The sequence below is a fragment of the Streptomyces sp. NPDC003720 genome (assembly GCF_042875075.1).
GTDB lineage: Bacteria > Actinomycetota > Actinomycetes > Streptomycetales > Streptomycetaceae > Streptomyces.
The window spans coordinates 392,532-448,849 of record NZ_JBIANZ010000007.1 but is presented as its reverse complement, the minus strand read 5'-3'; the positions used below and the strand labels follow the sequence as shown (position 1 = coordinate 448,849).

Genomic DNA, 56,318 nt, shown 5'->3' with positions numbered 1-56,318 from the left:
GCACCCTGTCCCCGCTGCGCAACGGCCTGGCCATCGCCGGGGACTACATCTCCGCGGCCACCGTCCTCGGCACCGGCGGAGTGATCGCCCTGTGCGGCTACGACGGTGTCGTGCTCGCCCTCAGCACCGCCCTTTCCCTGCTGCTGCTGATGTTCCTGCTGGCCGAACCGCTGCGCAACGCCGGCCGGTTCACCATGGGCGACGCGCTGGCCCGCCGGATGCCGGGCCGCGCCGTGCGGATCACGGCCTGCGTGGTGACGATCGCCTCGCTGCTGCCGCTGATGCTGGTGCAGCTCGCCGGCACCGGACAGCTCATCGCCTTCATCCTCGGCTTCTCCAACGAGTCCCTGAAGACCGGCTGCGTCATGGGACTCGGCGCCCTGATGATCGCCTACGCCGCGATCGGCGGCATGAAGGGCACCGCGCTCATCCAGATCCTCAAGATCGTGATGCTGGTCGGCTCCGGCGCCGTCGTCGCCGTACTGATCCTGCACCGCTTCGACTGGGACCCGGGCGCCCTCTTCCAGGCGGCCGCGGCGCAGAGCGGCGCGGGACCCGCCTTCCTGCACTCCGGGCTGCAGTTCGCCGGGCATTCGAACGCCCGCCTGGACATGATCTCCTCCGAGCTGACCATCGTCCTCGGCGGGGCCTGCCTGCCCCACGTCACCATGCGCATGTACACCGCCTCCAGCGCCCGCCAGGTGCGCCGCTCACTGTCCTGGGCGGTGTCGCTCGTGGCACTGTTCGTGCTGGTCATCACGGTGGTCGGGTTCGGCGCCACGGCCCTCGTCGGCCGCTCGGCGATCGCGGCCGCCGACCAGCAGGGCAACACCGCCTACCTGCTGGGCTCGCGGGCGGCGTTCGGCGTGGACGTCTCAACCACGGAGAGCTTCCTGTTCACCCTGGTCACCACGGCGCTCTTCCTGACCCTGCTCGCCTCGGTCGCCGGGATGATCCTCGCCTGCGCCAACTCCCTGGCCCACGACGTGTTCGCCGCCCGGGTGCAGGAGATGCCGGCCCGCCGGGAGATGGCCCTGGCCCGCTTCTCCGCGCTCGCCATCGGCGTGCCCACGATCCTGCTGGCCACCCTGGTGCAGCACCACAGCCTGCAGCCGCTGGTGACGCTCTCCTTCTGCCTCGGCGCCTCCGCGCTCGCCCCCGCCCTCGTCTACAGCCTCTTCTGGCGCCGCTACACCCGCGCCGGGCTGATGGGCACCCTGCTCGGCGGTTCGCTGACCGTGCTGCTGCTCATGCCGGGCACCAACCTCGTCTCCGGTTCGCCCTTCTCGGCCTTCCCCGGCGCCGACTTCAACTGGTTCCCGTTCACCACGACCGGCATCGTCTCCATTCCGGCCGGCTTCCTCTTCGGCTGGCTGGGCACGGTCGTCTCCGGCCGCCGCAAGGCGGAGGAGCAGCGGCGCCAGTACGAGGCGGTGGAGGGCTGGATCCTGGCGGGCGCGGTCCGCAGGGGCGACTGACCCGACGCGGCAACGCACGCCTTCGCCCCGTCAGGGGGTGTCCTCCGGCTCACGCAGCCCCGACCCGGACGGCACCCCCTGCTCCTGCTCCACCCTCCCGGTCAGGGTGATCAGGCTGTTGCGCACGGAGTCCATGTGCGTCTGGACCTCGTCCCACATCTCGCTGTGCTCGCGCAGCACCCGCTCGGTCTCCTGGGCGATGCGCTTCTCCTCCGTGTGCGCCTCGTCGACGATCTCGACGGCACGCACCCGCGCCTGCTCCTCACAGCGGCGCGCGGCCTCCTCGGCCTCGACGAGCGCCCGCTCCGCCTCGGCGACCCGGGCCTCGGCGGCGGCGATCCGCTCGGCCTGACAGGCCTCCAGCGCGACCAGCCGCTCGGCCTCCTCACGCTCCACGGCCGCCAGCCGCTCCGCCTGCTCCGCCGCCTGCTCGGCGGCGAGTCCGTCGATGCGCTCGCGCACCTCGCGCAGCGCGGCGAGCGCCTCCCCGCGCCGCTCCTTCACCCCGCGCCGCGCGCCGATCCGCAGCTCGTCGGCCTCGGCGCGCGCGGCGAGCACGAGCCGGCGGGCGTGCTCCACTGCCTCGGCGCGCGACGCGTCCGCCGCCTCCCGGGCCGCCTGGTGCACGTCCAGGGCGTACGCCTCGGCCTCCGCGATCTCCTCCTGCGCCGCCCGCCGCGCCTCCTCCCGGACCTCCTCCGCCTCCCGCAGCACCAGTCGGTACAGCTGCGCCGCGCGCTCCCCCAGCGACTCGTACGTCTGCGGCACCAGTTCCCCGACCGCCTCCCGCAGCCGCGCCGCCTCCGCCTCCATGTCCTTGGCGAGCACGGTCAGCCGCGCGGCGCGCTCCCATGCGGCGTCCCGGTCCTGCGACAGCGCCTCCAGGTACGCGTCGACCTGGTCGGGGCGGTAGCCGCGCCCCCGGACGGTCTCGATGCCGTACGGCGTCGCCGATGCGCTGCTCACCCTGGGAGCCCCTCTCCGCCGGACATACACGACATAATGATTTAGCGCATATCCTGCTAGACCGGGCCTTAGTGTTCATAACACGACACTCCGCAGAGATGTCACGGTCGAAATCGCCCCCGGCGACGCGCCCGAGAAAAAAATCGTGCCCTCCACGCACACGCGTGAAGGGCACGAGAGGAGCGGGCCTCAGCGGGCGCGGGCTACAACAGCCCGTCCCACATCTGCTCCAGCAGCACCGACCACCAGCTCTCCGGCGACCCCAGCGCCGCCGGGTCCAGCGCGGCAAGCTGCGCCTGGAAGTCCACCGTCCAGCGGCCCGCCTGCTCCTGGTTCAGCCCGTGCCTCAGCCGCCACATCCGACCCAGCAGCGCCAGGCACCGCGCGAACTCCGGCAGGCCGGTGTTCACGAACTGCGGCGGCACCGGAGCACCGCCCGGCCCGGCCTCCACCGGAACGGCCACGATGTTCGCCGTCCCGTACTGCACACACACCGCCCGGCCGAAGTCCGTGCCCATCACCAGGTACGACCCCGCGTCCGGCGCCGGCTGCACCCCGCGCTCCACCGCCAGCTCCGCCAGCGTCGGCACCGGACGGCCCGGCTGGGCCTGCGCCCAGAAGAACGGCCCCAGGTCCACCGGAAGCCCGGCCACCACCAGCGTGTGCGCCACGACCGGCGGCACACCCTGCCGCGACACGGCCTGCTGCTCGAACCGGAAGACACCCGGCCCGAACGCCGCCGCCAGCTCCTGCGCGATCGCCTCCGGCGGGACGGGCGGCGCCGGCGGCACCGGCGGCAGCGGCGCCCGCACCGGCGCGGGCCGCGCCGGACCGTCGGCGACCTGGTGCAGCTCACCCTGGTGCGCCAGCAACTGCCGCATGCCCTGCTGCCGGCTCGCGTGGTCGGTGCCGTACGGCGCGATGCTCGTGATCCGCGCCTGCGGCCACTGCTCCCGGATCATCCGCGCGCAGTACGCCCCCGGCAGCTCGCACGACTCCAGCTCCGTGTGCAGCTCCAGCACCTGGTCCGGCGGCACGTTCATCGCCCGCAGCTCATGGAAGATCTGCCACTCCGGATGCGGCGTGCCCGGCGCCGAACGCCGGATCAGCTGCTGCTCCGAACCGTCCTGCGCGCGGTAGCGCAGCACCGCCTGGTACCCCGGACCCACCGTCGGCTGCCCCTGCTGCGGATAGCCGTACGCCGGCGGCTGCCCCGGCAGCGGACCACTCGGCGGCGGCATCGCACCCGGCGGCGGCATCGCACCAGGCGGCATCGGCTGCGAGTGCGGCTGCGGCTGCGGCTGCGGCGGCGGGGCCATCGGCGCCGGAACGCCGGGGGCGCCCGGCGGCATCCCGGGCGGGCCGGGCACGGGCGGCGGGGGCGGCGGCGCTGCCGGACCGCCCACGGGCGGCGCCGCCAGCACGGTCTCCGCGTGGTGCACCGCACCACGGCCACCGCCCGGGGCACCGGGAGCGGCGGGCGCGCCGGGAGCGCCCGGAGGCTGCGGGGCGCCGGGAGCGGGAGGCATCGGCATGCCCGGGGCGGCCAGCACCGTGGCCGCGTGGGGAGCGTCGCCCGGCGGCGTACCCGGCGCACCGGGCGGCTGAGGAGCACCCGGAGCACCGGGGCCCTCCGGGCCGAGCGACGACACGAGCTGCGTCGGCACGTACCCGCCCGCGGGCGCGCCGGGAGCGCCCGGCGCGGGCGGCGGGGGCGCACTGCCCGGACGGGCGCCCGGCGTACCCGGGGCGCCCGGCAGCGGAGGCGGCGCGCCCAGCCCGGCGCGCGGCTTGCGCGGCGGCGGCGCCGCCTTGCTCGTCGCCGCGTCCGCGATGTCCCCGGCGTTCGGCGCGAGCGGCCGCTCGCCACCGGCCGGCGGCTGCGGCGCGTCCGGCACCGCACCCGGCGCCGGCGGATAGCCGTACGTCGGCGCACCGGGAGGCGCCGCGCCCGGAGGCGGCGGAGTCGCGCCCGGCCCGGCCGGCGGCGGCGTGCCCGGTGCCGCCGGGGGCTGCGGATGGCCGTAGGACGGCACACCCGCGGGCGGCGGAGGCGTGGCGCCCGGCACACCCGGCGCGGCGGGCGGGGTGCCGGGGGCGCCCGGCGCACCCGGCCCGCCCTGCGAGTCCAGCGCCGGCGCCACCGCCGTGGACGGCAGCGCGCTGCCCCCGGACATCAGCGCCGTCTTGGCGTCCGGCGCGGCGGCCGGCGGCCGGGGCGCGTCGCCGTCCGAGTCGCTCAGCGGCGGCGCGAACACGGTCGCCGGCAACGGCACCGAACGATCCTCGCCGGAATCCGCGTTGGTGTCCGTACCCGCCCACGGCGTGGCCCCCGCGGGAGCCTCCGGCGCACCCGGCACACCAGGCGCACCGGGCGCGACCGGCCCGCCCGCGGGCCCACCCGGCGCCCCGGCCGGCCCCGCGCCCGGTGTGGCGCCCGCACCGGCGGCCGGCCACGAGGCACCGCTCCCGGAGCCCGGCCCCGCGGCCGGCGTGCCCGGCACCGCGTCCGAGGGCCCCGCCGCCGGCACCCCGGCCTGCGTCTCGGCGAGCGCCCCGCCGCCCCCGCCCGAACCGGCGGCGGCAGCACCGGAGTCCGCGGCGGCCGCGGCCCCCGAGGACTCCCCCGAACGGCGATCCGGGATGCCCAGCTTGTCCGCCGCCTCCTGCAACCACTCCGGCGGACTCAGCAGGAACGACGTCTGGTTCAGGTCCACCCGGGCCGGAGCCTGCGCCGGCACCGCGTCCCGCACCTCGTCGACCCGCCCGTACTCCTCCTCGTACCGGCGGATCACCTCGCCCACCGGCAGCGCCGGCCACAGCGTCGCCTCGCCGCTGTCCCGGGCGATGACGAGCCGCTGCCCGCCCGCGTCCGACCGCGGCCCCTCGGCACGGTCCTCGCCCCACACCACGAAGCCCAGCTCGAACTCCCGCACCCGCACCTCACGATGCTGGTACGCGGGCACGTCCCCGTTGATCCACTCCTCAGCGCGCTCCTGCGCCTGCGCAAAGGTCACCATCGCTCGCAGCTCACTCCCCCACCGGCACGGACGACACCGGAACGGCACGCGCGAAACCGCCGTCCACCATCAGGCTCGCCACCGTCTCCAACTCCGGCGGATCGCCCGCCAGCCGCGACAGGAACGCGTCGAAGTCGTCACCGCACGGCAGCAGCAACCGCTCCACCCGCTCCGCCGGCGACCACGACGCGTCCACGTCCCGCACGTCGTCGTACGCGCAGAACCACACCGAACCCACCCGCTCGCCGCGCACCTTCACCGCGAGCAGACCACCCTGCACGAAACAGACGCCCAGGTAATCCTTCGTCAGGTGGTCGCGCAGGCACTTGTTGACGTACACCAGGTCGTTGACCGCGGCCTCGTCCCGCACCGTGAAGAACGGCTGGTCCAGCAGCAGCCCCAGCTCGGCGTCCAGCGCGGCGCCCACCGGCGCACAACCGCCGGCCGCCTTGAGGAACGACCGGTACGCGCCCGGCAGGCGGTACCCCAGCTCCTCCTCGACGCCCTGCACCTGCGACTCCGTCACCGCCACACCCGACTTCGGCAGCCCGAAGTGCGCCGGACGCGTCTCCTGCAACGGCCGCGTACCGCGCTTGCCGTGATCCACCCGGGTCGTCGCCACCCCGCCGTGATGCCGCAGCAGCGCCTTCACCTCGACCGGCACCAACTCCAGCCGCCGCGAACCCACCACGTGGTGCCACGTCCAGCCGTGCGGCGTCGCCACATCCGGCACCGTGTCCCACAACTCGTGCTCCGTCGCCGCCAACGCCGCGTTCGCCGACACGTAGTCCGTCAGCCGCAGCTCGTCGACCCCGAAACCCTCCGGCGGATCGGCGATCTCCGCCGCCGCGCGCGCGTACGCCGAGAAATCCGGGTAACCATGCTCATCGACCCGTACCCCTCTCGGGTGACGTGCCGCCCGGACCGGATCCGGGAAGTGCACGACCTGCCCGGCATAGGCCGCGTTCGGCGGCGCGGCTTGTCCCCCGGCCTGGCGGCTGGGCGGTGCCCCCAGCCCGAGCCGACCTGTCGTCATGGCGGTTGCCCCCTGAGGCGTTCTCTCTGGCCTGAACGGCGGTGTCGATCGCGGATGCCGACAGCCTAAGCGGTACGCGCACACCGGTCACCGGCCCGCCGCCCCACCCCCGCCACATCCCGCCCCCACTTCCGTGACCAGCCGTCACCCCAACGTGACGGCACCACCCGACCCGGGCGTGTCGCGCCGCCCCAGCTTCCCGACGAGCCACGGCATTTGGCACTCTGTGTCCTTCGGGGGCACCCCCGGGGAGGGAAAACGCACATGAACGCGACGCAGACCGGAGGCGCCGACGTGCGGGCCGGCGACCCGCGCATCGGCTGGAGCGGCACCCCCGCGCCCGCCGCCCCCACCCTCCACCACCGCCGCGACGGCATCCTCCCCACCATCGCCGCCGCCCTCTCCGTACGCGGCACCACCCTCACCGGCACCGCCGCCCGCGGCGACCAGCCACCGGTCCTGCACCCCCTCGTACAGGACTTCCTCGACACCCTCACCAGCACTCAGCGCGACCGCTTCACCGGCCGCTGCGCCGAGACCATCCTCATCTCCCGGCACATCACCGCCGCCGACGCCGCCCGCAGCAAACGCGCCGCCCGCAAGCCCATGACCAACGGCGAAGCCCGCAAAGTCCTCAAGCAGGCCAAGCTCACCACCCGCCGCATACGCGAGGACGGCGACCCCCTCCACGGGAACTTCGCCACCCCATGCCGCGCCTGCACCGCCCTGAGCGCCCACTTCGGCGTCCGCGTCGTCGACCCCACCGCCGGCGACTGAACCCACCCCACCCCGCACGGCGGGACCCACCGGAACGCCCCGCACCACCCGCACAGCACGCACGACGATCGAAGGGCAGATGCACCCCGACCGCACCTCTACCACCCGCTTCCCCGTCCCCGTCGACGCCGCCCTGCGCGCCGCCGGCTGGCAGCCCGGGCGCTGGGACATAAAGCAAGCGGAGTACTGGGCCGACACCCTGCGCGAGCACACCTCACCCGCCGGACACGAGCACACCGTCTTCCCCGCGGCCGTCGAGGCCTGGGCCGAGTTCGGCGGACTGCGCATCGCCCCCACCGGGCCCGGCCGCCAGGTCGCCCCCGCGACCGTGCACCTCGACCCCCTGCACGGCCTCCACCTCGCCCGCACCCTCGGCGACCTCGGCCGCGCCCTCGGCACCGAGGTCAGCCCCCTCGGCGAGGAGACCGACACCTCCGCCCTCCTCGCCATCGACGCCGAAGGCCGCGTCTACGCCCTCGACCACACCGGCGACTGGTACCTCGGCCCCGACATCGACCAGGCCCTGACGACCCTCGTCACCGGCGCCATACCCGCCCGCCTCACCACCGCCTGACCCCACTCGGCACCGACCGGCCCGGTCGGCAACGGCGGCGCCCGTCACACCGCGGCGACCGCGCCCCTCACACCGCCGGGATCACCGCCGACACCCGGAAACCCCCCACATCCGTCGGCCCCGACACGAACACGCCCCCCAGCGCCAGCACCCGCTCCCGCATCCCCACCAGACCGTTGCCGCCCGACGGCAACCCCGCCGCCGACGCGGAACCCGGCTCCGGCGGCGGACCGTTCTCCACCTGCATCGCGATCTCCCCGACCCGATGCGCGAGCCGCACGTACGTCTTCGCGCCCCCCGCGTGCTTGTGCACGTTCGTCAGCGCCTCCTGCACCACCCGGTACGCCGTCTGCTCCACCTCCGCCGCATACGACCGCACCTCCCCCTCCACCGACAGATCGACCACCATCCCCGCCGCGGCCGACTGCCCCACCAGCTCCTCCAGCTCCGACAGACACGGCCCCTCCTCCTCGGCCGCCTTCGAAGCCGCCCGCGCCACGGCCGCCCCCACCGCGGCCAGCGGCACCGCCGCCGCCCGCCGCCCCGCGTCCTCCCCGGCCCGCAGCACCCCGAGCATCTCCCGCAGCTCCGTCAGCGCCTGACGCCCCATGTCGCCCACCAGCGCGGCGTTCTTCACCGCCTTCTCCGGGTCCTTCCGCGCCACCGCCTGCAACGCCGCCGCATGCACCACCATCAGACTCACCCGGTGCGCGACCACGTCGTGCATCTCACGGGCGATCCGCGTCCGCTCCTCGTTGCGCGCCCACTCGGCCCGCTCCTCCGCCCGCTCCGCGAGCAACTGCAGCTCCCGCTCCAGCGAGTCCGCCCGCTCCCGCAGGCTCTCCATCAACCGGCGCCGCGCGCCCACGTACAGACCGAGCAGCACCGGCGGCGCCGTCAGACCCAGCGAGGTCGTGATCGAGGCGAACGGCACGAACCAGTCGCCCAGCGTCAGATCACCCCGCGCCATGTCCTGCCGCACCCGCACGAACGTCACGACCATCGTGCCCACCAGCGACATCCCCGCCAGCGCCACGATGATCCGCCGCGGCAGCTCGCACGCCGCCAGCGTGTACAGGCCGACGATGCCCATCAGGAAGCCCATCTGGGCCGGCGTGATCGCGATCGCGACCAGCACGACGGCGATCGGCCACTTCCTGCGCACCAGCAGGACCGAGCCGGCGATCAACCCGAACACGATCCCCACCGACACCGGGACACCCGCGTCCCGGGCGAACGGAATCCCCTCCGCCCCGCACTCCACGGCCGACACCAGCGCGAGACTCCCGTCGAGCACCGCACTGCGCCACCTGGCCCACCACCACGGGCCGGTCAGGGCCCTGGTGTGCTCTTCCCCCGTCGTGGTCATGCCCCCAGCCTACGGGCGGCGGCCATGCCATTTCCGGTGACTTTCGCCTACCGCCGCACACCACACTCCGTAATCGAATGACACCTGATCCCCCCGAAATCCCTCGAACAGCTGAAGCCCATCCGTTCGACCCCGGACCCGATCATTCCGCCCGGACGGTATGCGTATGACACATTCACCCGGCAAGAGCAGCAGGTACGAGGACTTCGAAACGTTGCGGAAGCGAGCGGTCGCGCTGCGGCGGGAGGGGTACAGCCTCCGGCAGATCCGGGACGAGCTGAAGGTCTTCAACAACGACATCCTCAACCGGCTCGTCAAGGGCGAACCGCCCCCGGAATGGACGAAACGCCCCAACGCCAAGGACGACCTCCGGGAGAGGGCCCGGGAACTGCGCCTGAAGGGGTGGACGTACGACCGGATCCAGGTCGCGCTGGGGTGCTCGAAGAGCTCGGTGTCGCTATGGGTGCGGGACCTGCCGAGGCCGGAACGGCGGGACCCGTCCGAACAGGCGAAGCTGGCCGCTCAGAAACGCTGGGAACACGAGCTGGCAGTACGTGACAAGGAACGGCAGAAGACCAAAGCGGCCGCCAGGAGCGAGATCGGCGCGCTGACCGATCGGGAGCTCTTCATGACGGGCGTCGCCCTTTACTGGGCAGAGGGCGGTAAGGACAAGCCCTACGCACGGCGCGAGAACGTGCAGTTCGTGAACAGTGATCCCGGCGTGATCCGGGTCTACCTCGCCTGGCTGGATCTGCTGGGCGTGGAGCGCAGCCGGCTCCGCTGCCGTCTCATGATCCACGCGACGGGTGACGTCGGGGGCGCCAAGCGGTACTGGGCCGACCTCGTAGGCGTGGAAGCCGACACCTTCCAGCGGACGACCATCAAGAAGCACAACCCGAAGACCGTCCGCAAGAACGTCGGGGAGGACTACCGGGGCTGTCTTGTGATCAATGTTCTGCAGGGGGCAGAGCTGTACCGTCGCATCGACGGCTGGTGGAGAGGCATCGTGGACGGCGTCTCAGGGATCACGGCGCCGCCCTCCTCGGGTAAGGTCTGACGCAGCCATCCGCCATGGGGTAACTGGTAGCCCGCGGGCCTTTGAAGCCCTGTAGTGCTGGTTCGAATCCAGCTGGCGGAGCCGCTCCGGTGCGGGCCCTGACAGTACCGTCAGGGCCCGCACTCATATCCGCCACAACGCGCCCCGGTATCCTGCGGCTGTCACCCCCACCCATCCAGAGCCGAAGGGCAACCCCGTGAGCGCCATTCGCCCGGCAGCCGTCGTCGTTCTCGCAGCGGGTGAGGGCACCCGTATGAAGTCGGCCACACCGAAGGTCCTGCACCAGATCTGCGGTCGTTCCCTCGTGGGCCATGTGCTGGCCGCCTCCCGTGAGTTGGATCCGGCGAACCTGGTCGTCGTCGTGGGGCACGCCCGTGAGCAGGTCGCCGCGCACCTCGGTGAGATCGACCCCGGCGTCCGCACGGCCGTGCAGGAGCAGCAGAACGGCACCGGGCACGCGGTGCGGATGGGTCTCGAGGAGCTGGGCGGCCCGGTCGACGGGACCGTGGTCGTGGTGTGCGGGGACACTCCGCTGCTGACCGCGGACACGCTGCGGCGGCTCGCGGAGACGCACGCCGCCGACGGCAACGCCGTGACGGTGCTGACCGCGGAGGTCCCGGACGCGACCGGTTACGGCCGGATCGTGCGCGACGAGGCGTCGGGCGCGGTGACGGCGATCGTGGAGCACAAGGACGCGTCGGACGCGCAGCGGTCGATCCGCGAGATCAACAGCGGGGTGTTCGCGTTCGACGGGCGGCTGCTGGCGGACGCGCTGAAGAAGGTGCGGACGAACAACAGCCAGGGCGAGGAGTACCTGACGGACGTGCTCGGGATCCTGCGTGAGGCGGGGCACCGGGTCGGTGCGTCGGTGGCCGGTGATCACCGGGAGATCGCGGGGATCAACAACCGGGTGCAGCTCGCGGAGGCGCGCCGGATTCTGAACGACCGTCTGCTGACGCGGGCGATGCTGGACGGTGTGACGGTGGTGGATCCGGCGTCGACGTGGGTGGACGTGACGGTGACGTTCGAGCGGGACTCGGTGGTGTATCCGAACACGCTGCTGTCGGGTGCGACGCTGATCGGCGAGGGTGCCGAGGTGGGTCCGAACAGCCGGCTCAACGACACCCGGGTGGGTGCGGGGGCGCGGGTGGACAACACGGTGTCGGACGGCGCGCGGATCGGCGCGGGGGCGTCCGTGGGGCCGTACGCGTATCTGCGGCCGGGTACGCGTCTCGGTGCGAAGGCCAAGATCGGTACGTACGTGGAGACGAAGAACTCGTCGATCGGTGAGGGGACGAAGGTTCCGCATCTGTCGTACGTGGGTGACGCGACGATCGGTGATTTCTCCAACATCGGTGCGGCGAGTGTGTTCGTGAACTACGACGGGGAGAGCAAGCACCACACGACCGTCGGCTCGCACTGCAAGACGGGGTCGGACAACATGTTTGTGGCTCCTGTCACGGTCGGGGACGGTGCTTACACCGCCGCCGGGTCCGTGATCACGAAGGATGTGCCGCCCGGTTCGCTGGCCGTGGCCCGTGGTCAGCAGCGGAATATCGAGGGTTGGGTGGCTCGCAAGCGTCCTGGGAGCGCGGCCGCGAAGGCGGCCGAGGCGGCGTCCCGGCAGGGCGCTGACGAGGACTGACGGGAAACGGGTGCGCCGAACACGGCGTACCGTGATAAGTGGACATCCGCACCCCTACCAGCTGATTCGGCCTCTCGCGCCCAGCCGAGTGGTGGCTTGGGCAGCCGGCTGGCTTTTAGAGACCTCTGAGGAGACTGTGCTGTGACCGGGATCAAGACGACCGGCGAGAAGAAGATGATGTTCTTCTCCGGCCGCGCCCACCCCGAGCTTGCCGAGGAGGTCGCCCAGCAGCTGGGTGTCGGGGTCGTCCCGACGAAGGCCTTCGACTTCGCCAACGGCGAGATCTACGTCCGTTACCAGGAGTCGGCGCGTGGCGCCGACTGCTTCCTGATCCAGAGCCACACGGCGCCGATCAACAAGTGGATCATGGAGCAGCTGATCATGATCGACGCGTTGAAGCGCGCGTCGGCCCGTTCGATCACGGTGATCGTGCCGTTCTACGGTTACGCGCGGCAGGACAAGAAGCACCGGGGCCGTGAACCGATCTCGGCGCGTCTGATCGCGGATCTGATGAAGACCGCGGGCGCGGACCGGATCCTGACCGTGGATCTGCACACGGACCAGATCCAGGGCTTCTTCGACGGTCCGGTGGACCACCTGTTCGCGCTGCCGCTGCTGGCGGACTACGTGGGCGGCAAGGTGGACCGGCAGAAGCTGACGGTCGTGTCGCCGGACGCCGGCCGGGTGCGGGTGGCGGACCGCTGGTGCGACCGGCTGGGCGCGCCGCTGGCGATCGTGCACAAGCGGCGGGACAAGGACGTGGCGAACCAGGTCACGGTGCACGAGGTCGTCGGTGATGTGAAGGGCCGGATCTGCGTCCTGGTGGACGACATGATCGACACGGGTGGCACGATCTGCGCCGCGGCGGACGCGCTGTTCGCGCATGGTGCGGAGGACGTCATCGTGACGGCTACGCACGGTGTGCTGTCGGGTCCGGCGGCGGACCGGCTGAAGAACTCGCGGGTGAGTGAGTTCGTGTTCACGAACACGCTGCCGACGCCGGGTGAGCTGGCGGGGGACCTGGACAAGATCAAGGTTCTGTCGATCGCTCCGACGATCGCGAGCGCGGTGCGTGAGGTGTTCGAGGACGGGTCGGTGACCAGCCTCTTCGACGAGCAGTGAGGTTTCTGCAGTTCGCCTTCGCGGGCTAGCTGAAGATCCTTTTGGAGGCGGCCTCCCCTGCCGAGTAGACTGCTGCAGTTGCTCGGCGAGGGAGGCCGTTCCCGTTTCCACGGGGTACGGCGATCCGTTATCGACGCGCTCTTCGTAGCAGGCCGTTCGTGGCCGGGTGACCACGTCCGTCTCTGTTTCCGAGGAGTGATCAACATGTCCGAGGTCAAGCTCACCGCCGCCACGCGCAGCGAGTTCGGCAAGGGTGCCGCCCGTCGTATCCGCCGTGAGGACAAGGTTCCCGCCGTTCTCTACGGTCACGGCTCCGACCCGCTGCACCTGACCCTTCCGGGCCACGAGCTGCTGCTGGCGCTGCGCACGCCGAACGTCCTGATCTCGCTGGACATCGACGGCAAGACCAACGAGCTGGCGATCCCGAAGTCCGTGCAGCGCGACCCGATCAAGGGCTTCCTGGAGCACGTCGACCTGCTGCTGGTCAAGCGCGGCGAGAAGGTCACGGTCGAGATCCCGGTGCAGACCGAGGGCGAGCTGGCCCCGGGCGGCAACCTGCTCGAGCACGTGCTGAACGCGCTTCCGGTCGAGGCCGAGGCCACGCACATCCCCGAGGCCGTCACCGTCTCCGTCGAGGGCCTGGAGGCCGGCGCCTCCATCCACGCCAAGGACATCACCCTGCCGTCCGGCGTGACCCTGGCCGTCGATGAGGACGCGGTCGTCCTGCAGGTCCTGGCCGCGCAGGCCGAGGAGGCCCCGGAGGGCGAGGAGACCGAGGGCGCCGAAGAGGTCGCCGAGGCCTGATCCTCGTAGTCGTCGTTTCGTCAGCCGCTGTTCCCCGTGGGGGACGGCGGCTGGCGCGTATCAAGGAGACATGGACGTGAGCACTCCCGCAGGCGCCCCCTGGCTGATCGTGGGGCTCGGTAATCCCGGGCCGGAGTACGCCATGAACCGGCACAACGTCGGTTTCATGGTGGTGGACCTGCTCGCCGGGCGGATCGGGGGGAAGTTCAAGCGGGCGGGCAAGGCGCAGGCGCAGGTGCTGGAGGGGCGGATCGGTCCGGTGGGGCCGGCGAGCCGCCGGGTGATCCTGGCGAAGCCGATGTCGTTCATGAACCTGTCGGGTGGGCCGGTGAACGCGTTGCGGGACTTCTACAAGGTGCCGCCGGCGAACGTCGTCGCGGTGCACGACGAGCTGGACATCGACTACGGCGTGCTGCGGCTGAAGCTGGGCGGCGGGGACAACGGGCACAACGGTCTGAAGTCGATGACGAAGGCGATGGGCGCGGACTACCACCGGGTGCGGTTCGGGATCGGCCGGCCGCCGGGGCGGATGCAGGTGGCGGACTTCGTGCTGAAGGACTTCTCGTCGTCGGAGCGCAAGGAGCTGGACTACTTCGTGGACCGGGCGGCGGATTCGGTGGAGTGCCTGGTGACGGAGGGTCTGGAGCGGGCGCAGAGCGCTTACAACTCCTGACTTGTCCGGTCTTGGCTCCCACCGGAGTTGACCGGCAGTAGGGGTATGGCCAATGATCCCCGCCATGCCTGCCTCAGCCACCACCGCCCGCCAGGCCTCCGTGACCGCGCTGCGGTTCGGGCGGGTCGCGTCGACGGGTGTCCTCGCCGCGCTGATCCTGTTCGCGGGGGTGTGGGGTTCCTGGGGGACCGCGCAGCACGTGATGCTGACCAAGGGGCGGGAGCGGGGCACGGTCCGGGTGGCGGACTGCGCGGGGGACGTCTGCTCCGGTCCGTTCACGCCGGCCTCCGCGGGGGCCGGTGCGCACGCGCGCGTGAAGATCGAGCGGTCGGTCGCGGTGCGCGCGGGGCGGACGTACGACGTGGTGCTGAAGCCGGGGTCGGCCGAGGCGGTGCGGTCGGGTCCCGCGGGTGTGCTGTACGCGTGGGTGCCGTTCGGCGGGGGGCTGCTGCTGGCGTCGGTCGTGGTGGCGGGCGGGATGCGGCGGACCCGGCCGGCGTGGGCGCTGGCCGGGGCGGGTGCGGCGCTGCTGACGGCGGCGTTCGTGGCGCTGTGACGGGGTTGGGGCGTTCTTCACATGTGTAGGGGCCCTGTGTGTTGTCTGTTCGTGATTGACCGACCCCGGGCCGGGCCGGAAGCTGAACCGCCCCCTCCACATCTTCCCGTCCCTGTCGCGTAGATGGACTGCCCTATGCCCACCCCCACCCGCGTCGGCGTTCTGACCGCCGTCGCCTCGGCGGCGCTGTTCGCCGTCCCCGCCGCCGCCCACGCCGCTCCCGGCGACAACGGCACCGTCAAGATCCACGATGCCCGCACCGGCGAGGAGCTGCGCCGCAACGAGCCGCACGTGTGCACGTTCTACCTGGACGCCTTCGGCTTCGACGGCGTGCAGCGGGTCGACTGGCACACCGAGGCCTGGGCGCCGACGGCGTCCGTGAAGGGCGAGACGGTGAAGTCCGGCGCCCTCACGCTGGACACCGGCGGTCACGGCCGCACGGACGACCTGTCGCTGCCGGACGGTCACTACAAGCTGTTCTGGAACTTCGAGGGCGAGAAGGGCGCGGCGAAGCACAAGGTGTTCTGGACGGACTGCGCCGGTTCCGAGGGGGGCGCGGGCGCGCCGTCCGGTTCGGCGTCGCCGTCCGCTTCGGCGCCGGGCTCCTCGACCGCGTCGCCGGGTTCCTCGTCCGCCGCGTCGCCGTCGTCCTCGTCCGGCTCGGTGCCGGGTGCGCCGGCGTCCGGTTCGCCTCCCCGGCGGTGTCCTCGTCGCCGTCCGCCCAGGGCGGCGGTGACCTGGCGGAGACGGGCAACGGTGCTCCGGTGGGGCTGCTGTCGGCCGGTGCCGCGGTGCTGGTCGGCGCGGGCGGCTTCCTGGTGGCCCGGCGCCGGCGGGCGCTGCGCGGCTGAGGCCGGCGTAGACGGACGGGTGCCCCCGCGGTCGTGCGACCGCGGGGGCACCCGTGTGTGCGGTGGGGCTGTCAGCCGGTGTTGCGCAGGCCCGCCGCCACGCCGTTGACGGTGAGGAGCAGGGCGCGGGAGAGCAGCGGGTCGGCTTCGGCGCCCGCGGCGGCCGCGTCGCGCTGCCGCTTGAGCAGGGTGACCTGGAGGTAGGAGATGGGGTCGAGGTAGGCGTCGCGGATGGCGAGCGTCTGCTTGAGGACGGGGGTGGCGTCGAGGAGTTCGTCCTCGCCGGTGATCTTCAGGACCTCGCGGACGGTGAGTTCGTGTTCGGCCTTGATGGTGTCGAACACGTGCTTGAGCTCGTCGGGGACGAGGGTGTCGACGTAGTGCTGGGCGATCCGCAGGTCGGTCTTGGCGAGGGTCATCTCGACGTTGGAGACGAAGTTGCGGAAGAAGTGCCACTGTTCGTGCATCTCGCCGAGCACGGTGTCCAGACCGGTTTCGCGCAGTGCCTTGAGGCCGGAGCCGACGCCGAACCAGCCGGGCACGATCTGCCGGGACTGGGTCCAGCCGAACACCCACGGGATGGCGCGCAGACCGTCGAGCGAGACGCCGGAGCCGGGGCGGCGGGAGGGCCGCGAGCCCAGGTGCAGCTCGGCGAGCTGGTCGACGGGCGTGGAGGCGAGGAAGTACGTCGGCAGGTCGGGGTCCTCGACGAGCCGGCGGTAGGCGGCGTGGGCGGCGTCGGAGACGACGTCCATGGCGGCGTCCCAGCGGGCGAGGGCCTCGTCGGACTGGCGGGGCGCGGTGTGCAGGGCGGAGGCCTGCAGGGTGGCCGCGACGGTCAGTTCGAGGTTCTCGCGGGCGAGGGAGGGGATGAGGTACTTGTCGGAGATGACCTCGCCCTGTTCGGTGACCTTGATCTCGCCTTCGAGGGTGCCCCAGGGCTGGGCGAGGATGGCGTCGTGGGAGGGGCCGCCGCCGCGGCCGACGGTGCCGCCGCGGCCGTGGAAGAGGCGCAGCCGCACGCCGTAGCGGTGGGCGACGTCGCGCAGCCGGCGCTGGGCGCGGTGGATCTCCCACTGGCTGGTGGTGATGCCGCCGAACTTCGAGGAGTCGGAGTAGCCGAGCATGACCTCCTGGACGTCGCCGCGCAGCGCGACCAGGCGCCGGTAGGACGGGTCGGAGAGCATGTCCTCCAGGATGGTGTCGGCGGCGCGCAGTTCGTCGGTGGTCTCCAGCAGCGGCACGATGCCGATCTTCGCCCAGCCGGCGTGCAGGTCGACGAGGCCGGCCTCGCGGGCGAGGACGGCGGCGGCGAAGACGTCGTCGGCGCCCTGGCACATGGAGATGATGTAGGACTCGATGACCTCGGGTCCGAAGACCTCCAGGGCCTTCTTCACGGTCTCGAAGACGCCGAGGGTCTTCTGCCCGGCGGCGTCGACGGGGGCCGGGGTGGGGGCGAGCGGCCTGCGGGAGCGCAGTTCCTTGGCGAGGAGCCTGGCCCGGTAGTCGCGGGGCATGTCGGCGTAGCGCCAGGACTCCTCGCCGAGGCGGTCGAAGAGCTGGCCGAGGGCGTGGTGGTGGGCGTCGGCGTGTTCGCGGACGTCCATGGTGGCGAGCTGGAGGCCGAAGGCGGCGAGGGTGCGGATGGTGCGGGCGAGGCGGCCGTCGGCGAAGAGGGCGCCGCGGTGCTCGCGCAGGGAGGTCTGGATGATGCGCAGGTCGGCGAGGAGTTCGCCGGTGCCGAGGTAGTCGCGGCCGTCCTGGTGGGGGGTGCCCTTGGCGAGGCGCTCCTTGGTGTTCTCCAGCTTCTGCCGGATGCAGGTGGCCTTCAGCCGGTAGGGCTCCTCGGCGTTGAGGCGCTTGTAGCGGGGGCTGATCTCGGGCAGCTGTTCGAGGTCGCGGTGCAGGGAGTCCAGCAGTTCCTCGGTGGCTCCGGCGTAGCGGATGGAGTTGGAGAGCAGGCCGCGCAGTTCGTCGATCATCTCCAGGGCGTCGTTGATGCCGTGCTCGTGCTGGAGGATGAGGACGTCCCAGGTGACCTGGGGGGTGACGTTGGGGTTGCCGTCGCGGTCGCCGCCGATCCAGGTGCCGAAGGTGAGCGGGCGGGTGGCGTCGGGCAGTCTGACGCCGACGCGCTCCAGTTCGGCGGTGAGGTCCTCGAGGACGTCGCCGACGGCGTCGGCGTGCAGTTCGTCGAGGTAGTAGATGGCGTTGCGGGCCTCGTCGGCGGGTTCGGGGCGGACGACGCGCAGTTCGTCGGTCTGCCACACGAGGTCGATGTTCTCGGCGAGGCGGATGTCGTGGCGGCGGCGGTCGGAGTCGAGGACGGGGGCGTCCAGGAGCGCGGCGACGCGCCGGAGCTTGTTCAGGACCGACCGGCGTGCGGCCTCGGTGGGGTGCGCGGTGAACACGGGGCGGACGTTGAGGTGCTCGACGGTCTGCCGCAGGTGCTCGGGGTCGGCGTCCTTGAGGCGGTCCGCGGTGCGGGCGAGGAGCCCGCCCTCGGCGGCGCGGCGGGCGCGCAGCTCGCGGCCGCGGTGCACCTGCTCGGTGACGTTGGCGAGGTGGAAGTAGGTGGAGAAGGCGCGGACCAGCTTGGCGGCGGTCTCCAGTTCGGTGCCGCGCAGCAGCTCGGCGGCGGCTTCGCCGTCCTCCCGGGTGAGGCGGCGGACCTTCTCCACCAGGTCGAGGAGTTCGGGGCCTTCCTGGCGTACGAGGGTCTCGCCCAGGAGGTCACCCAGCCGGCGGATGTCGGCGCGCAGCTCGCTGCCGGTCGTGGTGGTCTGGTCGTCGGCACTGCTCACAGGTGCGGCTCCTTGCAGTGTTGAAGCTCGTCTGGAGGGAACCCGGACGTCCGTCCACCGCGCGGCGGGTGCCGCATACGGGCCGAGGCGTCCGGGAAGGAATCAGAGCGGACCGCGCTGTCCGACCGACTACAAGGATAGGTGTCCACTCGGACGCGCAGGCTCGCGGGCTCTTGCCGCCGGACGGCACGCTGACATACTTACGACGCCGTAGGTTACGGAACCGTAGGGAACGGTCGCTCCATCTCCCGCCGGTTCCGGCGGCCCGGCATCTGCCTCGACCCTAGACCCCACAGGGGACGCGCATGACCTCTAGTTCCGATGTGATCGACGAAGCCCGTAAGGCCAACGACACCTCCATCTCCTCCGCCACGCTGGGCGGCGAGCAGAAGCGTTCGATCGAGCAGATCACGCTGCTCCTGTTCATCACGGTGCCGTTCCTGGCACTGGTGGCGGCCGTGCCGCTGGCCTGGGGCTGGGGGGTGAGCTGGCTCGACCTGGGCCTGCTGGTGTTCTTCTACTTCCTGGGATGCCACGGCATCACGATCGGTTTCCACCGGTACTTCACCCATGGCTCGTTCAAGGCGAAGCGGCCCCTGCGGATCGCGCTGGCGATCATGGGTTCGCTGGCGGTCGAGGGGCCGCTGGTGCGCTGGGTGGCCGACCACCGCAGGCACCACAAGTTCTCCGACGCGGAGGGCGACCCGCACTCGCCGTGGCGGTTCGGGGAGACGGTCCCGGCTCTGATCAAGGGCCTGTGGTGGGCGCACATCGCCTGGATGTTCGACGAGGAGCAGACCCCGCAGGAGAAGTACGCCCCGGACCTGATCAAGGACCCGGCGCTGCGGGCGATCTCCCGCCAGTTCGTGCTGTGGACGGCCGTGTCCCTGGCGCTTCCGCCGCTGATCGGCGGGCTGGTGACGATGTCCTGGTGGGGCGCGTTCACCGCGTTCTTCTGGGGTTCACTCGTCCGGGTGGCCCTGCTGCACCACGTGACGTGGTCGATCAACTCGATCTGCCACGCGGTGGGCAAGCGGCCGTTCAAGTCGCGGGACCGCTCCGGCAACGTGTGGTGGCTGGCGGTCCTGTCGTGCGGGGAGTCCTGGCACAACCTGCACCACGCCGACCCGACCTCGGCCCGGCACGGGGTGATGCGCGGGCAGGTGGACTCCTCCGCGCGGTTCATCCGCTGGTTCGAGCTGCTCGGCTGGGCGTACGACGTGCGCTGGCCGTCACGCTCGCGTATCGATTCACGGCGCGACACCGGCGGAGGCGGCTCCCGGCGCCGGAAGGAAACCGTCGAGGCGGCATGATTGACGCCGTGGCGACCGACTCCAGCAGCACTCCGGGCAACGACAAGCAGCGGCGGACCCGCCGGACCCGTATGACCGGCGCCGAGCGTCGCCAGCAGTTGCTGGAGATCGGTCGCACCCTGTTCGCGGCGAAGGGCTTCGAGGGCACGTCGGTGGAGGAGATCGCGGCGAAGGCCGGGGTGTCCAAGCCGGTGGTGTACGAGCACTTCGGCGGCAAGGAGGGGCTGTACGCGGTGGTGGTCGACCGCGAGATGCGGCGGCTGCTGGACATGGTGACCGGCTCGCTGACCGCCGGGCATCCGCGTGAGCTGTGCGAGCAGGCGGCGTTCGCGCTGCTGGACTACATCGAGGAGTACACGGACGGGTTCCGCATCCTGGTCCGCGACTCCCCCATCCCGCAGTCGACGGGCACCTTCGCGTCCCTGATCTCCGACATCGCCACGCAGGTGGAGGACATCCTGGGCCGCGAGTTCAAGTCCCGCGGCTTCGACCCGAAGCTGGCCCCGCTCTACGCCCAGGCGCTGGTCGGCATGGTCGCGCTGACCGGCCAGTGGTGGCTGGACGTGCGCCGGCCGAAGAAGGCGGAGGTCGCGGCGCACCTGGTGAACCTGGCTTGGCACGGCCTGGACGGCCTGGAGCAGCGGCCGCGGCTGATAGGGCACCGGAAGGCCTAGCGGGGGTCCCGCGGAAGAAGGCCTAGCGGGGGTCCCGCGGAAGAAGGCCTAGCGGGGGTCCCGCGGGAGAAGGCCTAGCGGGGGTCCCGCGGGACGGCCTGGCCGGGTTCCAGGAACTCGAGCCGGTTGCCCGCCGGGTCCTCGGAGAAGAAGCGCCGGTGGCCCGGCAGGTCGTCGTCCCAGGTGACCGGCGCTCCGTGGGCGGCGAGCCGGGCCGCATAGGCCTCGATGTCCGTGACCCGCAGCCCCGGGTGGGCCTGCCGGGCGGGCCGGAAGTCCGTCTCGGCGCCCAGGTGGAGGTGGACCGGGCCGGCCCGGAACCAGCAGCCGCCGCGCGCGGCGAGCACCGGCGGCTTGGGGATCTCGGTCATGCCGAGGACGTCCACGTAGTAGGCCCGCGCGGTGTCCTCGGAGCCGGGCGGGATGGCGAGCTGGACGTGGTCGAGCGCGACGAGCACGGCTCACTCCCCTTTCTTCACGGCGACCGCGAACAGCCGGCGGAACGGCAGGACCGTGCCGTACGGCGCGCTCGGGTAGGCCGCGCGGAGCAGGTCGCGGTACTCGGCGACGAAGGCGTCGCGGGCCTCGGGATCGTCGGCGAGGGCGGTCAGGGCGGGGCGCAGGCCGGTGCCCTTGACCCAGTCGAGGACGGGATCCTCGCCGGTCAGCACGTGCAGGTACGTCGTCTGCCACACGTCGGTGGCGCAGCCGAGGCGGGCGAGGCGGTCCAGGTAGGCGGCGGGAGTGTGCACGGAGTCCTCGTGGCGCAGCACGTCGCCGAGGAGGGGGTTCCAGCGGGGGGCGGCGGCGAGTTCGCGCATCAGGGCGTGCAGCGGGGCGTCGATGTTGTCGGGGACCTGGAAGGCGAGGGCGCCGCCCGGCGCGAGGCCCGCGATCCAGTCGGCGAAGCGGTCGGCGTGGCCGGGCACCCACTGCAGGGTGGCGTTGGAGACGATCAGGTCGTACGGCTCGCCGGGCGTCCAGGTGCGGGCGTCGGCGTGGGCGAAGTCGAGCCGGCCGCCGCCCGCGGTGGGGCCCTCGTGGTCGACGTGCGCCTTGTCGAGCATCTCGGGTGAGTTGTCGTAGCCGGTGATGCGGGCGGTGGGCCAGCGTCCGGCGAGCAGGGTGGTGACGTTGCCGGGGCCGCAGCCGAGGTCGGCGATCCGGGGCCGGCGGGAGGGGAGCTCCGGGACGCGGGCGAGGAGGTCGGTGAAGGGGCGGGCGCGGTGGCCGGCGTGACGGAGGTACTGGGCTGGGTCCCAGGTGGGTGTCGTCATGTCGTTCACTCTCCCGGGAATATTGTCTTGATGTCAAGAGACTTGACATCAAGAGACTTCATGTCGACACAACCACTACACTGATCTCCATGGAGGACGAGGTCGATCGGCTGGTCGCAGCGTGGCGCCGGGAGCGCCCGGACCTCGACGTGGAGCCGCTCGAGGTGCTCAGCCGGGTGAGCAGGCTGGCCCGGCACCTGGACCGCGCACGCCGGCTCGCCTTTGCCGAACACCAGCTCGAACCGTGGGAGTTCGACGTGCTGACCGCACTGCGGCGCGCGGGAACCCCGTACCAGCTCTCGCCGGGGCAACTGCTGACGCAGACCCTGGTCACCTCGGGCACGATGACCAACCGCATCGACCGGCTCGCCAAGAAGGGCCTGGTGGAGCGGCTGCCCGATCCGAGCGACCGGCGGGGCGTGCTGGTCCGGCTGACCGACACCGGACGGGACCGCGCGGACCAGGCGCTGGCGGGCCTGCTGGAGCAGGAGCGGGCGATCCTCGCCGAGCTCTCCCGCGCCCAGCGAGCCGAACTCGCCAGCCTGCTACGCCAGTTGACCGCCCCGTTCGACAACATCCCCGGCTGAGGCCTGCCGGGCGGACCGGGGCGGAGACGCGGGGTCCGGCACGCACGCCCGAATCGGTCAGGCGCTGCTGCTCTCCTCCACCCCGATCCGTCCGGCAGGGCCCAGGTCGGCCGGTCCCACGCCCGCCCTGCGGGCGAGGGCGACGGCGGCGAGGGTGGAGTGGACGCCCAGCTTGCCGAGGACGTTCTGCATGTGGGTGCGCACGGTGTGCGGGGAGAGGAACAGCCGCTCGGCCACGGCCTTGCGGCCGAGCCCCGCGACCATGCACCGCAGCACTTCCCGCTCCCTCGGGGTCAGCGACTCCACCAGCCGCTCGCTCTCGGTGCGGTGCTTGCGGGCGGCCGTCAGCTCCTTGAGGACGCCGGTGAGCAGGGCGGGCGGCAGATGCGTCTCGTCGCGCAGCACCCCCCGGATCACGGTCAGCAGCCGGGACAGCGAGCAGTCCTTGGCGACCCAGCCGGAGGCGCCGGCCTGCAGGGCGAGGGCGGCGCGACGGGGGTCGTCCCTCTCGGCGAGGACCACCGTCCGCACCCCGGGCTGCGCCGAGCGGACACCCGCGACCAGCGAGATCCCGTCGACCAGCCCCTCCTCGTCGCCGTCGTGCACGGGCACGGCCGGGCGGACGCCGGGCAGGGCGCCGCCCAGGTCGGCGTCCACGAGGAGGACGTCGTAACGGCGGCCCTCGGCGGCGGCGCGGTCCAGACAGCGCAGCGCGGCCGGGCCGCTGCCCGCGGCGAAGACGTCGACGTCCGGCTCGGCGGCCAGCGCGGCCGCCAGCGACTCGGCGAAGATACGGTGGTCGTCGACGACCAGCACTCGGATGCGAACCACGAAACCCCCTTCCCCAGGCTCCTCGTGGAGCAGGGGACGACCAAGGTCCGGAGAACGACGACCCGCGCGGATCCGGCACCCGTGGTGAGAAACGCCGGCCGCACGGCCAGCGCCGTTGCGGACACTGCTACCCCCACCACGGGTGCCGTACCCGTCTGTCTCGCCCCCTGATCAGCACCGGCCCCCACCGGCGCTGCTCCACAGAGTACGGATGCGGGCACGCGGCGGAAGTCGATTTGCAGAACTGGCCGTCCGGCACGTTTATGGTGTGCCGCATGTTTCGTATTGAGGCGGAAGTAGACAAAGGCCGACGTGATCTGCTCCGTTCCCGGCTGCGGGACACCAACACCGCGGCGTCCCCGGTGCTGGCGGCCCTGCGCGGCACGCCCGGCGAGCGCGACGTCCCGCTGCACGTGTGGGCGCTGGACGAGTCGGGGGAACTGGCCGCCGGCCTGGTCGGCCACACCTGGGCGACCTGGCTGCACGTCACCTACCTGTGGGTCGACGCCCGCCACCGCGGCGCGGGCCTCGGCTCCCGCCTGCTGGCCCGCGCCGAGCACCTCGCCCGCACGGACCGCGCCTGCGCCAACGCCCGCCTGGAGACCTGGGACTTCCAGGCCCCGGACTTCTACAAGAAGCGGGGCTACGACGTGGTGTGCGTGATCCCCGACTACCCGCCGGGCCTCACGGAGTACACCCTGACGAAGCGGCTCGGCTGACGCCGGGTCACCGCGGGGGCGGCGGGGGCGGATGCGCCGGCCGGGGCGGGACCCGCGGCCGGGGCGGCCCCGACGGCGGAGGCGGCTGCGGCTCCATCGACCGCCGGGGCCGGGGCGCGGGCGGCCGGTGCACGAGGGGCGGCGGCGGGCCCGGCGGAGCGGGCGGCGGCTCGTCGTCCGCCGCCACCGGCCCACCCGCCCGCAACCGCTCGACGGTCCGCTCGGCCCGGCGCCGGGCCCGGGGACCGTCGTCGCGGCGGAAGAACAGACGCACGGTGACGGGAGCCGGAAGGCCGAAAACACCGCCGGGACCACGGCTGCGCTCGACGCGGACCAGCTCGTACCCCAACGCGTACGCGATCCGCTCGGCCCCCTCCCGCACGGACGCCCCACCCCTGATCTCGACCCACCCCCGCCCGTCGAAACGGGACCGGATCTCGTCCTCGTCCATCAGTGGTCGCCGTAGCGGGGCAGCCGCTCGGGAAAGTCGCTCGGCCCTTTGCACCCGGCCAGCGCGTAGGCGTGTCGGGTCAGCTGATAGGCGAAGTCGGTCAGGTCCTGGCGCCGGGCCGCTCCCGCGGCCCTGCTCTTCCCGTTCACACTGGCCTCCGCCACCAAGGCATGTGGTCCGGTCGCCTCCTGCGCGTCCTTCGGCTCGCAGGGCACGTACACGGAGGCGACGCCGCCATCGTCGTCGAGCTGTGCCAGCCCCGCCGTGCGGCCCGCTGAGGTCCGCACGACGCGGGTGCCCCCGTCACTGCCGTAGCCCCGCTCCCAGTCGTCCTTCGACGACTCACGAAGGTTCACGCTCCCCGACAGGATCGAGTCACCGCTGGTGGAGACACGGCAGCCGAACATGAAGTCGTTCCCCCGGCCGCGGTGGTCCGACCATTGGTCCGCCGCCCGCGCCCGTGGAAGGGTCCGGATGACGACGTCCCGCTGGACCGAACCTTCGCATACCTTGTCCGGAAGCAGGTACAACCCCTTTACGAAGAACGCGAAAAGACCGCCGCACACAAGCACGAGGATCACCGTGGCCGCGAAGAACCCTCTTATGGAGTGGTTCTTCCACCAGCGGCCAGAACCCTTCTCAGCCATACTTCACCTTCGAACGGTTCAGGTAGTAGTCGGCATCTTTCCAGCCGTCGTTGACGGCCTGTCCCACTGAGTCGTCGATCTCGTCCTTCGGCAGATCCACGTGATGGCGGGCCAGGGCGTCGTCGACCGACCAGATCGTCTGCTGCCCGACCGAGTTCCGCATCGCGAACAAGTCCTTGCTGGAGTAGTAGAGCCCCTCGTCCTCAGCACCGCTCGCCTGCTGCCCGTCGATCAGGCGATCGATGGCCGCCCCGGCGACGGCTCCGGCCCCACCGCCCACCACAGAGCCCATGAGCTCGCCGCCCAGATGTTCGGGGACCTCGAGGCCCGTGAAGGCGATGTTGACCCAGTTCTTGGCGAAGTCCCCCTTGGCCTTCAGGGCGTCGTTGTAGTTCTTCTCCCCCTGGATGGACTGTGCGACTTCCGAGTTCGCCGCCGAATGCCCGACGATCCCCTCGATGATTCCAGCGTTTCTGCCGATGTCGTTGAGAACCTGTTTCTGATCGCCGTCGAAGTGACCGGGGTGCGACAGGTGCTCCTCTAGGAGGCTTCCGGTGTAGATGCTCTCTCCGTAGATGATCCCGGCACGTCCGGCGGGATCCGCGGAGGTGGCTGAAAGGAAGCGCGTGACGTCCGTGACGTTGAGTCCCCGGGGGGAATCACTGTTCGTGAGGAAGACGGTTTCGCTCTCAGGTCCCTTGAAGGCACAACTGATTTCCGGCATGTAGGCCGCGGCCATGTCCCCGAAGCTCTCACCCAACCCCTTGCTCACCAGGTTCGCGCCCCCGTCGGGGTCGGCCACCGCCTGCATGATGTTCGCCATGATCTTCACTTGACCGGCACTGTGAGGCGGCGCTGACGAAGTGAAGTCGTTTTCGGCGACCCCGGTAACCGCACTCTGCAGGGCCCGCCCCAAGGACTCGCCCCGGTCGGTATACACCGTGGTGCCGAGCATGTGGTCCAGGTCGGCCTTGGACTCGAAGGCGTGCTCCGCCGCCTCGGGGTTGTGGGAGAGGCCTTCGAAGAGCCCCTCCAGCGGGTCCCTGCCGTTCCCGTCACCGAAAACCAGGTCCAGGGCGTCATAGCCCTTGACCCACCGATCGTCAGTGTTCGAGTCCCCAGCGGCCTTGTCCTCCTTGAACAGCTCCTTGCGATAATCGTCCAGGAACTCGGTGTCGAACTGGCCCTTGCGCATGAGGCTGCTGATGACCTGGGAGCCGAGACCACCAACAGGGCTGAACGAGTTCGCGGCACGGAAGTTCGTGTTGCGCTCGTCGACGACGTCCTTCTTCCAGTCCCGCATGGCATCCGAATCCGAGAACGACGCAGTGGCCAGGGTGAGGCCCAGGTTGGACTGCAGTTCCTTCATCGTGTTGAGCTCCGAGCCCCTGGCGCCGGCGTGGGCGAAGCTCATCTCGGTCCAGAACTGCAATGTTCCCTTGGCGCCCAGACCTGTCGCGAACTTCTCCGCGAACAGGGGGTCGTCGTGGTACTTCGCCATGGTGCGGTTGAAGGACTCGATGTCATCGAGGGACATGTCGGCCGGCTTCTTGGCCATCTTCGCCAGCTGCTTGGCGGCTTCGACGGCTTTGGCCGCCTGGTCCCGGTCCGCGTAGGAGGCGTCGCTGAAACCGTACTTGGCCTGGTCGACCAGAAGCCTCAGCGCCTCCGCGGCACTGGTGTCGCTCTGCGTCGCCTTGGTCAGGATGCCCTCGATCTCCTTGCAGAAGGCGTCCACCACTTTCTGGTCCGTCACTCCCGTCTTGCCGCTCGGGTCGGACGCCCAGTCGGGCCGGGTGTTTCCCGTTACTGAGAAGGTGCCGTCACCCGTATCGACGACCGTCAGGTTCTGATCAGCGGCTCGCCTGATGGCGTCGTTCAGCTGAGTGCGGTAACCGATGAGTTCACCGCGTGTATCGCTGAGGATCCTGGTGATGGAGTCGGCCTGAGTGTGCGCGTCGGCGAACTCCGCGGCTGTCCTGGTGATGAACTCACGACTGACAGTGGCGTTGAGCCCCTGCCAGTTGGCCTTGTCAGCCTTGGCCTTGAGGTTGTTCTCGGCGTCCTTCTGCAGGCCGGCGAGTTTCTTCGTCATCTGCTCCCAGTCGGTGACCGCCTCACCGAGCTTGGCGAAGTTGCCGTGGCGCAGTGTGTCGAGGTCCATCGACGTCAGTGCCCCTTCCTGTCGTCGAAGCCCTCGTCCAGCGTGGCGATGCTACTGACCGCACCGGCGATGTAGGACTCGTCGGCCGCGTGCTGGTTCCTGGTGTACCGCAGGTGGTTGGAGATGTGAGCGCATGCGTCTAGAAGCGTCCTGGTCTGCTCGCTCCACCGCTGCGTCACATGCTCCAGTGCGCCGCCCAGTGCGAATCCGTCGCCCTTGAGCCCACCCGATGCCGCCTCGGACGCGGCACGGGCGTGCCCGCTGTAGGCGGTGAAGTCGTCGAACAGGTCATGCGCCGCCTTGCCGACAGCCTCGAGATCCTGGTGCTTCGCCACCAGGTCTCCCCGGGTGTTGCCGCCACCGCCTCCCTGATCAGCCGGATACTGATTGAGCTGCATCGGTGTGGAATGCCGGTCGGCCGCCCGGGCCTTCAGCTGCTCCCACTCCTCCCACGCCATGTGTGGTCTCCCCGTTTTTCCTGCGCGCTGCCGGATGGTGTGACAGCCGTGCACATTACCGGGGTCCAAGTCCCGGGGGTGGTGGCGGACTTCGGCGCTGAGCGTCCGTGGCCGAAAGTCGGCCGCTACGGCTCCTGCGCCAGCCCCCTGCAGTCCGGACGCCGGAGTCGGGCCCGCGTCTGCCGCCGGCCTCACCCCCGCGTCACGGCCTCCCCCACCGCTCGGTGTACCGCTCGGGCCAGGCGGGCGCCCCATAGGGAGCGGGGGCCGGCGAAGGGGTGGGGGGGTTCGCCGGGGGCGGGGGTGCGGGAGGCCACGCAGACGGCGTCCGTGGGGGTGCCGGAGCAGTCGTGGCCGGCGTCCAGCAGGGCCTGGACCTTGGCCTCGGTGGCGGTCGCCACCGCGTTGACCAGGGCGGCGTCGGTCAGCGCCACGGGGAGGACGGCGATGATGTTGATGGTGCCCGGCTGCGCGGGCAGCGCGGTGCCCTCCGCCGGGGTCGCGGCCCAGCCGCGCACGCTGATGCCGGCCGTGACGACCGCCTCCGCCCCGCCGTCCTCCGCGCGGCCGTGGCGGGAGACGTCGGCCGCCGTCATCAGCCCGACACCCGGTCCGGCGGCGCCCGCCCGGGCGGCCAGTCCTGCGAGGTGGCGGTCCGGGTCGGTGCGCCGGTAGCCGTGCGCCACCTGGGCGTTGAGGACCCAGCCGCGCTCGCCGATGCCGCCGCCGAGCACGGCGCTGCTGATCATGCGCCAGCCCGGGCCCGCCCGCCACAGCAGCGCGTGCAGCCGCTCGCCGTCCTCGGAGCGGGTCAGCAGCCGCACGTCGTGCGGTCCGGTGGTCGGGGTGGGCGGGGGCAGGACGGCGGTCACCGGTTCTTCGCTCCTCGGGGTGAGAACCGGCCGATCGTATCGAGGCCGGTCCCGCCGCTCCGCCCGGCCGTCAGGCCAGCCGGCGCGCCCCCGCCGCGGGCACCGCCTCGAAGACCCGCGGGGCCGTGAAGCCGGCCCCGGCGAAGGCCTCCCGCACCGCCTTCGTCACCGTGTCCACGTCCGCCGCCTCCGCCAGGACGATCGCCGAGCCGCCGAAGCCGCCGCCGGTCATCCGGGCGCCCAGCGCGCCCGCGGCCAGCGCCGTGTCGACGACCAGGTCCAGCTCCGGGCAGGAGATGCGGAAGTCGTCGCGCAGGGAGGCGTGGCCCTCGGTGAGGACCGGGCCGATGGCGCGGGTCTCGCCGGAGTGCAGCAGGGCGACGGTCCGCTCGACCCGCTCGTCCTCGGTCACCACGTGCCGGACCAGGCGGACCACCTCCTCGTCGTCGCCGAGACGGGCGAGGGCCACGTCCAGGCCGGCGTAGGGGATGTCGCGCAGCGCGTCGACGCCGAGCAGGGCGGCGCCCTTCTCGCAGCCGGCCCGGCGCTTGCCGTACTCGCCGCCGCTGTGGGCGTGCTTGACCTGGGTGTCGACCACCAGCAGGCGCAGCCCCTCGGCGGCCAGGTCGAAGGGGATCTGCCGCTGGGACAGGTCACGGGTGTCGAGGAACAGGGCGTGGCCCTGCTCGCAGCAGGCCGAGGCCGTCTGGTCCATGATCCCGGTGGGCGCGCCGACATAGACGTTCTCGGCGCGCTGGCACAGGCGGGCCAGCTGCCGGCGCTGCAGGCCGAGGCCGTACAGGTCGTTCAGGGCCAGGGCGACGACGACCTCCAGGGCGGCGGAGGAGGACAGTCCGGCGCCGGTCGGGACCGTGGAGGCGAGGTGGATGTCGGCGCCCGTGACGGGGTGGCCGGCCTCGCGCAGGGCCCAGACGACGCCCGCCGGGTACGCCGTCCACTCCTTGTCGCTCTGCGGTGCGAGCGCGTCCAGCGTCAGCTGGACGGCCTCGCCGCCGATGTCCTGCGAGTGCAGGCGCAGCACGCCGTCGGTGCGGCGGGAGACCGCGGCCGTGGCCTGGTGCGGCAGGGCGAAGGGCATGACGAAGCCGTCGTTGTAGTCGGTGTGCTCGCCGATGAGGTTGACCCGGCCGGGCGCCGCCCACACCCCTTCCGGGGCGGCGCCGTACAGCTCGGTGAAACGCCCGGTGACCTGTTCTGCCCCCACTACCGCTCCTCGGAGATGTGCTGTGCGAACTCCCACGCGTCCGCGACGATCCCCGCGAGGTCCGCGCGGGACGGGTTCCAGCCCAGCTTCTCGCGGGCCGTGTCCGCCGAGGCCACCAGGACCGCCGGGTCGCCGCCGCGGCGCGGCGCGACGACCTCGGGGATCGGGTGCCCGGTGACCTTGCGGACGGTCTCGACGACCTCGCGGACGGAGAAGCCGCTGCCGTTGCCGAGGTTGCAGATCAGGTGCTCGCCCGGCCGGGCGGCGTCGAGGGCCAGCAGGTGGGCCTCGGCTAGGTCGGCGACGTGGATGTAGTCGCGGACGCAGGTGCCGTCCGGGGTCGGGTAGTCGTCGCCGTAGACGGAGATCGCGTCGCGGCGGCCCTGGGCGACCTGGAGGACCAGCGGGATCAGGTGCGACTCGGGGTCGTGGCGTTCGCCGCAGGCGCCGTAGGCGCCGGCCACGTTGAAGTAGCGCAGGGACACCGCGGCCAGGCCGTGGGCGTTCGCCTCGCTGGTGATCATGTGGTCGACGGCCAGCTTGGTGGCCCCGTAGGGGTTGGTCGGCCGCGTCGGGGCGGTCTCCACGATCGGGACCTGCTCCGGCTCGCCGTAGGTGGCCGCCGTGGAGGAGAAGACCAGCTTGCGCACGCCCGCCTCGCGCATGGCGCCGAACAGGGCCAGGCTGCCGGCGACGTTGTTCTCCCAGTACTTCTCCGGCTTCACCACCGACTCGCCGACCTGCGAGGAGGCGGCGAAGTGCAGGACGCCGTCGTAGGACGGGTCGAGCCACTTCGCGGCGTCCCGGATGTCGCCCTCGACGAACGCGGCGCCGGTGGGCACGCCCGCGCGGAAGCCGGTGGAGAGGTTGTCGAGGACGGTGACCTCGTGGCCGGCCTCCAGCAGGTGCTGGGCCACGACGCTGCCGACGTACCCCGCCCCACCCGTCACCAGGTACTTCATGAACTCGCTACCTCTCGCAGTCGCTCGGCCGCGGCTTCCGGCGGCACGTCGTTGATGAACACGTTCATGCCGGACTCGGAACCCGCGAGGAACTTCAGCTTGCCGGAAGTGCGGCGGATGGTGAAAAGCTCGAGGTGCAGCGCGAAGTCGTCCCGCGTCACGCCGTCGAACTCCTCCAGCGCGCCGAACGGGGCCTGGTGCCAGGCCGCGATGTACGGCGTCGGAGGCTCACCCTCGCCGAAGATACGGTCGAAGCGCCGCAAGAGTTCCAGATAGACCTGAGGGAACTCTGTGCGCGCCGCCTCGTCCAGGGCGAGCAGGTCGGGCACGCGCCGCTTGGGGTACAGGTGGACCTCGTACGGCCAGTGCGCCGCGTAGGGCACGAAGGCCGCCCAGTGTTCACCCTCAAGGACGACCCGCTCGCCGGCGAGTTCCCGGGCCAGGACGTCGTCGAACAGGTTCTGTCCGCCGGTGGCCTCCTTGTGGGCGGCGAGCGAGCGGAGCATCAGCGCGGTGCGCGGCGTGGTGAAGGGGTAGGCGTAGATCTGTCCGTGCGGGTGCTGCAGGGTCACGCCGATCTCGGCACCCCGGTTCTCGAAACAGAACACCTGCTCGACGGAGGGCAAGTGCGACAGCTCGGAGGTGCGGTCCGTCCAGGCGTCCAGCACCAGCCGCGCCTGGTCCTCGGTGAGGTCGGCGAAGGAGGCGTCGTGGTCGGAGGTGAAGCAGACCACCTCGCAGCGGCCGGAGTCGCCGGCGAGCGAGGGGAAGCGGTTCTCGAAGACGACCACGTCGTACGTGGAGTCGGGGATCTCGCTGAGCCGCTCGCCCCGGGTCGGGCACAGGGGGCACTGGTCGGCCGGCGGGTGGTAGGTGCGGCCCTGGCGGTGCGAGGCGACGGCGACCGCGTCGCCGAGCAGCGGGTCGCGGCGGATCTCGGAGGTGGTGACCGTGGCGTCCAGCGGGCGGCGGTCGGCGGCGTCCCGCACGGTGTCGTCCCGGAGGTCGTAGTAGATCAGCTCACGACCGTCGGCCAGCCGGGTCGAGGTCTTCTTCACGTCGGACTCCTAGTTCCGCGCCTGCTTGAGGCGTGTCCGCACTCCATCACTCAACACAATCAAACATAACAGATCACAACTCGACAGCACCTCGTACGATCACAATCAAACAAAGAACACCATCAGAAGTGTTCAATTGCTGAACACAGAGGCGTAGGTTCCGCTCTGGATCAGTTCGCGCGACGAAGCGAGTTCTCATGCAAACCCCCACATACGCCCCCACCTATCTGGCGGCGGAGCTACGGCTCCCCACCAACTGGCTGGACTACACGATCCTGGCGATCTACTTCATCGTCGTTCTCGGTATCGGCTTCGCGGCCCGCCGGTCCGTCAAGACCAGCCTCGACTTCTTCCTCTCCGGACGCTCGCTGCCCGCCTGGATCACCGGCCTCGCCTTCATCTCGGCGAACCTGGCGGCCACCGAGATCCTGGGCATGGCCGCCAACAGCGCCCAGTACGGCGCGTACACCGTGCACTGGTACTGGATCGGCGCCATCCCCGCCATGGTCTTCCTGGGCCTGGTGATGATGCCCTTCTACTACGGCAGCAAGGTCCGCTCGGTCCCCGAGTTCCTGCTGCTGCGCTTCGACCGGGCCGCGCACCTGCTCAGCTCGATCCTGTTCGCCTTCGCCGCCATCCTGATCGCGGGCGTCAACCTCTACGCCCTCGCGATCGTGGTGGAGGCCCTGCTGGGCTGGCCGCAGTGGGTCGCCATCGTGGTCGCCGGCGCCTTCGTGCTCGCGTACATCACGCTCGGCGGTCTGTCCTCGGCGATCTACAACGAGGTGCTCCAGTTCTTCGTGATCCTGGCCGCCCTCATCCCGATCACGGTCCTCGGCCTGAAGAAGGTCGGCGGCTGGGGCGGCCTGACCGACAAGCTCACCGCCACGCACGGGCAGAACTTCACCACCGCCTGGGGCGGCACCGGCATCGGCAGCGCCAACCCGCTGGGCGCCAACTGGCTGACCATCGTGCTCGGCCTCGGCTTCGTGCTCTCCTTCGGCTACTGGACCACCAACTTCGCCGAGGTGCAGCGCGCCCTGTCCGCCAAGAACCTCTCCGCGGGCCAGCGGACGCCGCTGATCGCCGCCTACCCGAAGATCTTCATCGTCTTCCTGGTGATGATCCCCGGCCTCGTCGCCGCCGCGATCGTGCCGAACTTCGGCACCTCGGGCTCCGGCTACCAGTACAACGACGCCATCCCCTACCTGATGCAGGAGCTGCTGCCCAACGGCGTGCTCGGCATCGCGGTCACCGGTCTGCTGGCCGCCTTCATGGCGGGCATGGCGGCCAACGTGTCGTCGTTCAACACGGTGTTCACCACCGACATCTGGGAGAAGTACGTGGTGCCGGGCCGGGAGGACGAGTACTACGTCCGCTTCGGCCGCTGGATCACCGTCATCGGCGTGTGCGCCTCCATCGGCACGGCGTTCCTGGCGTCCTCGTTCTCGAACATCATGTCCTACCTGCAGACGCTGTTCTCGTTCTTCAACGTGCCGATGTTCGTCGTCTTCATCGTCGGCATGTTCTGGAAGCGCGCGTCCGCCAAGTCCGGCTTCTGGGGGCTGCTCGCCGGCACCGTGACCGCGATGGTCAACTACTTCGTCTTCTACAAGAAGGGCATCATCTCCCTTCCCTCCGACCAGGGCGCGAACTTCGTCTCCGCGATCGCCGGCTTCGTCGCCGGTGCGGTCGTCATGTTCGCCGTGTCCCTGTTCACCAGGCCCAAGCCGGCGCAGGAGCTGCAGGGCCTGGTCTACGGCACCCGCTCCCCCGGCATGGCCGAGCCGCCCGCCCCGGGCGACGACGCCTGGTACCGCAAGCCGGCCCTGCTGGGCTGGGGCGCGGTCGTGCTCGCCGCCGCCTGCTACATCCCGTTCTCGTTCTGACGCGGGAGGACCGAGGAAATCATGACCGAACAGCCTGGACACCCCGACCACCCCGGCCGGCACCACCACTACACCGAGGACGACCTCTCGCGGGACGTCGCCGACCTCGAGACCAAGTCGGCGACCGCCGCCCGCATCTTCGACCTGCGCCGCATCATCGGCGGCCTGTTCGTCGTCTACGGCGTCATCGTGACGATCGTCGGCATCACCGACTCGCAGTCCGCCATCGACAAGGCCCAGGGCGTCAACATCAACCTGTGGACCGGGATCGGCATGCTGCTGCTGGGCATCTTCTTCCTGGCCTGGCTGAAGCTGCGGCCCACTCCGCCGCCGATCCCGCCGGAGGGGCTGCCGGAGGAGAAGGAGTCGGCCTAGCGGCCGTACTCGTCCGCGGCCGCGTGGGGGCCGGCCGTACCCACGCGGCCGGGCCGCACCGGCCCGGCCCGGCCCGGCAGCCTAGGCGGGGCCGGCGTCCAGGTACGGGGCCGCCCGGTCCAGCAGGCCGGTGCGGGCGGCCAGGGCCGCCGCCTCCAGGCGGGAGCCCACGCCCAGCTTCATCAGCACCCGCTGGACGTGCGTGCGCGCGGTGCTCGGCGCGATGCCCATCCCGGCCGCGATGACCCGGGTGTCCTCCCCGTCGGCGACCCGGACCAGCACCTCCACCTCGCGGGGCGTCAGCATCTCCAGCAGCCGCTGCCCCTCGTCGTCCGGCTGGGCCGCCGGGTTCAGCAGCTCGGCGAAGGCCCCCTGCAGGAGCTGCGGCGCCACCGCCGCCTCACCGGCCCGCGCCTTCATGATCGCCCGCTCGACGCCCTCGATGCGCTCGTCGTGGCGTACGTAGCCGGAGGCCCCCGCCGCGAACGCGGCCGCGATGCCCCGCGGCGACGGGACCGGGCCCAGCACCAGGACCGCCACCTGCGGCCGCTCCCGCTTGATCTTCGCCACCGGGTCGAAGGCCCCCGGCTCGGCCGGCGCCGCCGTGCCCAGCAGGCACACCTCGGGCGCCCGCGAGATCACCAGGTCCGCCGCGCCCGCGGCCGGCGCCGCCGCCGCGAGCACCCGGTGCCCGCGCAGCTTCAGTGCCGACGCCAGCGCCTCCGCGAGCAGGCGATGGTCGTCGACGACCATGAGCCGCACTGCCATAGAGCAACCCCCCAGCCCTCCCCCATGGATGCCCCACTACGGACGCCCACCGGTCCACCGTGACAGAGGGCCCCCCGGCACCCCGCCCTTCATGCCCCCGGAAGCTACACGCTTGTTCGACGTCGCGCTCCCCCTACGCAGCAGAAGTGCCCCGGATAGTGAAATCCGGGGCACTCCCTGGTAATCCCTCGCATTCGCCCCGGCGCCCGCGGGCGCGCCGGGGCGGACGGTCAGCCGCCCGCGCCGAACGCGATCAGCAGGTACTCCTTGCCGTACGTGGTCTTGTGCGCGTAGACGGCCGACATGTAGAGCCGGCCCTTCCCGTACAGGATCTCCGCGTACTCGGGCAGCATCGTGGTCTCGGCCCGCCGCACGCTCTCGGCGGCCGGGTTCTCCAGCAGCGTGGTCGCCTTGAAGGACGGGCCGCCGAGGGTGACGACCTGGCCGCCCTTGTTGTACGGCGGGTGCTTGTAGGCGATCAGGTTGCCGCCGTCCATGCGCAGCGGGGAGAGCGTGTAGCCGTCGCCGGCCTCGGCGCGCTGGCCCGTCTCCTTGCCGGTGGCCAGGTCGAAGCCGATGATCTCGTTGGTCTTGCTGTAGTCGCCGTCGCCGTCGTGCTCCTCGGTCGGCACGTACAGCCTGCCGTTGCCGGCGACGACCTCCCGGCAGTCCTCCACGCGGGTGATGCTGTCGCAGCGTCCGGCGTAGGTGTCGGAGGGCGCGGAGATCCGGGTGAGCAGCTTGCCGGTCTTGTTGTCGATGGAGAAGTAGTCCGAGATGCCGCTGCCGTCGTCGGCGCTGTCACCGACGTCGGCGGCCACCACCAGCGGGTCGGTGGAGACGATGCCGGCGTACTCGATGCCCTCGGTCATCTTGTAGTCGGAGATGACCTTCCCGGACGTCGGGTCGATGGTCTGGATGTGGAGCTGGCGCTCGCCGTAGCTGCCGCACTTGCGCACCGCGACCAGCTTGGGGCCGCCGCCGTAGCCGGCGTCCTCGCAGGTGTCCTCCGGCTTGGGCTGCCAGAGCACCTTGCCGGTGCCGATGTCGAACGCGGCGCCGCCGTTGCTGCTGCCGACCGCGACGGTGTGCTGGGAGACCGTGACGTTCTGCAGGTTGGCCGCGTAGTCGCCGTTCTTGACCGTCTTGGTCCAGAGCCTGGTGCCCTTGTCGAGGTCGATGGCGGCGACCTGGCTGCAGCCCTCGCTCGAGCCCTTCTTGGGCATCTTCGGCTGGAAGACGACCGCGGTCTTGTTGTCCTCGGTGACGTGCTTGCTGGCCGTGCACACCGGGCCGGGCAGCTTGACGGTCCACATCTTGGTGCCCGCGGCGGGGTTGTAGCCGACGATCTCCGCGACGCCGCTCTTGGCGTACACCGAGTCGGTCAGCCAGGAGCCCGAGGTGACGACGGTGTCCTTCGTCTGGGGCATGCCGACCTGGAAGAGCATCTTGGACGCGGGGTCCGACGGCACCTTCTCCTCGCTGCCCGTGGACGTGCCGCCGGTGGTGTCGTCCTTGCCCTCCGTGCCGCCCTTGCCGCCGCTGGAGCTGGCGGTCTCGTCCTTCTTGCCGTCGCCGCCGGAGGACTTGGCGTACCAGAAGCCGCCGCCGACGATCAGCGCGATGGCGACGACGGCCGCGACGATGATGACGAGGCCGGTGTTGTTCCGGCCGCCGCCGGGCTGCGCCGGCATCGGCACGGTGGGTCCGCCCGGGTAGCCGTACCCGGGCTGCTGGGCGTACGGGCCCATGGGCTGGGCCGGCTGCGCGTACGGGTTCGGCTGCGCGCCGGGGTAGCCGTAGCCGGGCTGCGGCTGGGGCGGCTGCGGGGCCTGGAGCGGGGGCGTCTGGGGGAAGCCGTAACCCGGCTGCGGGGGCTGCGGGTAGCCGTAGCCCGGCTGCGGCTGGGGCGGCTGCGGGGCCTGGGGCGCCGGGGGCTGCTGCGGGTAGCCGTAACCGGGCTGCGGGCCCTTCTGCAGGCTGGGCGGCGTCGCGGGCGCCGGCGGGGTGGCGGGGCCCTGCGGGGCGGCCGGGGTCTCCGGGGCGGCCGGGGGCGCCGGGGTCTGCGGGTCGGCGGGCGGCTGGTCCTGGGGCGGACCGAAACCACCCTGCTGCGGGGGCTGGTTGGGCGGCGGAGGGGGCGGCTGGGTCATGGCGGGGATACCTCGGTGAAGCTGTCTGGGCCTGGCGGCGAGGGGACGGTGGGAGAGAGGCCGGGACTCACTTGCCGAAGGCCATCATCAGCTTCTCCTTCGCGTCGTCGTTGCCGGACAGCCGGGTGGTGGAGATGTAGAAGCGCCCGTCGGTCCAGCTCACGGCGCCGCTGTAGAAGCCGTTCTCGATCTGGGCCGTGCCCGCCGGGTTCTGCAGCAGCTTCGTCGTCGTGTGCGACCCGCCGGCGGTGGGGATCGACACGATCTGGCCGCCCGTGTCGTACGACGGGTCCACGTAGGCGATGAGCTTGCCGTTCTCCACCGTCAGCGGGGACATCGACTCGTCCGCCGGCGACTTCACGCGCCACTTCTCCTTGCCGTCGGACAGGCCGATGGCGACGATCTCGTTGGCGCCGCTGGTGGCGCTGGTGGGCAGGTAGAGCGTGTCGGAGTCGACGGCCACGCCCTGGCAGCCCTGCAGGTCGCGTTCGAGGATGGCCCAGCCGCACTGCGGGGCGAACTTCTCGTTCACCTTGACCTCGGAGCGGAACTTGCCGTCCTTGGTGAAGGTGGAGATGTTCCAGGCCTTCTTGCTCTCGTTGGTCAGGTAGACCACGAGCGGGTTCAGCGAGTAGGTCCGGGCGACCCGCCAGCCCTTCTTGACCGGCTGCGTCCACCGGACCTTGCCGGTGGCCGGGTCGAGTTCCTGGATCTCCTCGTGCGCGTTGCTTCCGCCGGCGTTGCAGGAGGCCACCTGGACCAGGCGGTCCGTGCCGCCCGCGAACGCGGTCGGGAAGCAGGCGTCGCCGTACTTCTTCTTGTCGTACAGCTTCTTGCCGCTGTCGAGGTCGTACGCCGTGCCCGACTGCGAGCGGCCCACCATCAGCGTCCTGCCGCTGACGCTCAGCTCGACGCTGAGCGCGCTGTCGAACAGCGCGCCGTCGGCGACCTCGGTGCTCCAGCCCTTCTTGCCGGTGGCCAGGTCGACCTGCTGGAGCTGGTTGCACTTGGCGCGGTCGCTGACGCCGCTCATGTAGGCGACGACGATCTTGTCGTCGGCCGACTTCTGCGAGGTGACCGAGCAGATCTTCTGCGGGAAGGTGATCGGGTCCCAGGTGGGCCTGCCGTCACCGACGTCGTAGGCGAAGAGCTGCTTGTACGCCGCCTTCACCGCGGTCTTGTCGGTGATCCACATGCCGGGGGCGTCGGCGCCGGAACCGGGGGCGTCGGGCGCCGACTTGTACCAGAGCACCTTGGCCTCGCCGGGCTTGCGGCCCTCGTTGAGGTTGTCCGGGTCCGCGCCGCCGTCGCCGCTGCCGTCGCCGGGGTCGACCGGCGCGTCGGAGGCGGACTTCTTGCCGTCGTCGCTCTGCTGGGCGACCGGCTTCTTCTCGCCGTCGTCACCGCCGCTGGTGACGGCGTAGACGGTGCCGCCGACGACCAGCAGCGCGGCCGCGGCGGCGCCGATGATCAGGGCGGTCTTCTTCTTGTTCGCGGGCGGCTGCGGCCCGCCGCCGGGGGCGCCGGGGTACTGGGGCGGCTGCTGCGGGTAGCCGTAGCCGGGCTGCGGGGCGTACGGGCCGGGCTGCTGGGGCTGCCCGTAGGGGCCGGGGGCGCCGGGCGCGGGCGCGCCGTAGGGACCCGGCTGCGCGTAGGGGCCGGGCTGGGCGTACGGGCCGGGCTGCTGCGGGTAGCCGTAGCCGGGCTGCGGCTGAGGAGGCTGGGCCGGTGCCTGCGGCGGCTGGGCCGGCGGCGGGGGCGGCGACTGCGGGGCGCCGAATCCTCCGCCCTGCGGCGGCTGCTCCTGCGGTGCTCCGAATCCGCCCTGCGGCGGCTGGTCGGGCGGCTGGGTCATCAGCGCTCTTCCCCCTCGTTCACTGATTTTTAGCCACGCCCCGAGGTTCGCTCACGGACCCAGGTCGTACTCATACGGTTCTCAGACGGCTCTTTCTATCACCCGGCACCGACAGCGCAGGGGCCTGGATCCAGGCCTGTTCCCAAGGGAGAACCGGGCCGTGATGCCGCCGTTACGCGCCTTCACGCCCTCTTCACGCGGCGCACGCAACAGCGGCGCGCGCGGCGGTTTCACGCCGCGCGCGCCGAAGAGGTGCGCCCTGACTACGGGTTACGCGTCCTCCGCCAGTTCCAGCCAGCGCAGCTCCAGCTCCTCGCGTTCGCCCGCCAGGTCGCGCAACTGGGCGTCCAGTTCGGCGACCTTGGCGAAGTCGGTGGCGTGCTCGGCGATCCGCGCGTGCAGCTTGGACTCCTTCTCGGAGACCTTGTCCAACTGGCGCTCGATCTTCTGGAGTTCCTTCTTGGCGGCACGCTGGTCGGCGGCGCTCTTCTCCTGCGCGGCCGGCTTGGGGGCCGCGGCGGAGGCCTGGGCGGCGACCGCCTCCTCCATGCGCAGGCGCCGCTCCAGGTACTCGTCGATGCCGCGCGGCAGCATCCGCAGGGCGCCGTCGCCGAGCAGCGCGAACACCCGGTCCGTGGTGCGCTCGACGAAGAACCGGTCGTGGGAGATGACGATCATCGAGCCGGGCCAGCCGTCGAGGACGTCCTCGAGCTGGGTCAGGGTCTCGATGTCGAGGTCGTTGGTGGGCTCGTCGAGGAAGAGGACGTTGGGCTCGTCCATGAGCAGGCGCAGGAGCTGCAGGCGCCGCCGCTCACCGCCCGACAGGTCCCCGACCGGCGTCCACTGCTTCTCCTTGCCGAAGCCGAAGGTCTCGCAGAGCTGACCCGCGGTCATCTCGCGCCCCTTGCCCAGGTCGACGCGCTCGCGCACCCGCTGCACGGCCTCCAGGACCCGCCAGGTGGGGTCGAGTTCGTCGACCTCCTGGGAGAGGTAGGCGAGCTTGACGGTCCGGCCGACGGCGATGTGCCCGCCGGCCGGCTGGGTCTCGCCCTCGGTGCGCGCGGCCTCGGTCATGGCCCGCAGCAGCGAGGTCTTCCCCGCGCCGTTGACGCCGACCAGGCCGATGCGGTCGCCGGGGCCGAGCTGCCAGGTGACGTGCTTGAGCAGCACCTTGGGACCGGCCTGCACGGTGACGTCCTCGAGGTCGAAGACGGTCTTGCCCAGCCGCGAGGAGGCGAACTTCATCAGCTCGCTGCTGTCCCGGGGCGGCGGCACGTCCGCGATCAGCTCGTTGGCGGCCTCCACCCGGAACCGGGGCTTGGAGGTGCGGGCGGGCGCCCCGCGCCGCAGCCAGGCCAGCTCCTTGCGGACCAGGTTCTGCCGCTTGACCTCCTCGGTGGCGGCGATCCGCTCGCGCTCCGCCCGCGCGAACACGTAGTCGGAGTAGCCGCCCTCGTACTCGTACACGTCGCCGCGCTGCACGTCCCACATGCGGGTGCAGACCTGGTCGAGGAACCACCGGTCGTGGGTGACGCACACCAGCGCCGAGCGCCGCTCGCGCAGGTGCCCGGCGAGCCAGGCGATGCCCTCGACGTCGAGGTGGTTGGTGGGCTCGTCGAGGACGATGAGGTCCTGTTCCTCGATGAGCAGCTTGGCCAGCGCGATACGGCGCCGCTCACCGCCGGAGAGGGGTCCGATGACGGTGTCCAGGCCCTTGGGGAAGCCCGGCAGGTCGAGGCCGCCGAACAGCCCGGTCAGCACGTCCCGCACCTTGGCGTTGCCGGCCCACTCGTGGTCGGCCATGTCGCCGATGACCTCGTGGCGGACGGTGGCGTCCGGGTCGAGGGAGTCGTGCTGGGTGAGCACCCCGAGCCGCAGCCCGCCGGAGTGGGTCACCCGTCCGGAGTCGGCCTCCTCCACCTTGGCCAGCATCCGGATGAGGGTGGTCTTGCCGTCGCCGTTGCGCCCGACGACCCCGATCCGGTCCCCTTCGGACACACCGAGCGAGACGCCGTCCAGCAGGGCACGGGTGCCGTACACCTTGCTGACGTTCTCGACATTGACCAGGTTGACGGCCATTTCACTCCTGTGCGCGGGACTGTGTCGACACGCGGCCGCGCCGCCTGTCAGCCTTCTAGCCTACGGGGCGCCGGTTTGCTCAGAGCACCGTCGCTCCGGGTACCGGTCCCGCCGCCGTCCGCACCGTCCGGCACGTTCCCGACGCCCGCAGCGCCCCGGCGACCTTCTGGGCCGCCTCGGCGTCACGGGTGAGGAACGCCGTCGTCGGGCCCGAGCCGGAGACCAGCGCGGCGAGCGCGCCGGCGCCGCGTCCCGCCGCCAGGGTGTCGGCCAGCTCGGGGAAGAGGGACAGGGCGGCCGGCTGGAGGTCGTTGGTGAGGGCGGCGGCCAGCGCCTCGGCGTCGCCCTTGGCCAGCGCCTCCAGCAGCTCGGGCCTGGCCACCGGCTCCGGGATCTCCCGCCCCTCGGCGAGCCGGTCGAACTCGCGGAACACCGCCGGCGTGGACAGGCCCCGCCCGGCCATCGCGAACACCCAGTGGAAGGCGCCGCCGGTCTCCAGGGCCGTCAGCAGCTCACCGCGCCCGACGCCGAGTGCGGCGCCGCCGACCAGGCTGAACGGCACGTCGCTGCCCAGCTCGGCGCAGATGGCGAGCAGCTCGGCGCGTGAGGCGCCCGTGCCCCACAGCGTGTCGCAGGCGAGCAGCGCGCCCGCGCCGTCCGCGCTGCCGCCCGCCATGCCGCCGGCGACCGGGATGTCCTTGGCGATGTGGATGTGCACGGCCGGCTCGATGCCCCGGCGTGCGGCGAGCGCGATCGCCGCGCGCGCGGCGAGGTTGGTGCGGTCCAGCGGGACCTGGTCCGCGTCCGGGCCCTCGCAGGTGACGCGCAGCTCGTCGGCCGGGGTGACGGTGACCTCGTCGTACAGGCCGACCGCGAGGAAGACGTTGGCGAGGTCGTGGAATCCGTCGGGGCGGGCGGCGCCGACCCCGAGCTGGACGTTGACCTTCGCGGGGACGCGGACGGTGACGCTCACTTCCCGGCCTCCTCGTTCGGGGCCGCGGGGGCCGTTCCCCGCGCCGGCGCCGACTCGGCGATCCGCGCGAACTCCTCCACCGTCAGCGACTCGCCCCGCGCCTGCGGCGACACCCCGGCCGCGACCAGGGCGGCCTCGGCGGCCGCCGCGGAGCCCGCCCAGCCGGCGAGCGCGGCCCGCAGGGTCTTGCGGCGCTGCGCGAACGCCGCGTCGACGACCGCGAAGACCTCCTTCTTCGACGCCGTCGTGGCCGGCGGCTCGGTCCGCCGGACCAGCGACACCAGTCCGCTGTCCACGTTCGGGGCGGGCCAGAAGACGTTGCGTCCGATGGCCCCGGCCCGCTTGACCTCGGCGTACCAGTTGGCCTTCACGGAGGGCACGCCGTACACCTTGGAGCCGGGCGCGGCGGCCAGCCGGTCGGCGACCTCGGCCTGCACCATCACCAGCGTCCGCTCGATGCCGGGGAAGGTGTCGAGCATGTGCAGCAGCACGGGGACGGCCACGTTGTACGGCAGGTTCGCCACCAGCGCCGTCGGGGCGGGGCCGGGCAGCTCGGTGACGTGCATGGCGTCGGAGTGGACGAGCGCGAACCGGTCGGCGCGCTCCGGCATCCGGGCGGCGATGGTCGCGGGCAGGGCCGCGGCGAGCACGTCGTCGATCTCGACGGCGGTGACCCGGTCGGCGACCTCCAGCAGCGCGAGGGTGAGGGAGCCGAGCCCCGGGCCGACCTCGACGACCACGTCGTCGGGGCGGACCCCGGCGGTGCGGACGATACGGCGGACCGTGTTGGCGTCGATCACGAAGTTCTGGCCGCGCTGCTTGGTGGGACGGACACCGAGCGCGGCCGCGAGCTCGCGGATGTCGGCGGGGCCGAGGAGGGAGTCGGAGGTGGGGCTGGTCACGGGACAAGGGTACGGGGCTGCCGGGACGCCCTCGCCCGGCTCCCCGTCCTCACCGGTGGTGCAGCCGTGGGCCGCAGTGCGGCCAGGGGCTGGCGCCGCGGCGCACGTACAGCTTCTTCGCGCGGTTCGTCTGCTCCCGCACCGACGCGTCCTGCGGGCGCCCGCTGCCGCCGAGGCTGCGCCAGGTGCTCGTGTCGAACTGGTAGAGCCCGCCGTACGTGCCCGAGGGGTCGACCGCGTTGGGCCGGCCGCCGGACTCGCAGGCGGCGAGGGCGCGCCAGTTCAGGCCGTCGGCGCCGCGGCCGGAGGCGGGGCGGGCCTTGGTGCCGACCTTCACCACCTGGGTGCGGGGCTTGCGCACCACCTCGGAGGACTCACGGCGCGGCTTCTCGCGGACGCCGTTGACGGTGCGCAGGTAGTAGGTGACCTGCCGCAGGCCCGGCCGCCCGGGCCGTTCGACGACCTCGGTGCCCCGGAAGAGGGAGTGGTCCTTCACCCGCTTCACGTGGAACGGGATCCGCTCCTCGCGCACCTCGCGGAAGCCGTGCACCCGCAGCACGGTCACCGTCTGCCCGTCGCGCGGGAAGCTCTCCAGCGGGACCGAGGTGGTGTCCTGGCCGCGCAGGGCGATGCCCGCCTCCTCGATGGCCTCGCGGACGGTGGCCGCGTTGGTGCGGATGGTGCGGGCGCGGCCGTCCGCCATGACGGTGACGGCGCGCTCGGTGCGCACGTCCAGCGAGAGTCCGGCGCGTCCGATGGTCCGTGAGCGCGAGGACGACAGATACGCGCCCTCGGCCCGCACGCCCAGCTCGCGCAGCGCCCCGTCCACGGTGGGGGACGTCGTCCACACCTGGCGCTCCTGGCCGTCCAGCTTGAGCCGTACCGGGCGGCCGTAGCGCACCGCGACCTCGTCACCGCCGGCGAGCGCCGTGCCGGGGGCGGGGGCGACCATGTCGTGGCCGCCGACCCGCAGCCCCTCCTCGGCGAGCAGCCCGGAGACGTCGTCGGCGAAGGTGTGCAGGGTGCGGTGCCGGCCGTCGACGCTCAGCTGGACCGCCTTGTCCTCGGCGACGAAGGCGGTGGTGCCGCCGGCGAGGAACGCGACGACCAGCGCCTGCGGCAGCAGCCGGCGCACGGCGGAGTCCGGGCGCTCGCCGAAGCGCCTGCGGCGCCGCCGGTCGGCCCGCCGGCCGCCCCGCGCGGGCGCCTCGGGTTCCCGGTACGCCGCCCCGGCCACGTCACTCAACGTGACGGGCAGGGTGGGCGTCGGGGACGGCGGCCGCTCGGCGGCGACGTACGCCTCGGCCTCCTGGGCGGGCCGGTAACCGTCCTTGTGGACGCCGGACGGAAGCGTCTCCGCCGTGTGGACGGAGGCGTCATGGCCGGTAGGGCCGTACGTCTCGTGCTGGGGGTTGCTCACGCCGACACGCTCCAGAGGCCAGAGGGGTCCGGTTTCGGGCCCCCAGAACCTAACTGAGCGTTCGTCACTCTCCAAAGCGACGCGACTACGTACTGTTGCGCTTCCGAACGCACACGCGGTTGTCCGGGTGATCAGTAACCGAACGCGCGAGCGGTGTTCGCACCCAGGGCCGTGGCCAGCGCGTCCTCGTCGATGCCGCGCACGGCGGCCATCGCGCGCACCGTGACGGGGACGAGATACGGGGCGTTGGGCCGGCCCCGGTACGGCGCCGGGGTCAGGAAGGGGGCGTCGGTCTCCACGAGGACCAGTTCCAGCGGGGCGACGGCGAGGGCGTCGCGCAGGTTCTGGGCGTTCTTGAAGGTGACGTTGCCTGCGAAGGACATGAAGTAGCCCTCGCGGGCGCAGATCTCCGCCATCTCGGCGTCGCCGGAGTAGCAGTGGAAGACGGTGCGCTCGGGGGCGCCCTCCTCCCGCAGCACGCGCAGGACGTCGGCGTGGGCGTCGCGGTCGTGGATGACGAGGGCCTTGCCGTGCCGCTTGGCGATCTCGATGTGGGCGCGGAAGGACCGCTCCTGCGCCTCCTTGCCCTCCGGCCCGGTGCGGAAGTGGTCGAGCCCGGTCTCGCCGACGCCCTTGACCTGGGGCAGCGCGGCGAGCCGGTCGATCTCGGCGAGCGCCTCGTCCAGCGCGGCGTCGCCGCCGGGCTCGCGGGCGCCCTGCCGGGACCACCCGTCGGGATCGCCGTGCACGATGCGCGGGGCCTCGTTGGGGTGCAGGGCGACGGTGGCGTGGACGCTCTCGTGGGCCGCGGCGGTCTCCGCGGCCCACTGGGAGCCCTTGATGTCGCAGCCGACCTGGACGACCGTCGTCACCCCCACCGACGCGGCCTTGGCGAGGCCCTCGTCGACCGTGCCCGACTGCATGTCGAGGTGGGTGTGGGAGTCGGCCACGGGGACCCGCAGCGGCGGCGGGAGCGGCGGTGCCGCGTTCTTGTCGGCGTTCGAAGGCATGCCCCCGATCCTACGAAAGGGGCAGGTCCGGGCGGTCGGCCCGTCGGCTCAGCTCGCCCTGCGCTGGAAGGGGTGGAGGAGGTCGGACAGGTGCCAGTGGTGCGGTTCGGCGGCGTCACCGGGGACCCGGGGCGCCTCGACGGGACCCGCCGGCGGCACCCGGTGGTGGCGCCCCTCGGCCACCCCGCGCACCGAGGAGACCTGTCCGGCGCGCATGATCCGCACGACACGGCCGTCGCAGTTGTGGCAGGCGGGGCGGCTCAGCGGGGACGGCACGACCCGGCCCTCGGCCACGTACATCACGTACTCCTGGCCGTCGCCGTCCAGGTGGTGCTCTATCTCGTACGACTGCTCCCAGCCGAACCCGCACCTCATACAGGCGAAGGCGTACGACTCGTGAACGACGGCGGTGGCGGTGCCGCGAAGGCCTGTCCGTCCTGCGATCTCACTCATGCCAGCTCCAGTTGTCCGCTGGACAGGCACCCCGGCGAGGGTTCCCTGCGGTCCCGGGGTGCGGGACGGGGTGCGTCCCTGCGACCAGTGGACGCCCTTCACCGGCGCGAACGCATCAGGCCTGTCGAGTGTTGGAGGCGTTTTGGGCACTCCTTGCCGGAACGGGCCCGGACGGGCGCTTCGGGCTTTGCCTTGTGTGCCGCCCCTTTGCCCCGCGTTGGGGCGTGCGCTCAGCGGAGAAGAGCCCTGCTCAGAGCGCGAGTGCGCTCCGGTGCGGCCGTCGCCGCCCGCGGGCGTCCGCGTGACGCCGGGCCGCCCCGGTACACCTGCTCGGCGTCGGGGCGCGGTGCGGGCGCTGCCGTGAAGTACGCCGAGTCGCTGTAGCTGCACCTGGCACCGCCGGGCGCCAAGCCGTAACCGGGTCGGGCCGGCTAGACGGTCCCCTCCCTCTTGGCCTCGACCACCGCGTCGAAGACCACCCTCTTGGGCAGGCCGGCCTCCACCGCCACCGCCGCGATCGCCTCCTTGCGCCGTTCCCCGGCCTCCTCGCGGATGCGCACCCGGCGGACCAGCTCGCCGGCGTCCAGTTCCTCGGGGCCGGTCTCTGCGGCGCCCTCCACCACGACGGTGATCTCCCCGCGGACGCCGTCGGCGGCCCACTGCGCCAGCTCGGCGAGCGGGCCGCGCCGCACCTCCTCGTACGTCTTGGTCAGCTCGCGGCAGACGGCGGCCCGCCGGTCCGCGCCGAACACCTCGGCCATCGCGGCGAGGGTGTCGTCGAGCCGGTGCGGGGCCTCGAAGTAGACGAGCGTGCGCCGCTCACCGGCGACCTCGCGCAGCCGGGACAGCCGCTCGCCCGCCTTGCGCGGCAGGAAACCCTCGAAGCAGAACCGGTCGACGGGCAGCCCGGACAGGGCGAGGGCGGTGAGCACGGCGGACGGCCCCGGCACGGCGGTGACCTTGATGTCCTGCTCCACCGCGGCGGCGACCAGCCGGTAGCCGGGGTCGGAGACCGACGGCATGCCGGCGTCCGTCACCAGCAGCACGCGCGCGCCGCCGAGCAGCTCCTGGACCAGTTCGGGCGTGCGGGCGGACTCGTTGCCCTCGAAGTACGACACGACGCGGCCCTTGGGGGTGACGCCCAGCGCCTGGGTGAGCCGGCGCAGCCGCCGGGTGTCCTCGGCGGCGACGAGGTCGGCGCCGGCCAGCTCCTCGGCCAGCCGGGGCGGCGCGTCCGCGATGTCGCCGATGGGGGTACCTGCGAGGACAAGGGTTCCAGTCACTCCCCCATCCTCGCAGGGACCGCCGGGCGGACGGGAAGGCGACCGTGTCCCGACCGGTACCGGCATGCACGGGACTCACACAGAACGTTTCCCTACGATGGCGCGGTGACCAGTACCGCGTCCTCCATGGACCTCCGGCCGGGCCAGGCACCGCACGACCAGCGGCCGACGTGGCAGCAGCGGCTGCGCCGATTCGGGTACGCACCGGCGGGGGACGTGCCCGCGGGCGACGTGCGCGACCGGCTGGTTCCGCCGTACAACGAGCCGAGCCCGCGCCTGTGGCAGGTGCTGGGCGTGCCGCCGGTCCTGGCCGGGCGGCTCACCCGGTGGTCGGGCTGGGGCGGTCCGCTGCTGGTGACGCTGATGGCGGCCCTGATGCGGTTCTGGCACCTGGGCAGCCCGCGCGCGGTGATATTCGACGAGACGTACTACGCCAAGGACGCCTGGGCGCTCGTCCACCGCGGCTTCGAGGTCAACTGGGACAAGAACGCCAACGACGCGGTGCTGCAGACGCACGGGCACCTCGCGATCCCCACGGACGCGGCGTACGTCGTGCATCCGCCGGTCGGCAAGTACGTCATCGGCCTGGGCGAGCTGGTGTTCGGGTTCGACCCGTTCGGCTGGCGGTTCATGACCGCCCTGCTGGGGACGCTCTCCGTGCTGCTGCTGTGCCGGATCGGGCGCCGGATGTTCCGTTCGACGTTCCTCGGCTGCCTGGCGGGCGCGCTGATGGCGGTGGACGGCCTGCACTTCGTGATGAGCCGTACGTCGCTGCTGGACGGCGTGCTGATGTTCTTCGTGGTGGCCGCGTTCGGCTGCCTGGTCGTCGACCGGGACAGGTCCCGGGCGAGGCTGGCCGCCGCGCTCCCGGTCGACGCGGACGGCCGCGCCCGCCCGGACGCGGACGTCGCCGACACCCTGCGCCTCGGCTGGCGGCCCTGGCGCTGGGGCGCGGGGCTGATGCTGGGCCTGGCGATCGGCACCAAGTGGAACGGCCTGTACATCCTGGCCGCGTTCTGCGTGCTGGCGGTGCTGTGGGACGTCGGCGCCCGCAAGGTGGCCGGCGCCCACCACCCGTACCTGGCGGCGCTGAAGCACGACACGGGCATCACGTTCCTCGCGACGGTCCCGGTCGCGATCGGCGTCTACCTGCTTTCCTGGCTCGGCTGGATCCTCTCCCCGGCCGACGGCACCGGCGGCTACTTCCGCAACTGGGCGGCGACCGACGGCAGGGGCGGCCACTTCACCTTCCTGCCGGACTGGCTGCGCAGCCTGTGGCACTACGAGCACGAGGTCTACAAGTTCCACGTCGGCCTGTCGACGCCGCACACCTACCAGTCCAACCCGTGGAGCTGGCTGGTCCTGGGCCGCCCGGTCTCGTACTTCTACGAGTCCCCGTCCCCCGGCGCCGACGGCTGCCCGGCCGACGCGGGCGAGAAGTGCGCCCGCGAGGTACTGGCCATCGGCACCCCCGTGCTGTGGTGGGCGGGCATCGCCGCCCTCCTGTACGTTCTCTGGCGCTGGGCGTTCCGCCGTGACTGGCGGGCGGGCGCGATCGCCTGCGGCATCGCGGCCGGCTACCTGCCCTGGTTCATGTACCAGGAGCGGACGATCTTCCTCTTCTACGCGGTCGTCTTCCTCCCCTTCCTCTGCCTGGCCCTCGCCATGCTCATCGGCGCGATCATCGGCCCCCCGGGCTCCACGGACACCCGCCGCCTGATCGGCGCCTCCACGGCGGGCGTACTGGTACTGCTGATCGCCTGGAACTTCATCTACTTCTGGCCGCTGTACACGGGCACGGCGATCCCGATCGACGACTGGCGGTCGCGGATGTGGCTGGACACCTGGGTCTAGCTGGGCGTACGCGCCAAGACGGCCCGGCACTCCGCCGGGCCGTCCTGGTCGCCGTCACCCCGCGTCTGCCCCTCCGGGAGGTGTGCGCGGCAGGCCGTCGAACCGGTCGGCGACGATCATCGCCACGTCGTCCGCCAGGTCTCCGCCGGTGTGGCGGGTCAACGCCTGGTGCAGTCGCTCCAGGAACTCCGGTGGGGTGGGGCCGGCGCCTATCCCCTCCATGGCCTCTGGCAAGGCGAAGAATTCGCCGTAGCGATCGCGCGCCTCGATCACGCCGTCGGTGTACAACAACAGACGGTCGCCGGGGAGGAACGCATAGCTCTCAGGCTTCTCGGGGAGGCCGGTGATGAGGTCTTCGAGGCCGAGCGGCGGCGTCTCCAAGCTCGGCGCCAGGGGTGCGGCCCTGCCCTGGTGCAGCAGCAGCGGTGGTGGATGTCCACGGTTGACCAGTTGCACCATGGGCTGGTCCGGCACCTGGGCGATGAGCGCCGTGGTGAACCCTTCCAGCAGAACCTCCGGCCCGTACGCACCGGGCACGGAGATCTCCCGTCGCAGGGCAGCGGCGCAGCGGTTCATGACCTCCACCAGGTCCTCCTCGTAGTGCACGGCTTCCCGGAACGCGCCCAGCGCCACCGCGACGGCTCGCACCGCGGACAGTCCCTTGCCCCGCACGTCCCCGACGATCAACCGAACTCCGTAGCGTGTCTGCACGGCCTCGTACAGATCACCGCCCACCCGTGCCCCGGTCCCGGCCGCAAGACACAGGCTGCCGGCCCGCAGCGGGCCCAGGCGCGCGGGCACGGCCCGAAGTACGACCTCCTGGGCCGCCACCGCGATACGGCGGACCTGGTCGAGCTCTCTCCGCCTGCGCTTCTGCATGGCGCGGCTGGTGATGAACCCGGCCACGGAGACCAAGGCGAGAGCCAGGAAGTTGCTGTAGACCTGCAGGGTGCCCCACGCCCCATTGACGGTCGCGGTGGTGACACTGATCGCCAGCGCGAGGACCGCCGCCGCGGTGGTGCCCTTGGGCCCCAACGCCACTGCTGCCAGGGCGGGGACCGCGGTGAGAAAGGGGCCCGTGTAGATGAAGTGCGCAGGCGTGAGCTCGATGACCAGTACGGCCAGCGCGATCAAGAAAGGCACACACTGCATCAGCGTGAAGAAGGCCCGGTGATGACCGCCTGCTCCCGGCCACGCGAGTGAGCGCAAGAGCGACTTCATGCACCAAGCCTGCCTCGCTGGAAAGCAGGGCTCCACCCGGCCGACTGCCCTGGACGGCCCGGAAGCCGGCCGGGCCCATTAACAGACCGCGCAGTAGGTGTGGCGTTTGACCTGCGGGCACCTCCGGGGGGCGCGGCAGCATGCCGTGCCCCCCGGACCGTCACCGCGGCCCTCGCGTCTACTCGGTGTCGGCGTCGCCCGGCACCGGAAGGCGGCGGCCGCGGGACTCGGCTACGCGTAGTGCGTCGGCCAGGCATTCCGAGAGCCGGATCGCGGTGTAGCGGACCTCGACGTTCGGGGACAGCGGGTCACCGAGCAGTTTCCGGGCCGCGACCAGCACCTCCAGGCCTTCGGACAGTTGCAGGTCCTCCGTCTCGTCGGCAAGTCGCGAGAGGTAACCGCCCTCGCCGGCGGTGGCGAGGAAACAGGGTTTGCCCTCCGGTGACGACCAGGGGAGCAGCCTGAGCTTGGTGCGGGGGTCCATCAGGCCGCAGTCCTCTCCGCGCCGATCACGTGCTGGTCGAGGTCGATGCCGAAGTCGGCGGCGAGGACAAGGACGCGGCGGCGATGCCGTTGACGTGCCCTTTCCTGCTCGTGGGCCGTGAGGTAGGGGCGGACGAGCCGGGATTCGGAGCCGTCCAGGGGGAGGTGGAGGCAGTACGGCGAGCGGTGGATGGGGAGGCGGAGGGAGCGGGTGGGGCGCCTGGGCAGGGGCTGAGGAGGGCGGGGGTCCCCGGCTCGGTGGGCTCCGGTGCCCGGGCCGAGGAGAAGGGCCAGCCAATGGGCGAGGCGGCGGATAAGGTCGTGCATGTCGGCGCTCCTAGGAAGCGTTGGCCGCGCCCCGGGAGGTCTAGCCACCTCGCCGGGGTCTTACGGTCCAGAACGTATACCGGCATGTAGTCCTCTACATACAAGTACAGAGGGATCCATCCGAACGTGTAGGTGTAGTCATGCCTACGTTGGACGTATGAGCGATACAGAGGAGCCGAAGCCGGCTCTCGACCCGATGAGCGCGAGGCCGCTTTACATCCAGCTCGCCGACGTCATCGCGAAGCAGATCGCGACCGGGAAGCTGGCGCCGGACAGGCCGATCCCCTCGGAGAACCACCTCGCGGAGGAGTACGGGGTCGCCCGGCTCACCGCACGGCGCACCGCGCAGGAACTCCGCGAAAGAGGCCTCATCGTCACAGTTCGCGGCAAGGGCTCCTTCGTCGTGGAACAGCCGCCGACCGCCCACTGACGGCCCCACGGCCCCCGATATTCCGTTTCGGGCCCGGCCCCATCCCCCTACCGTGACCCCGTGACGACTCAAGTGATCGTGCTCAACGGTGGGTCCAGTTCGGGGAAGTCCGGGATCGTGCGGTGTCTTCAGGCGGTGCTGCCGGGGGCGTGGCTGGCGTTCGGGACGGACACGTTCGTCGACGCGTTGCCGGGGTCCATGCGGGCCGGGGACGGGGGGATCGGGTTCGGGGCGGACGGCGAGGTGGTCGTCGGCGCGGAGTTCCGGGAGCTGGAGGCGGCCTGGATCGAGGGCGTCGCCGCGATGGTGCGGGCGGGGGCCCGAGTCGTCGTGGACGAGGTGTTCCTCGGCGGGGCGGAGTCGCAGGGGCGGTGGCGGAAGGCGCTGGACGGGCTCGGGGTGTTGTGGGTGGGGGTCCGGTGCGATGCCGGTGTGGCCGCGGGGCGCGAGGTCGCGCGGGGTGACCGGGTCGCCGGAATGGCCGCTTCGCAGGCGGAGCTTGTGCATAGGGGGGTGGTCTACGACCTCGAAGTGGACACCACTCACGCCGAGTCGATGGAGTGCGCACGCACTATTGCCGCACATGTCGGCTGATCGCCCGTACGGCGACGTCTCTGTTAGGACAACAATCGGCAACCGCGGCCACAACAGCCCCGCAACCGCTTACAGTTCCGCTGCGGCCTGCTTTTGAACGCGTTCAGGAAACTTCCGGGCGCGGCAGGTCCCAACGGGGTGACGGGGAGAGGGAGCGCCTGATGCGCAGCGGAGTGAAGGCCGGGGTCATAGGCGGGGTGTGCGCGGTGATGCTGGGGGGCGCCGGTTACGGCGCCTACAACATCCTGTCCGCGCTGAGCGGCGACGGGGGCACGGGGGCCGCCGCCGTCCGGACCGGGCCGCCCAGCCGGGACGAGGTGAAGGACACCACGGGGAGGTTCTTCGCCGCGTGGGAGAAGGGGGACGCCGCGACGGCCGCGTCGTACACCAACTTCCCGGAGAAGGCCCGGGACTTGCTGACGGCGTACCGGAACGACGCCCACCTCACCAAGGTGCGCGTCACGCCCGGCGCGGCCACCGGCGCGACCGTGCCGTTCACGGTCCGGACAACGGTGTCGTACCAGGGGAAGACCCGGCCGCTCGAGTACGAGAGCAGGCTCACCGTCGTGCGCGGCGAGACCTCGCACCGCGCGCTGGTCGACTGGCAGCCCTCCGTCGTGCACCCCCGGCTGCGCGCCGGCGACACCCTCGCGACCGGTGAGGCCGCGGCGCCCGAGATCGAGGCGGTGGACCGCGACGGGCAGGTGCTGACGCAGGAGAAGTACCCCTCGCTCGGCCCGGTCCTGGACGAGCTGCGCAAGAGGTACGGCGACACGACGGACGGCAAGCCCGGCGTGGAGCTGGTCATACGCCACCAGGGGGCCGGCGAGGAGAGCCCGGCCGACACCACCCTGCTCACCCTGGCCAAGGGCAGGCCCGGCAAACTGCGCACCACGCTCAGCGCGAGCGCGCAGACGGCGGCGGAGACGGCCGTGCGGAAGTACCCGGACGCGTCCGTCGTGGCCGTGAAGCCCAGCACCGGCGAGATCCTGGCCGTCGCCAACCACCGTGAGGACGGCTTCAACGCGGCCCTGCTCGGCACCCGCCCGCCCGGCTCCACCATGAAGATCATCAGCGCGGCGGCCCTCATCGACAGCGGTCTGACCAGCGCGAACGGCAAGGCTCCGTGCCCGCCGACCGCCGTCTGGCAGAGCCAGACGTTCCACAACCTCAAGAACATGCCGCCGAACGAGAACGCCACCCTCTCGGAGAGCTTCGCCCGCTCCTGCAACACGGCGTTCGTGAAGTTCGCCGACGACCTCGGGGTGGACGGCCTCACCAAGGAGGCGCAGGACCGGTTCGGCATCGGGCGGAACGACTGGAAGATCGGCGTGCCGTCCTTCGACGGCCGGGTGCCCGCCTCCGGCGGACCGGACACGGCGGCCGGTCTCATCGGCCAGGGCCAGGTGCAGATGAGCCCGCTGAACATGGCCTCCGTCACGGCGACCGCCATGACCGGCGCCTTCCGGCAGCCGGTGATCGTGCCGCTGGCCCTGGACCACCGGGAGCCGGCCCGCGCCCGCGGACTGTCGCAGAGCACCGTCCAGCAGCTGCGCGCGATGATGAACCGCACCGCGACCAGCGGCACCGCGGCCACCGTGATGTCGGGGCTCGGCGGGAGCATCGGCGCGAAGACGGGTTCGGCCGAGTCCGACGGGCAGGAGAAGTCGGACAGTTGGTTCGCCGGGTACCGCAACGACGTGGCCGCCGCCGCGATGGTCCAGGACGGCGGGCACGGCGTCGACGCGGCCGGGCCGATTGTCGCAGGCGTGCTACGGACCGCGGGCTGACGTCACCCGCGCGGCCGGGGACTTTAGGCTGGTCGGCGTCGTTGGGGTGTGCGGGGCGCGGGAACGCCGGTGAAGGCGCGGAGGAACTGAGGGCTGTGGGCAAGAGAAGGCGCGTCGCCGAGCGGCGGAGGAACAGACCGGTGATGCTCGGCGGGATGATCGCCGTGGTCGTCGGCGGTGCCGGGATCGGCGCCTACGCGCTGTACGGCGGCGGGGCGGCGGCCGACGACCGGCCGTCCCGCCCGGCCGTCAAGACCGGCCCGCTCAGCGCCGTCGAGGTGCGCACCGCCTCCACCCGCTTCCTCACCGCCTGGCAGCACGGCAGGGTGACCGAGGCCGCGGCCGCCACCGACGACCCGGCCGCCGCGGCGGAACTGCTCACCGGCGCCGCCGAGGACGCCCACCTGAAGGACGTCACGCTCACCCCCGGCAAGGCCGCCGGCGCCAGGGTGCCGTTCTCGGTCAAGGCGACGGTGTCGTACAAGAGCACCGGCAAGCCGCTCGGCTACGACAGCTCGCTGACGGTCGTGCGGCGCAAGAGCGACGGCGAACCGCTGGTCGACTGGCACTCCTCGGTCGTCCACCCGGACCTGAAGGACGGCGACCGGCTCGTCACGGGCGCGTCCGGCACCCCGCCGGTGACGGCGCTGGACCGCGACGGCGGGGAGCTGACGGCCGCGCGGTTCCCCTCGCTCGGCACCGTGCTGGACGGGCTGCGCGAGAAGTACGGCAAGACCGCGGGCGGCAAGGCGGGCGTAGAGCTGCGCGTGGTGCGCGGCAAGGCGTCCAAGGCGGCCGAGCTGTCCGACAAGACGCTGCTGGAGCTGAGCAAGGGCACGCCGGGGACCGTGCGCACGACGCTCAGTCCGGCCCTGCAGGCGACCGCCGAGCGGCAGGTCGGCAAGCAGGACCGGGCCTCGGTGGTGGTCGTGCGGCCCTCGACCGGGGAGATCCTCGCGGTCGCCAACAGCGGGCACGGCTTCAACACCGCCTTCCAGGGCTCGCTGGCGCCCGGCTCCACGATGAAGGTCATCACCTCGTCGCTGCTGATCGACAAGGGCCTGGCCTCGGTGGACGAGAAGCACCCGTGCCCGAAGACGTTCACCTACGGCGGCTGGAAGTTCCACAACGACGACGACTTCGAGATCAAGGGCGGCACGTTCAAGGCGAGCTTCGCCCGCTCCTGCAACACCGCCTTCATCAGCCAGGCGAAGAAGCTGGAGAACGACGACCTGACCAAGCAGGCCCAGCAGGTGTTCGGCCTGTCCATGAACAACTGGGCGATCGGCGTGCCGACCTTCGACGGCTCGGTGCCGGTGCAGTCGGCGGCGCAGATGGCGGCGTCGCTGATCGGCCAGGGCGGGGTACGCATGAACCCGCTGAACATGGCCTCGGTCGCCGCGACCGTGCAGTCGGGCGGCTTCCACCAGCCGTACCTGGTCTCCCCGTCCGTCGACCACCGCAAGCTGGCCACCGCGTCCCGCACGCTGTCCGGCAGGACGCTGGGCCAGTTGCGGGAGCTGATGCGGTACACGGCGGCCTACGGCACCGCCGCCGAGGCCATGTCCGGCCTGGGCCCCGACTACGGCGCGAAGACCGGCTCGGCGGAGGTCGACGGGCAGAAGAAGCCCAACGGCTGGTTCACCGCGTACCGGGGCGACCTCGCGGCCGCCGGGGTCGTCCAGGCGGGCGGGCACGGCGGTGACACGGCCGGGCCGATCGTCGCGGCGCTGCTGAAGCAGGGGAGCTGAGCGCCACCGGCTCGGCTCAGCTCACCACCGGTTCGGCCCGGTAGGTGCGGAGCAGAAAGTTGATCAGCGCCTTCGACTCGAACTGCACCACCGAGACGCCGCCGTCGTCGTGGAACTCGACGACCGCCTGGACGCGTCCGCACGGCCACACCCGTACGTCGCCGCTGGCGGCGGGTGCGGTCAGGCCCTGTTCGAGCAGGTCGCGGGAGCAGGTCCACTCCTGCGTTCCGGGCAGACCGATGCGCACGGACCGTGGATCGCGGTCGGGGTCGTAGCGCAGGACGACGGGTACCGCCCCCGGATCCTCCTCGTCCGTGACGATATGGGCGCGCGCGTACTGCTCGACTACAGACATCGGACCGCCCTTTCACGCTCAGTCACTGAAGCGAGAGTTATACCTCCGCTTCTTCTCTAATGTCCCATATTTTCCGATTTGCACATCCGGGAGACGGAAACGACGTCTCTCTTGCAAACCCTTCGCAACAAGGCCCTAAAATCGTACGGTGCACGTACCTGACGGATTCATCAACGCCCCTGTCTCCGCCGTCACCGGAGTGGTCGCCGCCGGCGCCATCGCGGTGAGCCTGCGGGGTGCCCGCCGCGAACTCGACGAGCGCACCGCTCCACTGGCCGGTCTCGTGGCCGCGTTCATCTTCGCCGTACAGATGCTCAACTTCCCCGTGGCGGCCGGAACAAGCGGCCATCTGCTCGGAGGAGCGCTCGCCGCGATACTCGTCG

At 71.8% G+C, this 56,318-nt stretch carries 50 protein-coding genes, 1 tRNA gene and 1 pseudogene (2 of these 52 cut by a window edge); 23 read left to right on the top strand and 29 right to left on the bottom strand.

Features of this window, described 5'->3' with window-relative positions:
• A protein-coding gene (locus ACFYU0_RS21910; RefSeq protein WP_389303638.1) for a cation acetate symporter crosses the window boundary here: on the top strand, positions 1–1,478 show its 3' portion. The gene continues 103 nt to the left of window position 1, outside the view; 1,478 of the gene's 1,581 nt are visible here — the last part of the coding sequence; its start codon lies beyond the left edge, outside the window; it ends in the stop codon at positions 1,476–1,478.
• A 30-nt stretch (positions 1,479–1,508) separates the two neighbouring features.
• Here the strand turns inward: ACFYU0_RS21910 and ACFYU0_RS21905 are convergent, their stop codons facing one another.
• The 3 genes from ACFYU0_RS21905 to ACFYU0_RS21895 all read right to left on the bottom strand — a co-directional run bounded on the left by ACFYU0_RS21905 (position 1,509) and on the right by ACFYU0_RS21895 (position 6,500).
• A complete protein-coding gene (locus ACFYU0_RS21905; RefSeq protein ID WP_351664788.1) occupies positions 1,509–2,444 on the bottom strand; it encodes a cellulose-binding protein in 936 nt (311 codons plus the stop codon).
• A gap of 203 nt (positions 2,445–2,647) precedes the next feature.
• Positions 2,648–5,464 carry an SUKH-4 family immunity protein gene (locus tag ACFYU0_RS21900; RefSeq protein WP_389303540.1) on the bottom strand — a complete coding sequence of 939 codons (2,817 nt, stop codon included), beginning with the start codon at positions 5,462–5,464 and terminating at the stop codon, positions 2,648–2,650.
• Positions 5,465–5,474: 10 nt separating this feature from the next.
• A complete protein-coding gene (locus ACFYU0_RS21895) occupies positions 5,475–6,500 on the bottom strand; it encodes an SMI1/KNR4 family protein (RefSeq protein ID WP_389303537.1) in 1,026 nt (341 codons plus the stop codon).
• A 264-nt stretch (positions 6,501–6,764) separates the two neighbouring features.
• Between ACFYU0_RS21895 and ACFYU0_RS21890 the strand changes: the two genes are divergently transcribed.
• Complete coding sequence (locus ACFYU0_RS21890; RefSeq protein WP_389303535.1) at positions 6,765–7,277, top strand: YwqJ-related putative deaminase; 513 nt, start codon at positions 6,765–6,767, stop codon at positions 7,275–7,277.
• 79 nt (positions 7,278–7,356) lie between these two features.
• Entirely contained in the window at positions 7,357–7,851 is a 495-nt protein-coding gene (locus ACFYU0_RS21885) for an SUKH-3 domain-containing protein (protein WP_389303532.1), read from the top strand.
• Positions 7,852–7,918: 67 nt separating this feature from the next.
• Here ACFYU0_RS21885 and ACFYU0_RS21880 read toward each other — a convergent pair whose 3' ends face one another.
• Positions 7,919–9,220, bottom strand: coding sequence for a sensor histidine kinase (locus ACFYU0_RS21880; RefSeq protein ID WP_389303529.1), 1,302 nt, complete (start codon positions 9,218–9,220; stop codon positions 7,919–7,921).
• Between the two features lie 166 nt (positions 9,221–9,386).
• On the opposite strand from ACFYU0_RS21880, the gene ACFYU0_RS21875 reads away from it, so the two are divergent.
• From ACFYU0_RS21875 to ACFYU0_RS21840, 8 genes and pseudogenes are all read left to right on the top strand, one after another.
• Positions 9,387–10,277 (top strand): hypothetical protein, encoded by an 891-nt coding sequence (locus ACFYU0_RS21875; protein ID WP_389303528.1) that lies wholly within the window; start codon positions 9,387–9,389, stop codon positions 10,275–10,277.
• A gap of 8 nt (positions 10,278–10,285) precedes the next feature.
• Positions 10,286–10,358, top strand: a tRNA-Gln gene (locus ACFYU0_RS21870).
• Positions 10,359–10,473: 115 nt separating this feature from the next.
• On the top strand, positions 10,474–11,922 hold the full coding sequence (gene glmU / locus ACFYU0_RS21865) for a bifunctional UDP-N-acetylglucosamine diphosphorylase/glucosamine-1-phosphate N-acetyltransferase GlmU (RefSeq protein WP_351664802.1): 1,449 nt from the start codon (positions 10,474–10,476) through the stop codon (positions 11,920–11,922).
• Between the two features lie 141 nt (positions 11,923–12,063).
• Positions 12,064–13,044, top strand: coding sequence for a ribose-phosphate diphosphokinase (locus ACFYU0_RS21860; RefSeq protein WP_351664804.1), 981 nt, complete (start codon positions 12,064–12,066; stop codon positions 13,042–13,044).
• A 204-nt stretch (positions 13,045–13,248) separates the two neighbouring features.
• Entirely contained in the window at positions 13,249–13,848 is a 600-nt protein-coding gene (locus ACFYU0_RS21855) for a 50S ribosomal protein L25/general stress protein Ctc (protein WP_351664806.1), read from the top strand.
• A 70-nt stretch (positions 13,849–13,918) separates the two neighbouring features.
• Positions 13,919–14,521, top strand: a complete 603-nt coding sequence (pth, locus tag ACFYU0_RS21850; RefSeq protein ID WP_351664808.1) for an aminoacyl-tRNA hydrolase — start codon at positions 13,919–13,921, stop codon at positions 14,519–14,521.
• Between the two features lie 52 nt (positions 14,522–14,573).
• Positions 14,574–15,077 carry a hypothetical protein gene (locus tag ACFYU0_RS21845; RefSeq protein ID WP_389303524.1) on the top strand — a complete coding sequence of 168 codons (504 nt, stop codon included), beginning with the start codon at positions 14,574–14,576 and terminating at the stop codon, positions 15,075–15,077.
• 135 nt (positions 15,078–15,212) lie between these two features.
• A pseudogene (locus tag ACFYU0_RS21840) lies at positions 15,213–15,928 on the top strand (LPXTG cell wall anchor domain-containing protein).
• 71 nt (positions 15,929–15,999) lie between these two features.
• Here the strand turns inward: ACFYU0_RS21840 and ppc are convergent.
• The gene (ppc, locus tag ACFYU0_RS21835) at positions 16,000–18,732 is read right to left on the bottom strand and encodes a phosphoenolpyruvate carboxylase (protein WP_351664814.1); all 2,733 of its coding nucleotides are present in this window, start codon (positions 18,730–18,732) and stop codon (positions 16,000–16,002) included.
• A 305-nt stretch (positions 18,733–19,037) separates the two neighbouring features.
• On the opposite strand from ppc, the gene ACFYU0_RS21830 reads away from it, so the two are divergent.
• Entirely contained in the window at positions 19,038–20,045 is a 1,008-nt protein-coding gene (locus tag ACFYU0_RS21830; RefSeq protein ID WP_389303521.1) for an acyl-CoA desaturase, read from the top strand.
• Positions 20,042–20,719, top strand: a complete 678-nt coding sequence (locus ACFYU0_RS21825) for a TetR/AcrR family transcriptional regulator (RefSeq protein ID WP_351664818.1) — start codon at positions 20,042–20,044, stop codon at positions 20,717–20,719. The genes ACFYU0_RS21830 and ACFYU0_RS21825 overlap by 4 nt, the downstream gene beginning before the upstream one ends.
• 74 nt (positions 20,720–20,793) lie before the next feature.
• Here the strand turns inward: ACFYU0_RS21825 and ACFYU0_RS21820 are convergent, their stop codons facing one another.
• Positions 20,794–21,177 carry a VOC family protein gene (locus ACFYU0_RS21820; RefSeq protein WP_389303519.1) on the bottom strand — a complete coding sequence of 128 codons (384 nt, stop codon included), beginning with the start codon at positions 21,175–21,177 and terminating at the stop codon, positions 20,794–20,796.
• A gap of 3 nt (positions 21,178–21,180) precedes the next feature.
• Entirely contained in the window at positions 21,181–21,996 is an 816-nt protein-coding gene (locus ACFYU0_RS21815) for a trans-aconitate 2-methyltransferase (RefSeq protein ID WP_389303517.1), read from the bottom strand.
• Positions 21,997–22,085: 89 nt separating this feature from the next.
• Here ACFYU0_RS21815 and tamR point away from each other — a divergent pair, with 89 nt between their 5' ends.
• Complete coding sequence (tamR, locus tag ACFYU0_RS21810; protein ID WP_358928808.1) at positions 22,086–22,583, top strand: MarR family transcriptional regulator TamR; 498 nt, start codon at positions 22,086–22,088, stop codon at positions 22,581–22,583.
• Between the two features lie 57 nt (positions 22,584–22,640).
• Here the strand turns inward: tamR and ACFYU0_RS21805 are convergent, their stop codons facing one another.
• Entirely contained in the window at positions 22,641–23,414 is a 774-nt protein-coding gene (locus ACFYU0_RS21805; protein ID WP_351664824.1) for a response regulator transcription factor, read from the bottom strand.
• A gap of 263 nt (positions 23,415–23,677) precedes the next feature.
• On the opposite strand from ACFYU0_RS21805, the gene ACFYU0_RS21800 reads away from it, so the two are divergent.
• Entirely contained in the window at positions 23,678–24,133 is a 456-nt protein-coding gene (locus ACFYU0_RS21800) for a GNAT family N-acetyltransferase (RefSeq protein ID WP_389303635.1), read from the top strand.
• A 450-nt stretch (positions 24,134–24,583) separates the two neighbouring features.
• On the opposite strand, the gene ACFYU0_RS21795 is transcribed toward ACFYU0_RS21800, so the two are convergent.
• The 7 genes from ACFYU0_RS21795 to galT form a co-directional block, all read right to left on the bottom strand.
• On the bottom strand, positions 24,584–24,991 hold the full coding sequence (locus ACFYU0_RS21795) for a hypothetical protein (protein WP_389303513.1): 408 nt from the start codon (positions 24,989–24,991) through the stop codon (positions 24,584–24,586).
• A 232-nt stretch (positions 24,992–25,223) separates the two neighbouring features.
• Positions 25,224–27,395: a hypothetical protein gene (locus ACFYU0_RS21790; protein WP_389303510.1), complete on the bottom strand. Its 2,172-nt coding sequence runs from the start codon at positions 27,393–27,395 to the stop codon at positions 25,224–25,226.
• A 5-nt stretch (positions 27,396–27,400) separates the two neighbouring features.
• The gene (locus tag ACFYU0_RS21785; protein ID WP_389303508.1) at positions 27,401–27,853 is read right to left on the bottom strand and encodes a hypothetical protein; all 453 of its coding nucleotides are present in this window, start codon (positions 27,851–27,853) and stop codon (positions 27,401–27,403) included.
• 191 nt (positions 27,854–28,044) lie between these two features.
• Complete coding sequence (locus tag ACFYU0_RS21780; RefSeq protein WP_389303505.1) at positions 28,045–28,725, bottom strand: adenosylcobinamide amidohydrolase; 681 nt, start codon at positions 28,723–28,725, stop codon at positions 28,045–28,047.
• A 70-nt stretch (positions 28,726–28,795) separates the two neighbouring features.
• Entirely contained in the window at positions 28,796–29,950 is a 1,155-nt protein-coding gene (galK, locus tag ACFYU0_RS21775; protein WP_389303502.1) for a galactokinase, read from the bottom strand.
• Positions 29,950–30,912, bottom strand: coding sequence for a UDP-glucose 4-epimerase GalE (gene galE, locus ACFYU0_RS21770; RefSeq protein ID WP_389303499.1), 963 nt, complete (start codon positions 30,910–30,912; stop codon positions 29,950–29,952). Before galE ends, galK begins: the two co-directional genes overlap by 1 nt.
• On the bottom strand, positions 30,909–31,970 hold the full coding sequence (gene galT / locus ACFYU0_RS21765; protein ID WP_389303496.1) for a galactose-1-phosphate uridylyltransferase: 1,062 nt from the start codon (positions 31,968–31,970) through the stop codon (positions 30,909–30,911). The genes galE and galT overlap by 4 nt, the downstream gene beginning before the upstream one ends.
• Positions 31,971–32,167: 197 nt before the next feature.
• On the opposite strand from galT, the gene ACFYU0_RS21760 reads away from it, so the two are divergent.
• Both ACFYU0_RS21760 and ACFYU0_RS21755 read left to right on the top strand, forming a co-directional pair.
• Positions 32,168–33,859: a sodium:solute symporter family protein gene (locus tag ACFYU0_RS21760; protein WP_389303493.1), complete on the top strand. Its 1,692-nt coding sequence runs from the start codon at positions 32,168–32,170 to the stop codon at positions 33,857–33,859.
• 21 nt (positions 33,860–33,880) lie between these two features.
• A complete protein-coding gene (locus tag ACFYU0_RS21755) occupies positions 33,881–34,234 on the top strand; it encodes a hypothetical protein (RefSeq protein WP_351664840.1) in 354 nt (117 codons plus the stop codon).
• A gap of 81 nt (positions 34,235–34,315) precedes the next feature.
• Here the strand turns inward: ACFYU0_RS21755 and ACFYU0_RS21750 are convergent, their stop codons facing one another.
• The 10 genes from ACFYU0_RS21750 to rsmI form a co-directional block, all read right to left on the bottom strand.
• A complete protein-coding gene (locus tag ACFYU0_RS21750) occupies positions 34,316–35,002 on the bottom strand; it encodes a LuxR C-terminal-related transcriptional regulator (RefSeq protein ID WP_389303489.1) in 687 nt (228 codons plus the stop codon).
• Positions 35,003–35,232: 230 nt separating this feature from the next.
• Complete coding sequence (locus tag ACFYU0_RS21745; RefSeq protein WP_389303486.1) at positions 35,233–37,155, bottom strand: PQQ-binding-like beta-propeller repeat protein; 1,923 nt, start codon at positions 37,153–37,155, stop codon at positions 35,233–35,235.
• Between the two features lie 67 nt (positions 37,156–37,222).
• Complete coding sequence (locus tag ACFYU0_RS21740) at positions 37,223–39,010, bottom strand: PQQ-binding-like beta-propeller repeat protein (RefSeq protein WP_351664843.1); 1,788 nt, start codon at positions 39,008–39,010, stop codon at positions 37,223–37,225.
• A gap of 270 nt (positions 39,011–39,280) precedes the next feature.
• Entirely contained in the window at positions 39,281–41,089 is a 1,809-nt protein-coding gene (locus ACFYU0_RS21735) for an ABC-F family ATP-binding cassette domain-containing protein (RefSeq protein ID WP_351664845.1), read from the bottom strand.
• A gap of 79 nt (positions 41,090–41,168) precedes the next feature.
• Entirely contained in the window at positions 41,169–42,062 is an 894-nt protein-coding gene (locus tag ACFYU0_RS21730) for a 4-(cytidine 5'-diphospho)-2-C-methyl-D-erythritol kinase (RefSeq protein WP_389303482.1), read from the bottom strand.
• Entirely contained in the window at positions 42,059–42,964 is a 906-nt protein-coding gene (rsmA, locus tag ACFYU0_RS21725; RefSeq protein ID WP_351664849.1) for a 16S rRNA (adenine(1518)-N(6)/adenine(1519)-N(6))-dimethyltransferase RsmA, read from the bottom strand. Before rsmA ends, ACFYU0_RS21730 begins: the two co-directional genes overlap by 4 nt.
• 49 nt (positions 42,965–43,013) lie before the next feature.
• Positions 43,014–44,384, bottom strand: coding sequence for a ubiquitin-like domain-containing protein (locus ACFYU0_RS21720; protein WP_389303479.1), 1,371 nt, complete (start codon positions 44,382–44,384; stop codon positions 43,014–43,016).
• Positions 44,385–44,515: 131 nt separating this feature from the next.
• Positions 44,516–45,394, bottom strand: coding sequence for a TatD family hydrolase (locus tag ACFYU0_RS21715; RefSeq protein WP_389303476.1), 879 nt, complete (start codon positions 45,392–45,394; stop codon positions 44,516–44,518).
• 48 nt (positions 45,395–45,442) lie between these two features.
• Positions 45,443–45,847, bottom strand: coding sequence for a hypothetical protein (locus tag ACFYU0_RS21710; protein WP_351664855.1), 405 nt, complete (start codon positions 45,845–45,847; stop codon positions 45,443–45,445).
• Positions 45,848–46,278: 431 nt separating this feature from the next.
• Entirely contained in the window at positions 46,279–47,130 is an 852-nt protein-coding gene (gene rsmI, locus ACFYU0_RS21705) for a 16S rRNA (cytidine(1402)-2'-O)-methyltransferase (RefSeq protein ID WP_389303473.1), read from the bottom strand.
• A 105-nt stretch (positions 47,131–47,235) separates the two neighbouring features.
• Here rsmI and ACFYU0_RS21700 point away from each other — a divergent pair, with 105 nt between their 5' ends.
• The gene (locus tag ACFYU0_RS21700; protein WP_389303471.1) at positions 47,236–48,984 is read left to right on the top strand and encodes a dolichyl-phosphate-mannose--protein mannosyltransferase; all 1,749 of its coding nucleotides are present in this window, start codon (positions 47,236–47,238) and stop codon (positions 48,982–48,984) included.
• A gap of 54 nt (positions 48,985–49,038) precedes the next feature.
• On the opposite strand, the gene ACFYU0_RS21695 is transcribed toward ACFYU0_RS21700, so the two are convergent.
• The 3 genes from ACFYU0_RS21695 to ACFYU0_RS21685 all read right to left on the bottom strand — a co-directional run bounded on the left by ACFYU0_RS21695 (position 49,039) and on the right by ACFYU0_RS21685 (position 51,015).
• Complete coding sequence (locus ACFYU0_RS21695) at positions 49,039–50,205, bottom strand: PP2C family protein-serine/threonine phosphatase (protein WP_389303468.1); 1,167 nt, start codon at positions 50,203–50,205, stop codon at positions 49,039–49,041.
• Positions 50,206–50,383: 178 nt separating this feature from the next.
• Positions 50,384–50,689, bottom strand: coding sequence for a hypothetical protein (locus tag ACFYU0_RS21690; RefSeq protein WP_389303465.1), 306 nt, complete (start codon positions 50,687–50,689; stop codon positions 50,384–50,386).
• Positions 50,689–51,015, bottom strand: a complete 327-nt coding sequence (locus ACFYU0_RS21685) for a hypothetical protein (protein ID WP_389303462.1) — start codon at positions 51,013–51,015, stop codon at positions 50,689–50,691. Before ACFYU0_RS21685 ends, ACFYU0_RS21690 begins: the two co-directional genes overlap by 1 nt.
• A gap of 157 nt (positions 51,016–51,172) precedes the next feature.
• On the opposite strand from ACFYU0_RS21685, the gene ACFYU0_RS21680 reads away from it, so the two are divergent.
• From ACFYU0_RS21680 to ACFYU0_RS21665, 4 genes are all read left to right on the top strand, one after another.
• Positions 51,173–51,445 carry a GntR family transcriptional regulator gene (locus ACFYU0_RS21680; RefSeq protein WP_351664867.1) on the top strand — a complete coding sequence of 91 codons (273 nt, stop codon included), beginning with the start codon at positions 51,173–51,175 and terminating at the stop codon, positions 51,443–51,445.
• Positions 51,446–51,505: 60 nt separating this feature from the next.
• The gene (gene cpt, locus ACFYU0_RS21675) at positions 51,506–52,039 is read left to right on the top strand and encodes a chloramphenicol phosphotransferase CPT (protein ID WP_389303459.1); all 534 of its coding nucleotides are present in this window, start codon (positions 51,506–51,508) and stop codon (positions 52,037–52,039) included.
• Positions 52,040–52,200: 161 nt separating this feature from the next.
• Positions 52,201–53,829 (top strand): penicillin-binding transpeptidase domain-containing protein, encoded by a 1,629-nt coding sequence (locus tag ACFYU0_RS21670; protein WP_389303456.1) that lies wholly within the window; start codon positions 52,201–52,203, stop codon positions 53,827–53,829.
• Positions 53,830–53,924: 95 nt separating this feature from the next.
• Entirely contained in the window at positions 53,925–55,580 is a 1,656-nt protein-coding gene (locus tag ACFYU0_RS21665; protein ID WP_389303454.1) for a penicillin-binding transpeptidase domain-containing protein, read from the top strand.
• A gap of 16 nt (positions 55,581–55,596) precedes the next feature.
• On the opposite strand, the gene ACFYU0_RS21660 is transcribed toward ACFYU0_RS21665, so the two are convergent.
• Positions 55,597–55,935: an SsgA family sporulation/cell division regulator gene (locus ACFYU0_RS21660; RefSeq protein ID WP_351664875.1), complete on the bottom strand. Its 339-nt coding sequence runs from the start codon at positions 55,933–55,935 to the stop codon at positions 55,597–55,599.
• Positions 55,936–56,083: 148 nt separating this feature from the next.
• Here ACFYU0_RS21660 and ACFYU0_RS21655 point away from each other — a divergent pair, with 148 nt between their 5' ends.
• On the top strand, positions 56,084–56,318 hold the 5' end (the start) of the coding sequence (locus ACFYU0_RS21655; RefSeq protein ID WP_389303450.1) for an energy-coupling factor ABC transporter permease. 818 nt of this gene lie beyond the right edge of the window; only the first 235 of its 1,053 coding nucleotides appear in the window; its start codon is at positions 56,084–56,086; its stop codon lies off the right edge, out of view.

Bases quoted from the DNA above. Each gene is read 5' to 3' on its own strand.
- ACFYU0_RS21900 (WP_389303540.1), bottom strand. From the start codon at position 5,464: ATGGTGACCTTTGCGCAGGCGCAGGAGCGCGCTGAGGAGTGGATCAAC.
- ACFYU0_RS21895 (WP_389303537.1), bottom strand. From the start codon at position 6,500: ATGACGACAGGTCGGCTCGGGCTGGGGGCACCGCCCAGCCGCCAGGCC.
- ACFYU0_RS21890 (WP_389303535.1), top strand. From the start codon at position 6,765: ATGAACGCGACGCAGACCGGAGGCGCCGACGTGCGGGCCGGCGACCCG.
- ACFYU0_RS21885 (WP_389303532.1), top strand. From the start codon at position 7,357: ATGCACCCCGACCGCACCTCTACCACCCGCTTCCCCGTCCCCGTCGAC.
- ACFYU0_RS21880 (WP_389303529.1), bottom strand. From the start codon at position 9,220: ATGACCACGACGGGGGAAGAGCACACCAGGGCCCTGACCGGCCCGTGG.
- ACFYU0_RS21875 (WP_389303528.1), top strand. From the start codon at position 9,387: ATGACACATTCACCCGGCAAGAGCAGCAGGTACGAGGACTTCGAAACG.
- ACFYU0_RS21855 (WP_351664806.1), top strand. From the start codon at position 13,249: ATGTCCGAGGTCAAGCTCACCGCCGCCACGCGCAGCGAGTTCGGCAAG.
- pth (WP_351664808.1), top strand. From the start codon at position 13,919: ATGGACGTGAGCACTCCCGCAGGCGCCCCCTGGCTGATCGTGGGGCTC.
- ACFYU0_RS21845 (WP_389303524.1), top strand. From the start codon at position 14,574: ATGATCCCCGCCATGCCTGCCTCAGCCACCACCGCCCGCCAGGCCTCC.
- ACFYU0_RS21830 (WP_389303521.1), top strand. From the start codon at position 19,038: ATGACCTCTAGTTCCGATGTGATCGACGAAGCCCGTAAGGCCAACGAC.
- ACFYU0_RS21825 (WP_351664818.1), top strand. From the start codon at position 20,042: ATGATTGACGCCGTGGCGACCGACTCCAGCAGCACTCCGGGCAACGAC.
- ACFYU0_RS21815 (WP_389303517.1), bottom strand. From the start codon at position 21,996: ATGACGACACCCACCTGGGACCCAGCCCAGTACCTCCGTCACGCCGGC.
- tamR (WP_358928808.1), top strand. From the start codon at position 22,086: ATGGAGGACGAGGTCGATCGGCTGGTCGCAGCGTGGCGCCGGGAGCGC.
- ACFYU0_RS21800 (WP_389303635.1), top strand. From the start codon at position 23,678: ATGGTGTGCCGCATGTTTCGTATTGAGGCGGAAGTAGACAAAGGCCGA.
- ACFYU0_RS21795 (WP_389303513.1), bottom strand. From the start codon at position 24,991: ATGTTCGGCTGCCGTGTCTCCACCAGCGGTGACTCGATCCTGTCGGGG.
- ACFYU0_RS21790 (WP_389303510.1), bottom strand. From the start codon at position 27,395: ATGGACCTCGACACACTGCGCCACGGCAACTTCGCCAAGCTCGGTGAG.
- ACFYU0_RS21785 (WP_389303508.1), bottom strand. From the start codon at position 27,853: ATGGCGTGGGAGGAGTGGGAGCAGCTGAAGGCCCGGGCGGCCGACCGG.
- galE (WP_389303499.1), bottom strand. From the start codon at position 30,912: ATGAAGTACCTGGTGACGGGTGGGGCGGGGTACGTCGGCAGCGTCGTG.
- ACFYU0_RS21760 (WP_389303493.1), top strand. From the start codon at position 32,168: ATGCAAACCCCCACATACGCCCCCACCTATCTGGCGGCGGAGCTACGG.
- ACFYU0_RS21755 (WP_351664840.1), top strand. From the start codon at position 33,881: ATGACCGAACAGCCTGGACACCCCGACCACCCCGGCCGGCACCACCAC.
- ACFYU0_RS21750 (WP_389303489.1), bottom strand. From the start codon at position 35,002: ATGGCAGTGCGGCTCATGGTCGTCGACGACCATCGCCTGCTCGCGGAG.
- ACFYU0_RS21745 (WP_389303486.1), bottom strand. From the start codon at position 37,155: ATGACCCAGCCGCCCCCTCCGCCGCCCAACCAGCCCCCGCAGCAGGGT.
- ACFYU0_RS21740 (WP_351664843.1), bottom strand. From the start codon at position 39,010: ATGACCCAGCCGCCCGACCAGCCGCCGCAGGGCGGATTCGGAGCACCG.
- ACFYU0_RS21735 (WP_351664845.1), bottom strand. From the start codon at position 41,089: ATGGCCGTCAACCTGGTCAATGTCGAGAACGTCAGCAAGGTGTACGGC.
- ACFYU0_RS21715 (WP_389303476.1), bottom strand. From the start codon at position 45,394: ATGCCTTCGAACGCCGACAAGAACGCGGCACCGCCGCTCCCGCCGCCG.
- ACFYU0_RS21710 (WP_351664855.1), bottom strand. From the start codon at position 45,847: ATGAGTGAGATCGCAGGACGGACAGGCCTTCGCGGCACCGCCACCGCC.
- ACFYU0_RS21695 (WP_389303468.1), bottom strand. From the start codon at position 50,205: ATGAAGTCGCTCTTGCGCTCACTCGCGTGGCCGGGAGCAGGCGGTCAT.
- ACFYU0_RS21690 (WP_389303465.1), bottom strand. From the start codon at position 50,689: ATGGACCCCCGCACCAAGCTCAGGCTGCTCCCCTGGTCGTCACCGGAG.
- ACFYU0_RS21685 (WP_389303462.1), bottom strand. From the start codon at position 51,015: ATGCACGACCTTATCCGCCGCCTCGCCCATTGGCTGGCCCTTCTCCTC.
- ACFYU0_RS21680 (WP_351664867.1), top strand. From the start codon at position 51,173: ATGAGCGATACAGAGGAGCCGAAGCCGGCTCTCGACCCGATGAGCGCG.
- ACFYU0_RS21670 (WP_389303456.1), top strand. From the start codon at position 52,201: ATGCGCAGCGGAGTGAAGGCCGGGGTCATAGGCGGGGTGTGCGCGGTG.
- ACFYU0_RS21660 (WP_351664875.1), bottom strand. From the start codon at position 55,935: ATGTCTGTAGTCGAGCAGTACGCGCGCGCCCATATCGTCACGGACGAG.